Source organism: Streptomyces sp. NPDC088746 (genome assembly GCF_044751065.1).
Lineage (GTDB): Bacteria > Actinomycetota > Actinomycetes > Streptomycetales > Streptomycetaceae > Streptomyces.
The window spans coordinates 165,419-221,246 of record NZ_JBIVLA010000002.1; the positions used below are offsets into that span (position 1 = coordinate 165,419).

Annotated in this window: 55 protein-coding genes (2 of these 55 cut by a window edge); 17 read left to right on the top strand and 38 right to left on the bottom strand. The window is 72.6% G+C overall.

The annotated features are described in order from the left end of the window. From ACIP63_RS08115 to ACIP63_RS08165, 11 genes are all read right to left on the bottom strand, one after another. Positions 1-469 carry the 5' portion of a phage tail protein gene (locus ACIP63_RS08115; protein ID WP_401512542.1) on the bottom strand. The gene continues 89 nt to the left of window position 1, outside the view, so only the first 469 of its 558 coding nucleotides appear in the window; it begins with the start codon at positions 467-469; its stop codon lies beyond the left edge, outside the window. 28 nt (positions 470-497) lie between these two features. Beyond that, positions 498-2,456: a putative baseplate assembly protein gene (locus tag ACIP63_RS08120; RefSeq protein WP_401512543.1), complete on the bottom strand. Its 1,959-nt coding sequence runs from the start codon at positions 2,454-2,456 to the stop codon at positions 498-500. Continuing rightward, positions 2,456-2,908, bottom strand: coding sequence for a GPW/gp25 family protein (locus ACIP63_RS08125; protein WP_401512545.1), 453 nt, complete (start codon positions 2,906-2,908; stop codon positions 2,456-2,458). Before ACIP63_RS08125 ends, ACIP63_RS08120 begins: the two co-directional genes overlap by 1 nt. A gap of 58 nt (positions 2,909-2,966) precedes the next feature. Beyond that, the gene (locus ACIP63_RS08130) at positions 2,967-4,868 is read right to left on the bottom strand and encodes a VgrG-related protein (protein ID WP_401512547.1); all 1,902 of its coding nucleotides are present in this window, start codon (positions 4,866-4,868) and stop codon (positions 2,967-2,969) included. Continuing rightward, positions 4,868-5,587, bottom strand: coding sequence for a LysM peptidoglycan-binding domain-containing protein (locus ACIP63_RS08135; RefSeq protein WP_393757422.1), 720 nt, complete (start codon positions 5,585-5,587; stop codon positions 4,868-4,870). Before ACIP63_RS08135 ends, ACIP63_RS08130 begins: the two co-directional genes overlap by 1 nt. 27 nt (positions 5,588-5,614) lie before the next feature. Continuing rightward, positions 5,615-6,037: a phage tail protein gene (locus ACIP63_RS08140; RefSeq protein WP_104787882.1), complete on the bottom strand. Its 423-nt coding sequence runs from the start codon at positions 6,035-6,037 to the stop codon at positions 5,615-5,617. Between the two features lie 66 nt (positions 6,038-6,103). Next, the gene (locus tag ACIP63_RS08145; protein ID WP_401512549.1) at positions 6,104-7,018 is read right to left on the bottom strand and encodes a hypothetical protein; all 915 of its coding nucleotides are present in this window, start codon (positions 7,016-7,018) and stop codon (positions 6,104-6,106) included. A gap of 2,607 nt (positions 7,019-9,625) precedes the next feature. Beyond that, positions 9,626-9,784, bottom strand: coding sequence for a DUF6760 family protein (locus ACIP63_RS08150; RefSeq protein WP_393757426.1), 159 nt, complete (start codon positions 9,782-9,784; stop codon positions 9,626-9,628). Next, positions 9,781-10,290, bottom strand: a complete 510-nt coding sequence (locus tag ACIP63_RS08155; RefSeq protein WP_401512551.1) for a hypothetical protein — start codon at positions 10,288-10,290, stop codon at positions 9,781-9,783. Before ACIP63_RS08155 ends, ACIP63_RS08150 begins: the two co-directional genes overlap by 4 nt. Beyond that, a complete protein-coding gene (locus ACIP63_RS08160) occupies positions 10,290-10,733 on the bottom strand; it encodes a phage tail protein (protein WP_104787890.1) in 444 nt (147 codons plus the stop codon). Before ACIP63_RS08160 ends, ACIP63_RS08155 begins: the two co-directional genes overlap by 1 nt. Positions 10,734-10,798: 65 nt before the next feature. Further along, a complete protein-coding gene (locus tag ACIP63_RS08165) occupies positions 10,799-12,385 on the bottom strand; it encodes a phage tail sheath subtilisin-like domain-containing protein (protein WP_401512553.1) in 1,587 nt (528 codons plus the stop codon). A 241-nt stretch (positions 12,386-12,626) separates the two neighbouring features. On the opposite strand from ACIP63_RS08165, the gene ACIP63_RS08170 reads away from it, so the two are divergent. Then, positions 12,627-14,027: a DUF4157 domain-containing protein gene (locus ACIP63_RS08170; RefSeq protein ID WP_401512555.1), complete on the top strand. Its 1,401-nt coding sequence runs from the start codon at positions 12,627-12,629 to the stop codon at positions 14,025-14,027. Between the two features lie 98 nt (positions 14,028-14,125). Further along, positions 14,126-15,517: a hydrolase gene (locus ACIP63_RS08175; protein ID WP_401512556.1), complete on the top strand. Its 1,392-nt coding sequence runs from the start codon at positions 14,126-14,128 to the stop codon at positions 15,515-15,517. A 39-nt stretch (positions 15,518-15,556) separates the two neighbouring features. Here the strand turns inward: ACIP63_RS08175 and ACIP63_RS08180 are convergent, their stop codons facing one another. The 3 genes from ACIP63_RS08180 to ACIP63_RS08190 all read right to left on the bottom strand — a co-directional run bounded on the left by ACIP63_RS08180 (position 15,557) and on the right by ACIP63_RS08190 (position 19,168). Beyond that, positions 15,557-17,671: an AAA family ATPase gene (locus ACIP63_RS08180; RefSeq protein ID WP_401512558.1), complete on the bottom strand. Its 2,115-nt coding sequence runs from the start codon at positions 17,669-17,671 to the stop codon at positions 15,557-15,559. After that, on the bottom strand, positions 17,668-18,348 hold the full coding sequence (locus ACIP63_RS08185) for a DUF4255 domain-containing protein (protein ID WP_401512559.1): 681 nt from the start codon (positions 18,346-18,348) through the stop codon (positions 17,668-17,670). The genes ACIP63_RS08180 and ACIP63_RS08185 overlap by 4 nt, the downstream gene beginning before the upstream one ends. A 163-nt stretch (positions 18,349-18,511) precedes the next feature. Then, on the bottom strand, positions 18,512-19,168 hold the full coding sequence (locus ACIP63_RS08190) for a LuxR C-terminal-related transcriptional regulator (protein WP_401512561.1): 657 nt from the start codon (positions 19,166-19,168) through the stop codon (positions 18,512-18,514). Positions 19,169-19,524: 356 nt separating this feature from the next. On the opposite strand from ACIP63_RS08190, the gene ACIP63_RS08195 reads away from it, so the two are divergent. Beyond that, positions 19,525-22,275, top strand: a complete 2,751-nt coding sequence (locus ACIP63_RS08195; protein WP_401512563.1) for a LuxR C-terminal-related transcriptional regulator — start codon at positions 19,525-19,527, stop codon at positions 22,273-22,275. A gap of 11 nt (positions 22,276-22,286) precedes the next feature. Here ACIP63_RS08195 and ACIP63_RS08200 read toward each other — a convergent pair whose 3' ends face one another. The 4 genes from ACIP63_RS08200 to ACIP63_RS08215 all read right to left on the bottom strand — a co-directional run bounded on the left by ACIP63_RS08200 (position 22,287) and on the right by ACIP63_RS08215 (position 26,320). Next, positions 22,287-23,174 (bottom strand): hypothetical protein, encoded by an 888-nt coding sequence (locus tag ACIP63_RS08200; RefSeq protein ID WP_401512565.1) that lies wholly within the window; start codon positions 23,172-23,174, stop codon positions 22,287-22,289. A gap of 231 nt (positions 23,175-23,405) precedes the next feature. Then, positions 23,406-24,326 (bottom strand): RNA polymerase sigma-70 factor, encoded by a 921-nt coding sequence (locus ACIP63_RS08205; RefSeq protein WP_401512567.1) that lies wholly within the window; start codon positions 24,324-24,326, stop codon positions 23,406-23,408. Further along, positions 24,323-25,528, bottom strand: a complete 1,206-nt coding sequence (locus ACIP63_RS08210) for an NAD(P)/FAD-dependent oxidoreductase (protein WP_401515010.1) — start codon at positions 25,526-25,528, stop codon at positions 24,323-24,325. Before ACIP63_RS08210 ends, ACIP63_RS08205 begins: the two co-directional genes overlap by 4 nt. A gap of 150 nt (positions 25,529-25,678) precedes the next feature. Beyond that, positions 25,679-26,320 carry a TetR/AcrR family transcriptional regulator gene (locus ACIP63_RS08215; RefSeq protein ID WP_401512569.1) on the bottom strand — a complete coding sequence of 214 codons (642 nt, stop codon included), beginning with the start codon at positions 26,318-26,320 and terminating at the stop codon, positions 25,679-25,681. Between the two features lie 58 nt (positions 26,321-26,378). On the opposite strand from ACIP63_RS08215, the gene ACIP63_RS08220 reads away from it, so the two are divergent. Continuing rightward, complete coding sequence (locus tag ACIP63_RS08220; protein WP_401512571.1) at positions 26,379-27,332, top strand: NAD(P)-dependent alcohol dehydrogenase; 954 nt, start codon at positions 26,379-26,381, stop codon at positions 27,330-27,332. Between the two features lie 21 nt (positions 27,333-27,353). On the opposite strand, the gene ACIP63_RS08225 is transcribed toward ACIP63_RS08220, so the two are convergent. The 4 genes from ACIP63_RS08225 to ACIP63_RS08240 form a co-directional block, all read right to left on the bottom strand. Further along, a complete protein-coding gene (locus tag ACIP63_RS08225; protein ID WP_362936371.1) occupies positions 27,354-28,007 on the bottom strand; it encodes a response regulator transcription factor in 654 nt (217 codons plus the stop codon). An 88-nt stretch (positions 28,008-28,095) separates the two neighbouring features. Beyond that, a complete protein-coding gene (locus tag ACIP63_RS08230) occupies positions 28,096-29,739 on the bottom strand; it encodes a histidine kinase (RefSeq protein WP_401515012.1) in 1,644 nt (547 codons plus the stop codon). A 238-nt stretch (positions 29,740-29,977) separates the two neighbouring features. Continuing rightward, positions 29,978-30,244: a DUF397 domain-containing protein gene (locus ACIP63_RS08235; protein WP_401512573.1), complete on the bottom strand. Its 267-nt coding sequence runs from the start codon at positions 30,242-30,244 to the stop codon at positions 29,978-29,980. Continuing rightward, positions 30,225-31,067: a Scr1 family TA system antitoxin-like transcriptional regulator gene (locus ACIP63_RS08240; protein WP_401512575.1), complete on the bottom strand. Its 843-nt coding sequence runs from the start codon at positions 31,065-31,067 to the stop codon at positions 30,225-30,227. Before ACIP63_RS08240 ends, ACIP63_RS08235 begins: the two co-directional genes overlap by 20 nt. A 118-nt stretch (positions 31,068-31,185) precedes the next feature. Here ACIP63_RS08240 and ACIP63_RS08245 point away from each other — a divergent pair, with 118 nt between their 5' ends. Continuing rightward, the gene (locus ACIP63_RS08245; RefSeq protein WP_401515015.1) at positions 31,186-31,425 is read left to right on the top strand and encodes a hypothetical protein; all 240 of its coding nucleotides are present in this window, start codon (positions 31,186-31,188) and stop codon (positions 31,423-31,425) included. Continuing rightward, positions 31,415-31,648, top strand: coding sequence for a hypothetical protein (locus tag ACIP63_RS08250; RefSeq protein ID WP_267074366.1), 234 nt, complete (start codon positions 31,415-31,417; stop codon positions 31,646-31,648). The genes ACIP63_RS08245 and ACIP63_RS08250 overlap by 11 nt, the downstream gene beginning before the upstream one ends. A 15-nt stretch (positions 31,649-31,663) precedes the next feature. On the opposite strand, the gene ACIP63_RS08255 is transcribed toward ACIP63_RS08250, so the two are convergent. Next, positions 31,664-32,656: a hypothetical protein gene (locus ACIP63_RS08255; RefSeq protein ID WP_401512578.1), complete on the bottom strand. Its 993-nt coding sequence runs from the start codon at positions 32,654-32,656 to the stop codon at positions 31,664-31,666. Positions 32,657-32,916: 260 nt separating this feature from the next. Here ACIP63_RS08255 and ACIP63_RS08260 point away from each other — a divergent pair, with 260 nt between their 5' ends. Further along, positions 32,917-33,522, top strand: coding sequence for a Uma2 family endonuclease (locus ACIP63_RS08260; RefSeq protein ID WP_401512580.1), 606 nt, complete (start codon positions 32,917-32,919; stop codon positions 33,520-33,522). 69 nt (positions 33,523-33,591) lie between these two features. Here the strand turns inward: ACIP63_RS08260 and ACIP63_RS08265 are convergent, their stop codons facing one another. The 5 genes from ACIP63_RS08265 to ACIP63_RS08285 form a co-directional block, all read right to left on the bottom strand. Continuing rightward, complete coding sequence (locus ACIP63_RS08265) at positions 33,592-33,945, bottom strand: PRC-barrel domain-containing protein (RefSeq protein WP_401512581.1); 354 nt, start codon at positions 33,943-33,945, stop codon at positions 33,592-33,594. Positions 33,946-34,138: 193 nt separating this feature from the next. Continuing rightward, positions 34,139-34,309, bottom strand: coding sequence for a hypothetical protein (locus tag ACIP63_RS08270; protein ID WP_031093367.1), 171 nt, complete (start codon positions 34,307-34,309; stop codon positions 34,139-34,141). Between the two features lie 144 nt (positions 34,310-34,453). Next, the gene (locus tag ACIP63_RS08275; protein WP_401512584.1) at positions 34,454-35,971 is read right to left on the bottom strand and encodes a PTS transporter subunit EIIC; all 1,518 of its coding nucleotides are present in this window, start codon (positions 35,969-35,971) and stop codon (positions 34,454-34,456) included. A gap of 35 nt (positions 35,972-36,006) precedes the next feature. Beyond that, positions 36,007-36,975 carry an N-acetylmuramic acid 6-phosphate etherase gene (gene murQ, locus ACIP63_RS08280; protein WP_401512586.1) on the bottom strand — a complete coding sequence of 323 codons (969 nt, stop codon included), beginning with the start codon at positions 36,973-36,975 and terminating at the stop codon, positions 36,007-36,009. A gap of 83 nt (positions 36,976-37,058) precedes the next feature. Then, the gene (locus ACIP63_RS08285) at positions 37,059-37,976 is read right to left on the bottom strand and encodes a MurR/RpiR family transcriptional regulator (protein ID WP_393757478.1); all 918 of its coding nucleotides are present in this window, start codon (positions 37,974-37,976) and stop codon (positions 37,059-37,061) included. 103 nt (positions 37,977-38,079) lie between these two features. Here ACIP63_RS08285 and ACIP63_RS08290 point away from each other — a divergent pair, with 103 nt between their 5' ends. Together ACIP63_RS08290 and ACIP63_RS08295 are read left to right on the top strand one after the other, a co-directional pair. After that, positions 38,080-38,448 (top strand): hypothetical protein, encoded by a 369-nt coding sequence (locus tag ACIP63_RS08290; RefSeq protein ID WP_401512588.1) that lies wholly within the window; start codon positions 38,080-38,082, stop codon positions 38,446-38,448. Then, on the top strand, positions 38,445-38,717 hold the full coding sequence (locus tag ACIP63_RS08295) for a DUF4031 domain-containing protein (RefSeq protein WP_401512590.1): 273 nt from the start codon (positions 38,445-38,447) through the stop codon (positions 38,715-38,717). The genes ACIP63_RS08290 and ACIP63_RS08295 overlap by 4 nt, the downstream gene beginning before the upstream one ends. Here ACIP63_RS08295 and ACIP63_RS08300 read toward each other — a convergent pair. From ACIP63_RS08300 to ACIP63_RS08325, 6 genes are all read right to left on the bottom strand, one after another. Then, complete coding sequence (locus tag ACIP63_RS08300; RefSeq protein ID WP_401515018.1) at positions 38,668-39,903, bottom strand: Cmx/CmrA family chloramphenicol efflux MFS transporter; 1,236 nt, start codon at positions 39,901-39,903, stop codon at positions 38,668-38,670. The genes ACIP63_RS08295 and ACIP63_RS08300 overlap by 50 nt on opposite strands. A 72-nt stretch (positions 39,904-39,975) precedes the next feature. Next, a complete protein-coding gene (locus ACIP63_RS08305) occupies positions 39,976-40,644 on the bottom strand; it encodes a hypothetical protein (RefSeq protein ID WP_401512592.1) in 669 nt (222 codons plus the stop codon). A gap of 49 nt (positions 40,645-40,693) precedes the next feature. After that, positions 40,694-41,734 (bottom strand): DUF2891 domain-containing protein, encoded by a 1,041-nt coding sequence (locus ACIP63_RS08310; protein WP_401512593.1) that lies wholly within the window; start codon positions 41,732-41,734, stop codon positions 40,694-40,696. A gap of 88 nt (positions 41,735-41,822) precedes the next feature. Beyond that, positions 41,823-42,791 carry a DUF979 domain-containing protein gene (locus ACIP63_RS08315; RefSeq protein ID WP_401512595.1) on the bottom strand — a complete coding sequence of 323 codons (969 nt, stop codon included), beginning with the start codon at positions 42,789-42,791 and terminating at the stop codon, positions 41,823-41,825. Beyond that, a complete protein-coding gene (locus tag ACIP63_RS08320; RefSeq protein ID WP_124274071.1) occupies positions 42,788-43,519 on the bottom strand; it encodes a DUF969 domain-containing protein in 732 nt (243 codons plus the stop codon). The genes ACIP63_RS08315 and ACIP63_RS08320 overlap by 4 nt, the downstream gene beginning before the upstream one ends. A gap of 194 nt (positions 43,520-43,713) precedes the next feature. After that, positions 43,714-44,439 (bottom strand): GntR family transcriptional regulator, encoded by a 726-nt coding sequence (locus ACIP63_RS08325; protein WP_401512598.1) that lies wholly within the window; start codon positions 44,437-44,439, stop codon positions 43,714-43,716. Between the two features lie 156 nt (positions 44,440-44,595). Between ACIP63_RS08325 and ACIP63_RS08330 the strand changes: the two genes are divergently transcribed. From ACIP63_RS08330 to ACIP63_RS08350, 5 genes are all read left to right on the top strand, one after another. Next, positions 44,596-45,345: a LamB/YcsF family protein gene (locus tag ACIP63_RS08330; protein ID WP_401515021.1), complete on the top strand. Its 750-nt coding sequence runs from the start codon at positions 44,596-44,598 to the stop codon at positions 45,343-45,345. Next, entirely contained in the window at positions 45,342-45,977 is a 636-nt protein-coding gene (locus tag ACIP63_RS08335) for an allophanate hydrolase subunit 1 (protein WP_401512600.1), read from the top strand. The genes ACIP63_RS08330 and ACIP63_RS08335 overlap by 4 nt, the downstream gene beginning before the upstream one ends. Continuing rightward, on the top strand, positions 45,974-46,834 hold the full coding sequence (locus ACIP63_RS08340; protein ID WP_401512601.1) for a biotin-dependent carboxyltransferase family protein: 861 nt from the start codon (positions 45,974-45,976) through the stop codon (positions 46,832-46,834). Before ACIP63_RS08335 ends, ACIP63_RS08340 begins: the two co-directional genes overlap by 4 nt. Positions 46,835-46,967: 133 nt before the next feature. Next, positions 46,968-48,365 carry a lipase family protein gene (locus ACIP63_RS08345; RefSeq protein ID WP_401512603.1) on the top strand — a complete coding sequence of 466 codons (1,398 nt, stop codon included), beginning with the start codon at positions 46,968-46,970 and terminating at the stop codon, positions 48,363-48,365. Between the two features lie 175 nt (positions 48,366-48,540). Beyond that, the gene (locus tag ACIP63_RS08350) at positions 48,541-49,230 is read left to right on the top strand and encodes a copper homeostasis protein CutC (RefSeq protein WP_401512605.1); all 690 of its coding nucleotides are present in this window, start codon (positions 48,541-48,543) and stop codon (positions 49,228-49,230) included. 69 nt (positions 49,231-49,299) lie between these two features. On the opposite strand, the gene ACIP63_RS08355 is transcribed toward ACIP63_RS08350, so the two are convergent. Continuing rightward, positions 49,300-50,280, bottom strand: coding sequence for a lytic polysaccharide monooxygenase (locus tag ACIP63_RS08355; protein WP_401512607.1), 981 nt, complete (start codon positions 50,278-50,280; stop codon positions 49,300-49,302). A gap of 214 nt (positions 50,281-50,494) precedes the next feature. Here ACIP63_RS08355 and ACIP63_RS08360 point away from each other — a divergent pair, with 214 nt between their 5' ends. Next, on the top strand, positions 50,495-51,160 hold the full coding sequence (locus ACIP63_RS08360) for a GPP34 family phosphoprotein (RefSeq protein WP_401512609.1): 666 nt from the start codon (positions 50,495-50,497) through the stop codon (positions 51,158-51,160). 212 nt (positions 51,161-51,372) lie between these two features. On the opposite strand, the gene ACIP63_RS08365 is transcribed toward ACIP63_RS08360, so the two are convergent. Beyond that, positions 51,373-53,433 carry a HelD family protein gene (locus ACIP63_RS08365; RefSeq protein WP_401512611.1) on the bottom strand — a complete coding sequence of 687 codons (2,061 nt, stop codon included), beginning with the start codon at positions 53,431-53,433 and terminating at the stop codon, positions 51,373-51,375. Between the two features lie 294 nt (positions 53,434-53,727). Then, a complete protein-coding gene (locus ACIP63_RS08370) occupies positions 53,728-54,102 on the bottom strand; it encodes a winged helix-turn-helix transcriptional regulator (RefSeq protein WP_401512613.1) in 375 nt (124 codons plus the stop codon). A gap of 149 nt (positions 54,103-54,251) precedes the next feature. Here ACIP63_RS08370 and ACIP63_RS08375 point away from each other — a divergent pair, with 149 nt between their 5' ends. Both ACIP63_RS08375 and ACIP63_RS08380 read left to right on the top strand, forming a co-directional pair. Beyond that, positions 54,252-55,265: a zinc-dependent alcohol dehydrogenase family protein gene (locus ACIP63_RS08375; protein WP_401512615.1), complete on the top strand. Its 1,014-nt coding sequence runs from the start codon at positions 54,252-54,254 to the stop codon at positions 55,263-55,265. A 94-nt stretch (positions 55,266-55,359) separates the two neighbouring features. After that, on the top strand, positions 55,360-55,551 hold the full coding sequence (locus ACIP63_RS08380) for a hypothetical protein (RefSeq protein WP_356707896.1): 192 nt from the start codon (positions 55,360-55,362) through the stop codon (positions 55,549-55,551). Positions 55,552-55,565: 14 nt separating this feature from the next. Here ACIP63_RS08380 and ACIP63_RS08385 read toward each other — a convergent pair whose 3' ends face one another. Continuing rightward, positions 55,566-55,828: the 3' portion of a DNA repair helicase XPB gene (locus tag ACIP63_RS08385; protein ID WP_401512618.1), read on the bottom strand. 1,381 nt of this gene lie beyond the right edge of the window; only the last 263 of its 1,644 coding nucleotides appear in the window; its start codon lies off the right edge, out of view; the stop codon is at positions 55,566-55,568.

The window sequence follows — 55,828 nt, forward strand, 5'->3', positions numbered from 1 at the left end:
GGTGCGTGTCCGCGGGGGTGGGATCGGGGAGCGCGATGGTGACGTGGAGGTGGGGGCGGGGCTTGCCGGGGATGGGGCCGATGGGGCGGGCGTTCCAGGTGGCGCCGCCGCTCTCGGAGATCTCCGGTTCGATACCGAAGGCGAGCTGTACGGCCTCGGAGAGGCCGCGCCGGGTGCCCCGCACGCGGTGCAGCCGTGCGGCGGCGGCCACGGCGGCGCGCAACCGTGGCTCCGGTTCGGTGCCGTCGGTCTCGGCGCCGACCCAGGTGCTGAGCCACTGGGCGAAGTCCACCGGGGTGAGGGCGGGGTCGAAGTAGGCGTCCACGCAGTCGAGTACGTTCAGGATGGGCGCCAGGACGTCGTCGAGTCCGCCGACGAAGCGCTGGGCGAGATCGTCCTCCGCGAAGACGGCGGGGAGCATCGTGCTGATGGGTGTGGACGAGCCGAGGCCGTCGACCGAGCCTCTCATCGGTGGCCTCCTGAGCTGATGACGGCCGTCACGCCCCGTCTCCGATCACGCGTACGCGGTGGTCGAAGGAGAAGACCAGGGACGGCGGTTCGAGGTCGATGCGGTTGGTCGGGTCGCCGCGCTTGCCGGTCAGCGGGTCGGCGGGGTGCAGGATGACCTCGTCGACCAGTTCGACACCGGGGACGCGCTGGAGGACGGCGAAGACCTCGCCCGCCTGGACCGGGCGGCCGAAGGGCCAGCCGCGGCCGTCGGCGCCCCCGGTGAGCGGGTCGAGGTGGTGGTACAGGGCGTCGTGGACCTGGCGGCGTACGCGGTCGGTGTCCACCCCGCGGAAGGCGTGGACGGTGGCCACCACGGTGACCCCCTGGTAGTAGGGCGGGCCCACGGCGACCCGGGTGCCGATGAGGCGGCGTTCGTCGAGGTGGCGGGTGATGCGGCCGAGCAGCGCGTCACCCGGGACGAGTTGTTCGAAGCGGAGCCGGCCGCCGGGGTCGGGGACGGCCTGGGGCACGACGAGGACCCGGATCGCGTAGGCGCCGTACTCGCTCTCCTCGCCCTCCAGGCAGGTGATGCGGGCCGTCTCGGGGGCGGCCCGGCGGGCGAGTTCCTCGTAGTCGCGCAGGGTCACGGCGCGTTCCTGGGCCCGGAGGGTGATCGGTGCCCGGAGCTTGGCCTCCTCGACCGTCTCGCCGTCGACGCCGCCGCGGGCGGCCTCGCGGTTGACGACCTCGGCGACGTACGGGATGGAGGTGCGCAGGACCTGGACGGTGCCGCGGGCCACGTTGCCCTCCCGGCCGCCGCCGGTGCGGTAGCGGCGGGCGCGGATGACGGAGCCCTTGGGGGCGACGGCGCCGTACTGGCGGAGGGTGCCGTCGGGTTCGCGGACGGCGGGGCCGAAGGCGATCTCGCCGGTCGCGGCGTCCAGGGTGATGTGCCGGTCGTCGGGCCGGGACGCGGCGAAGTGCGGGACCACCTGCCAGTCCTCCCAGCCGTCGTGCTCTGCGGTCTGGAGCCAGAGGGGCGGGTCGTCGCCGACCACGGGGGCGTGGGTGAGCCGCAGCCGCTGGCCGGGCAGCCCGATGGACTCGCCGAGCGCCTCGTCGTACACGGCCTCGGCGTGCACGACGCCGGTGGTGCCGCCGATGGTGTAGGCCTCGGCGGACCTGATGGTCGGCGACGTGGCGTAGAAGGGCTGGCCGGGCTGGGGTTCGGTGACGCGGCAGCGCAGCCAGCCCGCCTCCTGCCCGCCGTTGCGGGAGAGGACGTGGCCGCCGGGGATGTGCAGGACGATGTCGCCGGGCCGGTTGAGACCGCCGGTGCCGTCGCGGTCGACCTCGCAGGGCCGCCAGCCGTCCTCGGTCCAGGCCTCCCACACGAGCGGGGGCTGCCGGGGGTCGACGCCGACACCGTCGACGCGGCTGTCGAGTTCGAGGGCGAGGGCGCAGTACGGGACGGCGGCCGTGAGGCCGATCAGCATGCAGTCGCCCGGGGTGGGCGACTCGGCGAAGCAGAGCAGGTCCTTGCCCTCGGCGAGGTCGTCGGTCCGGTCGGCGACGGGCTCGCCCTGGTGCTGCACCACGAGGTGGCGGAGCGCGCTGGGCACGACGGTCAGTTCACGTTCGGTGGCGAAGACGACGGCGCTCTCCCGCTCCGTGCGTACGGTCGCCACCTCGGTGCCGACCGGTACGGCTATCGCCTCCTCCTGCGGGGCGGACAGCCAGAACGTGACGTCGGTGCGGGCGGCGGCCGGCGGGAAGAGGGTGATGCCGACGAGGTCGAGGAAGGCCAGATGGTTCTTCTCCGGCACCCGGTTGAGGCGGTAGACGATCTGGTCGGCCATGTGCGCGACCGTCTCGACGAGGGTGACACCGGGGTCGGAGACGTTGTGGTCGGTCCACTCCGGGGCGCGCTGCTGGATGTAGCGCTTGGCGTCGTCGACGAACTGCTGGAAGCGGCGGTCGTCGAGGTTGGGGGAGGGCAGAGACATCAGCCGTCGCTTTCGGAAGGGGCACCGGAGCCGCCGGAGGGACCCGGCTCCCCGGGTTCGTCGTGGGAGGGGATGACGTAGAACGGGAAGACCAGGCTGCGCGGGTTGTTGGTGCCGCGGATGGAGTAACGGACGTCGATGAAGAGGACGTTCTGTTCCGCGCCGGCGGTGACCTCGACCTCGTGGACCTCGATGCGCGGCTCCCAGCGGTCCAGGCTGGCGTGGACCTCGTGCTGGATGCGGCCGGCGGTCTGCTCGTTGACCGGTGCGAAGACGAGGTCGTGGATGGCGCAGCCGAACTCGGGGCGCATCGGCCGCTCGCCCGGGGCGGTGGCCAGGACGAGCCTGATGGCCTCCTCGACCTCCCGCTCCCCGCTGACGAGGGCGATGCCGCCCGTGGGGCCGATGCGCAGCGGGAAGGCCCAGCCGGAACCGACGAACTGTTCGGCCATCAGGGAGCCACCTGCCTTCTTCTCGGTACGGACCCGGTATTCCGGTACGGGCCTTCGGTCATCCGAACGGGTACTTGATGGTGTTGACGAAGAAGCCGCCCATGAGGTCGAGCTTCACGGACTTGATGTTCACGTTGGCCACGGACTGGACCGAGATGATCCCCGTGGCGGAGAGCGACGCGGCACCGGTCGCCGACAGGTTCAGGGCACCCATCGCGTTCACGCTGACCACGCCGCCCGTGGACCGGAGGTTGACCATGCCCTGCCCCTGGAGGGTGAGCGGACCGCCGCTCTTGATCGTCACCGCGCGGCGCCCGCTCAGTGAGAGGTTCGTGCCCGCCTCCACCGACACCGAGCGGCTGCCCGTGATGCTGACCGCGCCCTTGCTGTCGACGGTGATCTCCGTCTTGGTGCGGTCGAGGTTGATGGTCAGCCTGTCGTCGCCGCTGGCGATCCGGACGCCCTGATTCCGTGCGCCGGTCCGCTGGCTGAGCAGGTCGACGCGGTTGCCCTGGCGGTCGGACACGGTGTGCCGGGTGGCCTTCTTCTTGAGGCCGTCGTGCAGGGGCACGTCGTTCTTGGTGGGCACGTCCCGGCCGTTGTAGAGCCCGCCGATCACGAACGGGTGGTCCAGTGCCCCCCGGTCGAAGGCGACCAGCACCTCGTCGCCGACGTCCATGGGGAAGACGCCGCCACCGCCGACGCCGCCGAGCTGCACGCTGCGCGCCCAGTCGCTGACGTAGGTGTTGTCGAGCCACGGGAACTGGAGCTTGACCCTGCCCTGCTTGAGCGGGTCCTGCACGTCGGTGACGATGGCGTTGGCGACGCTGGGCAGCCGCCCGCCGTCCGGGGTGCCGCCGCCCGACGCCAGCCCGTACAGCGAGCGCCACTGGCGGCCGCTGACGGTGACCCAGGACTCGTAGTGCTTCCCGTCGCCGAAGACATGGCGTACGGAGGTGACGGTGTACTTCCCCTCGAAGGGCTTGCCGACGTCGGCGAGGGCCACGGGGACCCCGGGCCGCAGGTCCGGATTGCCGCGGACCACGACCTCCAGCTCGGCGAAGGACGAGGTCACATCGGCGGCGAGCGCCTGCGAGGCGTGTCTCACCTCGTCCTGCTTGTCGTAGGGGTTGTTGGTCTCGACGAGCTTGGCGGCCTTGAACTTGCCGGCGGCCTCGCCGGGGGTGAGCCCTATGGTGATGCCCGGGTCGGTCTTGGCGGGTGAGACCTCGGTGATCTTCTTCTTGGTGGTGACGTTCCAGCCACGCGACTCGACCTCACCGACCTGGTCGGCGGCGGTGACGGCGGCCCGCAGCCGCAGGATGTCGTGGCCGGCCTGGAGGACGAAGGGGCTCTTGTCGCCGTCCGTGCTGGGCGAGGGCGCGCCGGACGACGGGGTCGGCTTGACGAAGCGGAACTTCCCCTTGGGGTCCAGGGACATCACCATGCCGTTCTCGTCGGCGAGCCGGGCGAGGAAGTCCCAGTCGGTGACGTTGGACTGGCTGATGAACCCGTACGCGCCCTTCGTCGACTGGATGCGGCCGATGGGCACGCCGTCCATGCCGACGAGTTTGCGGGCGATGTCGGAGGCCGACTGGTTGCGGTACGCGGCGACCCGGCGCTGGCGCATCAGGCGGTGCCCGAAGTCGTAGCCGCGGATGACGGTGAAGCTGCCGGTGCCGTCGTAGTCGGCCTCCATGCCGGTGACCTCGCCGGTCAGCAGCGGCTTGCCGATGCCCTGGCCGTCCGCCACCGGCGTGAGGACCACCCTGGTGCCGAACTTCACGCTCAGCTCGCCGAGCACCAGGTGGTACGGGTCGCGGAAGGTGAGCCGGAACGCCGCGGGGACACCGGCGCCCTGGTCGACCCAGCCCTCGACGAGCATCGGGGCGATGGCGGCGGGCAGCTTCGCGCCGCCGATGGTGACCTGCATGATGCTGGAGAACGCGGTCTGCACCATCAGTGACGCACCTCCTCCGCGGCGGGCAGCACGAGTTCCGTGCCGGAGGGCAGTCGGGACGGGTCGTCGATGCCGTTGGCCTCGGCGATCGCGCGCCACGCGGTGGCGTTGCCGTACTCACGCCATGCCAGCGACTGGAGCGAGTCGCCCGCGACGACCTGGTGCACGCGCTGGGCGGTGAGCGCCCCGGAGGTCGGGTTCTGGCCCTTGGTCTTGCCGGGGATCTCGTGCAGCTGCACCTGGCAGGTGGCGCGGATGGGGACGCCCGTCGTGCCGAACAGGGTGTACGACGCCTCGATGGAGCTGACGTACGCCGTGAAGCGGGCCGTGGAGAACGACCCCCACTGGAAGACCACCCACGGCGGCGAGGGCTGGTTGGCGGCGATGCTCTTGGCGGTCACCTCGCAGCAGCCCAGCAGCGACTCCACCTTCTTCAGCACGGTGTTGCCGGTCGGCTTCGTGGACGAGTCCAGGAAGATCTCCAGGGTCATCTCCCGGGGCTCGGCTCCCATGAACTCCGGCTTCGAGCCGTCCCGTACGGCCGCGGTCGGCGTCGCCTTCCACTGGGCGCGCTGGCTGAGGGACAGCTGCGCCGGGTTGAACTCGAAGCTGAACGTCCGCATGAGCGCGCCGGGTGTGGTGCTCGTGCCCACCGGTGGCTCGTGGATGGCGAGGCCGGCTCGTACGAGGCTCTTGCCGGCGCCCTTGCTCTGGGCCATGGTCTTCCTCTCTGCTCTTCGGCGCCGTCAGTCCGTGAAGCCGTGGTGGGCGATCTCCAGGACCTCGTTGGCCACGGCCGGGTTGCCGGGGTCGAGGCTGGGGCCCTGCCAGCTGACGGGCAGTACGTCGATCAGTCCCCAGCGGGCGACCAGCGACCCGTCCGCGCGCAGGGCGGAGATCTGGGCGGTCGGCCGCTTGATCCCCGTCTGGACGGAGGAGATCCACTTGGCGACCTTGGCGGTGTCCGGGGTGAGGGGACGGGTCAGCCGGATGTTGGAGAAGGAGACACGGGTGGGCAGTTGCCACACGAACCCGTTGTTGCCGCCCTCCTGGCGCTGCTCGATCTCCACCTGGGACGACAGGCCTTCGCACCCGTTGAAGTAACCGAGGCTCTCGCCGTCGATGGTGAGGGTGAACCAGATGGTTGAGCCCGGGTCCTGGCGGGGCATCGCGGGTGGGCCTTTCGTCGGATACGTCTATGGCGGAGGTGGTCTGTCGGACGGCGGGGTGCCCGGTCAGTGACGGGGGTCGCGGAGCCTGCCGATCCGTTCGCGGTCCATCCGCAACTCGGTACGGATGAGGCGGGTGATGCGGCCGATGATCCGGTGCACGAGCTCGTCGAGCTGGAAGTCGGTGAGCTCGCGGGGGTCGAACCCGCCGTTCGGGACGGCCGCGTACTCGGGCGGCGGCTCCTGCTGCGAGGTCGTGGAGCCCGGGGGCGGGACGGAGCCGCCGGCGGGCGGCGAGTACGGGGGCGGCGAAGCCGGGGGCGGGCTGCCGGAGGGCCGCTCGTAGGCCGGGGGCGGGGCGGTGCGCTCACTCCGGTGCGGCCGGATACGGCTCAGGCTGTTGGCCACCGTGTCGGCGGCCGCAGAGGCGAGTGCGCCGATGGACGAACCGCCGCCGAGACGCTGGACGCTGGGCTCCGAAGCCCTGCCGGCGCTGGACTGTACGGGGCGGGAGGGCGTCGGCGGTGTCGCCGGCGGCGGGGTGAGGGGCGCGACGGGGAGCGGGGACGCGGCGGCGGCCCCGGGCGGCGTGAGGCCGCGCAGCGGTACGGCGGCGAGGGGCATGGCACGGCGCTGGACGCGGGTGGGCGACGAGGGCGGGACGGCGGCCGGAGGCCGGGGGGCAGCCTGAGGAGGCGCCGGAAGCGGAAGCGGGGGCGGAGGGGGCAGCGGGGCCTGGGTGCTCGGTGCGGGGACGGCCGGAGCGGTGGTGGCGGCCCGCGGGCCGACGGATGACGCAGGTGACGCCGGTGCGGTGACGCGGGGGCCGACGGCCGGCGGGGTGGGAGGGGCGATGAGCGGGGCCGCGTCCGTGGGCGCCGAGGACATCGGGGCGCCGAGCGGGGTACGACGCCGGATCGCGGCGGCGGGCGGCGCGGCCGTGGTGCGCTGGACCTGCTGCCCCACGGAGGCGGGAGCCACCGCGCGTCGGACCTGCTGCACGGGGGGCGTGGGCGCGGGGGAGCCTTGGGCCGGCGCGGCCGGGGACGGCGCGGCGGGCAGTGGATCGTGGGCGGGGGGCGGTGATTGCGGGGCCGTCCGCACCGGTGGCTGTGAGGCGGGTGCGGGCGGCGTGAGAGGCGCGGATGCCGGAGCGGCCGGCATCGGGGCGCCGAGCCCCGGGCGGGCCGACTTCGGTGTGTTGCCGCGCGTGCCCGGCGGCGAAGTGCGTGGGAGGGCCGAGACCGGGAGGGCGGCGTGGGCGGCGGCCGTGGGCGGTGTGGGGGATGCCGGACCACGGGTGTCCGACGCCGCGCGCTGGACGGGCGCGGGGGAGGACGAAGGACCGGCGGCCGGGCTACGGGTGTCCGATGTGGCGCGCTGGGCGGGCGCCGTGGAGGGCGAAGAGCCGGTGGGGGCGGCGGCGCCGGCGGCCGGGCCACGGGTGTCCGATGTCGCGCGCTGGACGGGCGCCGGGGAGCCCGAGGCCGGAGAAGTGGTGCGCCCGGGCCCGCCGTTGCCGGAGCCCGCTGTCGCGGACGGCCGGGCGGCAGGCGTGTCCGGGCCGGTGGCGGAGGCCCTCGGCTCGGTGCGCCGCACCGGGGGGTGCCCGTCAGCACGTACGGTGCCGCCGCGCGGGGCGGGGGCAGCCGGACCGGTCGACCCGGCAGGTGCGGCAGGGGCCACCGGGCGGGCGCGGTCGCCGGTGGGCGGCGGTGTGCCGGGGCTGCCGGTCTCGGCGGTGCGCCGCTGCACAGCGGCCTTCGCGTCGCGCGGACCGGCGGAGGTTATGGGGGCACTCGGGGCAGCCGGATCACGGTGCGCGCTCGGGGGCGTATCCGCCTGCGCGGGCGCGGTCCGGGGCGCGTTCGTCGGGCGGCCGAGGCCGCGCGGGGCGCTCTGCTCGGCCGGTGGCGTTCCGCCGGGGCCGGCGGGCCGTACGGGTGGGGAGGCTGCCCTGTCGCGGGGGCCACGGGGTGCCGCGCCTTCGGCCACGGCCCGCTGGACCGGGGCAGCTGCCGGAGCGGGCCCGGCGGGGGCGGTGCCAGGAGCGCTGCGTGCGCCTTCCGTCCTGGAAGCGCCCGCCTCTGCTCCACCGCGCGAACCGGCACCGGGCGAACCGGCACCGGGCGAACCGGCACCGAGCGAACCGGCACCGCGCGACCCGGTGCCGGGCGAGGCGGCACCGCGTGAACCGGCATCGGGCGAGCCAGCACCGCGTGAACCAGCACCGCGCGAGGCGGCACCACGTGACGCGCCGCCCGTCGAGCCCGCACCGGACGAGGCGGCGCGGGGCGTTCCGGCGCCGCGCGTCCCCGTGGTCACGCCGTCGCCGGGGCGGCCCGGTGAGGGGTCACGCGGGGCCACCGCGCGCTGAACGGCCGCGCCACCGGCCGGCGTACGCCCGGCGGCGCCCTGCGGCGAGGGCGAGGGCGAAGGAGAGGGGGCGGGTGAAGGAGAAGGCGCGGGTGAAGGAGAAGGCGCGGGTGAAGGAGAGGGCGCGGGCGAGGGCGTGGCGCGGGGGGAGCCGGTCGCGCCGACTCCCCCTCGGTCACCTTCGGTTGATGTCGCGGCTCCGGGCGCACGCTGCGTGCTCCCCGGGGCCGAGGGCTCTCGCCGCGTGGCCGGCAGGACCCGCCGCTGCACGGCCGGGGCCTTTGTCAGGGGCCGGGTCCGCGACGGGGCGGGCGGTACCGGCGCCACGCGGACACCGGGCGCCGGGGCGGGGGCGCTCCTGGGCCCCGGGCTCCGGACCGCCCGTACGGGTGCGGGGGAGGCGCCGGAAGGCGCCGATGCCTCGGCAGCGGCTGCCCGCCCGCCCGGCGCGGGGGCCGCGTCCGCACGGGCCGTGCTCCCCGCTGCGGCCGGTGCGGCGACAGCCGCGCCCCGGTCGCCGGCAGGCGGAGGCGCCGCCGCCGCCGGAGACACCGGCGGGGGAGCGGGAGTTGACGCGGAAGGGCTGCCCAGGGACCGCGTCTGCACGGCCGGAACGGCAGCCGTCGGCGCGGGTGCCGAGGAGGCCGGCGGAGCAGCAGGCTGCGCAGCCGCAGGACGCCCGGCCGCGCGCGCGGAACCCCCGGGCCTCCGGGACGCGGGCGCCGGTGCGGGCGCCGGCCCGGAGGCAGGTGCCGGCCGCGCCGAAGGCAGCGCCCGTAGCGGTACCGCCGGCGCACGCTGCACCACCGGCTCGGCCGCGCCTGTCGCCAACGGCAGTACGCCCGAGCGCCCTTCGAGCCCCGCCACCGGGTGGGCCGAGCGGGCCGGCGCGCCCGAGAGGAGGCTGTCCGGCGCCGTGTTCACGACGCCGAGCGACGGCGCCCCGGTGAACGACGGGTTCTGCCACGTCGGCAGCCGCCTGCCGAACCCGGCGTCCGCGACCACCGACCGCCCGGAGCCCATGGCCCGCTGGATCGGCGGCAGGCCGGACCAGGACGCGACGGCCGTCGGCACCGACCCGGACCCGGAGCCGGGCGCCGGCGCCGGGTCGGCAGGCCCGGCGGGTGCGGCAGGCCCGGCCCCGGCGGGTGCGGTGTGTTGTGCGTCTGCGCGGGCCTCACGGCCCCGCATCCGGTCCAGGAACCCCACGTCTCAGCCCTCCGCCCCGGCGCGCGTCACGAAGGACGCGATCTGGTCCGCGTACAGCCTGCGGTCGTGGTGTTCCAGGTCCAGGATCGCGTCGAGGCTCCAGTGGAAGTGATAGGCGACGTACGCGATCTCCTCATGCAGCCGGTCGGTCGCGTACGTCACGATTCCCCCAGGCGGCTCCCGCCGAGTTCCACCTCGAAGGGCTCGGAACAGTGCGGGCACTCCACCGCCGCCCGGGTGTGGCCCTCGGCGTTGATCTGCCGGTAGAAGTCCTGGAGGAACGCGAGGTCGGAGGCGAACATGTTCTCCACCGTCCCGTCGTGCACCATCGACAGCGTGCCGAGCCGGGTGATGACCCGGCCGAGCAGCACCACCGACAGGTACGCGGGGTTCTCCTGGACACGGACGTCCCGCAGCGGGATCAGCTCGTCCCGGGCGGTGGACAGGCGCATCACGCCGTCCTTGTGCACGGTGCCCGCGTCGTCGACGAAGCCGCGCGGCAGTTCGAAGGGGAACTCCGTCTGGAGGCGCTGCGGCACGGGAGCCGGAGCCGGAGCCGGTGCGGGGGCCGGGGCCGGAGCAGCTGTCTGCTCCGGCCCCGCCACGGCCTCGGGCGCCGGTACGTCCGTGATCGGGCCCGCGCCGGCCCTGGCCGTAGAACGCCGCATTACTCGATGACCAGTTCTTCGAAGACGATGGTCACGGTCTCCGTCAGCGCCGAGGCCTCACCGGCCTTCAGGGCGCTGGCGTCGATCTTGCTGCACCAGGCGTTGCGCATGTTGTAACGCTTCGTCGGGTTGTTCTGGTAGTCCATCACGATGATGGAGGCGTTCTTGCGCGCCGTGGACATCTGACCGGCGATCGAGTCGTTGATCCACGTCGTGAACGATGCCGACGGGGTCATACCCCGGACCACCGTGCACTGCCCGTCCTTCTGCGTGCCCGGCATGAGGCTGACCTCAGGCTTGCCCTGCGCGGAGTTGGAAAGGTGCTTGATGACGTCCTGCTCGATGGTGAGGCCGTTGACCTCCGCGAGGTACTCGACCATCACGCCGTCGATCTGGAGGCCGAAGTTATGTGAGGTGAACGCGTCACCCGGGCCGATGCTCATCTGTTTCCCGTCCTGCCAAGAATTCTTGTCGATCGCTTACGAGGGCTGGGGTGCGGGCCGGTGACCTACTCCTCCAGCTCGCCGTTGCCGCTGGAGAACTGGGCCAGCCGGAAGATCACGAACTCGGCGGGCTTGACCGGGGAGATGCCGATCTCGCAGATCACGCGACCGACGTCGACCGACTCCGGGGGGTTGGTCTCCTCGTCGCACTTGACGTAGAAGGCCTCCTCGGGACGCGAGCCGAAGAGGGCGCCGCTGCGCCACTCGTTGACCAGGAACGCGGACACGTTGCGCCGGATGCGGGCCCACAGGTTCGTGTCGTTCGGCTCGAACACCACCCACTGGGTGCCGATCAGGATCGACTCCTCCAGGTAGTTGAAGTACCTGCGCACGTTCAGGTAGCGCCAGGCCGGGTCCGAGGACATGGTGCGGGCGCCCCAGACGCGGACACCGCGGCCGGGGAAGGCGCGGATGCAGTTGACGCCGATGGGGTTGAGCAGGTCCTGCTCACCGCGGGTGATCTGGATCTCCAGGTCGACCGCGCCGCGTACGACCTCGTTGGCGGGCGCCTTGTGCACGCCGCGCTCGAAGTCGTTGCGGGCCCAGATGCCGGAGACGTGACCGCTCGGCGGGACCAGGCGCGACTGGCCGGACGCCGGGTCGAAGACCTTGATCCAGGGGTAGTACAGGGCCGCGAACTTGGAGTCGTAGCCGGCGGTCTCCTGGCGCCAGACCCTGATCTCGCGGGCGTTCAGGCCCGGCGGCGGGTCGATGACCGCGACGCGGTCGCCCATCAGCTCGCAGTGCGCGATCAGACCGAGCTGGACCGCCTTGACGGCCTCCAGGTCGATCGCTCCGCGCTGGTAGGCGGACATCAGGTCGGGGACGGCGACCATGGAGATCTCGTCCACGGCTTCCAGACCGCCGAAGCCGGTGCGGTCGGCGGAGTCACCGAGGTACTGGGCCGGCCCCGGGTGGGCGGAGGTGTCCGCCGCGGGGACGGCCGGGGCGGCGGCGGCAGCCGGTGCCGCGAGCGCCACGGTCTGGTTCTCGGGCCGTGCCAGCTGCGCGGCGGGCGCGGCCTCCTGCACGGTGATGAGCTTGGAGCGCTCCTTGACCTGCGTGACGACGTAGTTGCGGCCGCTCTTCTTGGCGGTCACGTCGAAGGTCTCGGCGGTCTTCTCGCCGTCCTTGACGACCAGCTTGAAGCGCTCGGCCGGGCCCTCGCCCTCGGGGTCGGCGACCTCGACGGTCAGCGGGCCGCTCTGCCCGGGGGCGAGCGCCGTGACCGTGAAGGTGCCGAGCTGCTGCGGCTCACCCGTCGGCAGCGCGGCCGGGGTCCTGGAGCCGGTCACGGCGGCGGGGGCGGCGTCGGACGCGCCCTCGGCGGAACCGCCGACCCGCACGACGTAGGCGGCGCTGCCGCCGTTGTTGAAGAAGCCGTAGACGGAGTGCGCCAGGTAGTACCCGTCGGTGAAGTCACCGAACGCTGCGACGTACTGCGTCCAGTTGGTCACCAGGGTGGGTTGGTTCAGGGGCCCGGTCGACGCGAGGCCGACAAAGGCCGCAACCGACGTGCCCACACCCTCGATCGGGCGCGAGCCGCTGGCCACCTCCTCGACGTATACGCCGGGCGACAGGTAGGACGGCATGCTCTGCTCTCCTCGGGGTACGAGACAAGACGGCTTTCACCTTCACGCGCGAAGCGCGTCTCCCGAAACGTCCTGCGGGGCCCGATCGGGGGCACCTCTCTTGCCCACAAGGGCACTTCTGTGCGATGCGACACCCTGTGGGTGACGACGTTGCCCGCAAGGCTGCCCTCGGGGACCTGGCCGTGGCGGGGGCGGGCGGGTAGAGCTGGGGGGTCAGCTGTCCGGTTCCGAAGGGAGCGTCGTGCGCGCACACGAAACACCGGCCCCGCAGCCCGGGGACCGGAGCAGACCTCGCCGTGCCGCCGCGCCGAGCACGCAGGCCGGCCGGATGCTGGCCCTCCAGCGCACGGCGGGCAACGCGGCCGTGTCGCGCGCCCTGGAGGAGGAACGGCACGCGCACGGGCCCGGGTGCGGCCACGGTGAGGCGGCGCCGTCCGGAGAGCAGTCGGCCGTCCAGCGGAGGGTGTCGGTGCAGGAGGCGATCTCCTCGCCGGGCAGCCGGCCGGAGCCCCGCATCCTCGACAAGGCGCAGCAGGCGTACGGGATGAGCTTCGACCACGTCCGGCTGCACACCGGTCCGGTCGCGCAGCGTTCGGCGATGGAGTTCAACGCCCTCGCCTACACCACGGGTTCGGACATCGTCAGCCAGAAGCCGCACCTGGACGACGAGACGATCTTCCACGAGCTGGACCACGTCCGCCAGCAGACGATGGGCCCGGTGGCGGGGACGGACAACGGTGCGGGGGCCAAGGTCTCGCACCAGGACGACCCCTTCGAGAAGCAGTCCGCCGCCAACGGCCGGAGGCTGGCCCAGGGGGGCGCCCCGGACCTCTCCCTGCCGGGATCGTCCGCGCCGGTGCAGCGCAGCCCGGAGGGCGTGGACGCCCAGCGGAGCGCGGAGCCGGAGACGGCGGCCGGTCACTCGGTGCAGCGGGTCGACGCGATGGACCACGCCCCCATGTACTCGGACGCCGAATCGGTCGACCACGACTCCGGATCCGACTGGGGGGAGTGGTCGCAGGCCGACTACGACGCCGAACGGAGCCGCTTTCCCCGGCAGACCACGTCCGACGCGCAGCCCGCGGCCGGATTCGGCAAGAGCACCCACGGGATCAACCCCAACAGGGTGAAGACGATCCGGCAGGACAAGGCGGGCCGCGACGCCCCGCCGCTGAGGTACCGCACCGACGACGCCGAGCTGTACCGGTTCGACTCCCGGCCGCCCGAGACGATCCTGGCCCAGGGTTTCCAGCCGTGGAACGACAAGGTGCCGAAGAGCCTGAGGGCTTACCAGAAGACCCTCCAGAAGACGGGCTTCGTGAGCGCGACCCGCTCGCCCGGCGACTACGTGCCCGACTGGGCGCGGCAGCCCGACGGGACGGCGTACCGCTACGTGCTCAACCCTCCCGGCGGCATGGACATCGTGGACTCCCTGGGGACCGTGTCCTTCGCCCAGCAGCAGGAGGTGATCTTCTGGAAGGGCATCCGCCCGAACTACATCACCCGTGTCGAGAAGGTCGACCGGAACGGCCGGGTCGTGGAGTCCACCGGGCGCAGCGACTGGCTCCGTCGCGCCTCGGCGGGGCAGGGCGGCGGGGCGGGACAGGGCCGCAGGTCCCCGTCCCCCATGGACACCACCTGAGTCCGCACCGAGGGGGCACGGCCACCGGGGCTCCCGGGGCAGCGGCCGTGCCCCTCAGCTTCCTGACGCGACGTCATGGGCCCCCATAGCCTCGCGAGGTGAGCCTGTGGACTTCTCTCGAACCCCTCTCCACCACCGTCGACCCCGGCAGCAGCACCACCGTGCGGCTCCGGGTCCGCAACACCGGCGACGTGGTGGACGAATACCGCTTCGAACCGATCGGCGGCCTCGCCCCCTGGACCACCGTGGAGCCGCAGACGCTCCGCCTGTACCCCGGCACCACCGGCTCCGTGGAGTTGACGTTCGCTCCGCCGCGTACGCCGGACGCCACCGCCGGGCCGAATCCGTACGCCGTACGGATCACGCCGACCGAGCATCCCGAGGCGGTGACCGTCCCGGAGGGCAACCTCACCATCACTCCCTTCACGGAGGTGCGGGCCGAGCTGGTGCCGCCGGTCGTCAAGGGCCGCTTCCGCGGCCGGCCCCGGCTCGCGGTCGACAACCTGGGCAACACCAAGGTCACCGGCTCGCTCAGCGGCAGTGACTCCGGTGACCGGCTGTCGTACGACATCCAGCCGAGCAACGTGCAGATCGAGCCGGGCCGGGCCGCGTTCGTCAGGACGACGCTGAAGCCGCGGCAGATCATCTGGTTCGGGTCGAAGGAGGAGCAGCCCTACGCGCTGGCCCTGCGGCGCTCCGGTGCCAAGAGCGTGGACGTGGACGGTACGTACGTCCAGCGGGGGTTCCTGCCGGGCTGGCTGGCCACCGTGCTCGGTCTGCTCCTGACGCTGACCATCGCGTTCGTGGTGATCTGGCTGGCGTACAAGCCCCAGGTGCGGAGCATGGCGACGGAGAAGAGCTCGGAGACCGTCAGCGCCATCCCGCCGCCCAAGGAGAGCGCCGCGCCCACGTCCGCGCCGCCCACGCCGGAGCCGGAGAAGACCCCCGAGACCGAGACCAAGAGCCCCGAAGGCGACGGCGACGGCGGGGGCGGCGGCGGTTCGGAGACGAAGAAGCCCCCGGAGCGGACCGCGGCCGTCGCGGTGCACGAGATCGCCGCGCTCAGCGGGGGCCGTCACATCTGCTACCGCGCCTACGTCGCCGACCACGGCTGGCAGGAGCCGGTGTGCGACGGCGCCGACGCCGGGATGGTCGGCAAGGGGCTGCCCATCAAGGCCCTCAACATCGCGGTGTCCAAGACCGGTGGTGTCCGGGGCGCGTCCGCCTACGTGGTCGAGGGCTGGCGGAAGGGCGACAAGTGGCAGCAGCAGAGCACCGGCAAGGACATGTACCTCGGCAGCACCAAGGAGTCGTACTCCGCCCTGCAGGGGTTCACCATCGGGGTACTCGAAGGCACCGTCTGCCAGAGGACCAGTGTGGGCGGCAAGGGGTGGGGCGGCCGCTTCTGCACCAAGCCCGCGGACTGGATCTACGGCGGGAGCGACATGAAGCTGAAGCTCCAGCTCGAAGCCGTCAGGTTCACCGTGTGACGCGGACGGCCCGGGCCGGCCGGAGCGGCCGGGGCGGACTCACCAGTTCGCCTCGCCCGGCACCAGCCGGCCCGCCTTGCGGTACTCGCGGCGGGCGCCCTCCAGCAGGTCGTCCGCACCGACCGGCTCGTCCCGCCCGGCGGCGAGGTAGGCGGCGGTGACCACCGCGCTGCGGATCGACCCGCCGGCCAGCTCGAAGTCCCGGGCCAGGGGCGCGGCGTCGATGCCCTCGGCCGACGGGACGTGCGCCAGGCCGTGGTGCCACAGCGCCAGCCGCTGGCCGGGGTCGGGGAACGGGAAGTCGACCACCAGGTCCAGCCGGCGGGTGAACGCCTCGTCGATGTTGGACCGCAGGTTGGTGGTGAGCAGGGCGATGCCGTCGAAGGACTCCAGCCGCTGGAGGAGGTAGGAGCTCTCCATGTTGGCGTACCGGTCGTGGGAGTCCTTGACCTCCGAGCGCTTCCCGAAGACGGCGTCGGCCTCGTCGAAGAGGAGGACGGCGTCCGTGCTGTCGGCCTCGGTGAAGATCCGTTCGAGGTTCTTCTCGGTCTCGCCGATGTACTTGTCCACGATCGAGGACAGCTGGACCACGTAGAGGTCGAGGCCCAGATCGGCCGAGACCACCTCCGCCGCCAGGGTCTTCCCGGTGCCGGACTCGCCCGCGAACATGCCGACGACACCACGGCCGCGCCCCCCGCCCGCGCTGAGCCGCCAGTCGCCGAGGACCCGGTCGCGGTGACGGGCGCGCAGGGCGAGTTCGCGCAGCTGCGTGAGGGGTTCGGCCGGGAGGACGAGGTCCTCCCAGCCCACGGCGGGCCGGATCCGGCGGGCGTGCTGTTCGAGGCCCGAAGCCGACTGCTGCCGCGCGGCGAGCCGGATGTGGCCCGAGGTGAGCGGTGTCCCGTCGAAGGCGGCCAGGGCCAGGGCGGCACGGGCCGCACGCCCGATGCGCTCACCGCCGAGGTGGTACGGCGCCACGGTGGTGGTCAGGTCGAGATGGCCGGCGTCGGGGCCCAGGGCGGCCTGCCAGACGGCGGCACCGCCGGCCGGGCGCCGGGGCGCCTCCAGCACGAGCGGGTCGTCCGGGGACCAGTGCGGGTCGTACGGGCGTGGGTCGGCCAGCAGCACGGTCACGTCCGTGGCCCGGGTCAGCGCTTCGACCAGCGGGCCCGGCCGGCCGGGCAGGCCGGACACCACGATCGCCCGGCCGCTGAGGCGCGCCTCGCGCAGCAGCGCGTGCACGCCGTCGTCCACGCCGGCAGAGGCGCCGCCGGGGGTGACACCGGCGGCACCCGAAGGATCGGCGGGGCCTGAAGGGTCCGAGGGGCCCGAGTAGCGGAGCGCGTCGACGCCCGCCGCGCGCAGGGCGGACGCGAGGGCGGCCAAGCCGTCACCCTCCCGGTGTTCCCGCAGGTAGACGGCGAGCGGACCGTCGTGCAGCCGGGCCGCCAGCTGCCGGCCGAAGGACTCGTCCTGCTCGGCGGCGGGCAGCGGGTCCGGCATGGGCTGGAGCCGGCCGAGCAGCGCGGCGTCCGGGGTGTCGTCACCCAGCAGGTGTGCGGCCACCCGGTCCGGCACACGCAACGAGCGGGAGAGGAAGGGGCGTTCGGGCTCCTCGACCTCCAGCAGCCCGAGGGCGAGCAGCGGCGCCGTCGGATGGAAGCGCGCGCGGCCGTCCGGCAGGTGGGCGGGCAGCCCGCACAGTTCGAGGGCGAGGCCCACCGTGGCGCGGCGACGGCTCACGTCGTCGTTGAGGTAGCCGTAGAGCGGCTCGAAGGTGCGGTCGAGGTCCGGGGCCAGCGCGATGAGCAGGACGGCCGCGTCCCACTCGGTCAGGCGCAGCCGGGCGGCCGTCAGGGCCAGCCGGTCGTCGGTGTCGCCCGGCAGACCGGTCCGCGTCTCCGGCGGGAGGGAGCCGTCCGGGTCCGTGACCGGCCAGGTGTTCAGCAGGTGGAGCACGGCCTCGTCGGAGAGGTACAGGCCGCGCAGTGGGTCGCCCGCCGTCGGGTCGGTGGCGGAACGCTGCTCGACCAGCGTGGTCACCGCCTGCCGGAGTCCGGCCAGCCGGGCGAGCAGCGGGTGGGAGGGATCGCGGGGCGGGGTGTCCGGGGTGTCGCCGTACAGCGCCTCGGCGGGCGGGAGCGGGGCGTTCATCGCTTCTTCGCGCGGCGGGCCGCCGCCTCCTCCTCGTGGGCGGCGCGGGCCGCCGCCACCTGATGGGGCCGGTGGGAGCGCCCCGGGGTCCCGGAGGCGTCGCCCTCTAGGTCGCGTACGCGGATCGTCGCGCCCTCGGTGACCGGGGGCCCGGCGTCGTATTCGGGGAAGGCCGGGAAGGGCGCGGTGACCACCAGGTCCAGGGAGGGCTTGAGCTCACCGCCCAGCGCGGACCAGATCTCGGCGAAGGAGCGCGACTCCGCCTGGAGGCCGGCCACCGTCAGCGGAACCGTCAGGCCGAGCCGCCCCAGCGAGCCGGGGAGCTCCTCGGGGGCCAGCAGCTCCCGGGGCAGCAGCGTCGCCAGCACGGCGGAGAGCAGCCGGTGTTCGTCCTGGGGGGTCTTCGTCCACGCCGTCACCAGGTACGACAGCCGGAACCAGCGCGGCGGCTGGCTGCGGCGCACCACGATGTTCCGTTCGTCGCGCACCGAGGTGTGGCCGCGCTGCCGCCGGGTCACGTCCTCGCGGATGTCGTACAAGTAGGTGTTGACCACGGGGGCATTGCGCCGGGCCGCCCAGTCACGGGTGGGCGCCTCGAAGGACACCTCGATGCCGGAACCCGCCAACGCGCCGCCGCTGAGCAGGCGTTTGAGGACCTCGTCCACCTCGTGGATCACTCTTGCCGCTCCTGCCCTGCCGTGGTGCCTGCCGTACGTCCGGCGCCGCTCGGCGCCGTATGCCACCGATCGTGCCCTGTGTGCCGCCGGGGCCCCAGGCACGCCGGGGACGGCCGACGGACAGCGGTCCTGCCCGGCGGCCCGCCCGGGGTTGCCCCAACGGTCAGATGTAGCCCTCCCGGAGGGCATGGGCGACGGCGTGCGCGCGGTTACGCAGATGGAGGCGGGTGGTGAGCCCGTGCATCACGTTCTTGACGGTGCGTTCGGAATAGGACAACTTTCCGGCGATCTCACCGGTGTCGAGGCCCTCGGCGACGAGCCGCAGCACATCCACCTCACGGGGGGTCAGGCCCAGGGACGGGCTGCCCTGGCGTCCGGAGCCGCCCCGGTGCAGGGTCCCCACCTGGTTGATGAGCCGGCCGAGCAGGTCCGCGGGCAGGTCGCCCTCGCCGCGGGCTGCGGCCAGCACCGCCTGCACCAGCCGGTGGGCGGTGGCCTCGCGCCGCCACACGATGGCCCCGACGCCGCACTCGATGACGTCCAGGAGTTCGTTCTCGCGGATCGTGTCCACGACGAGCACGGCACGCGCACCCTCGCTGCGCACGACCCGGCGCAGCCGGGTGAGGGCCGTCTCGTCGAGGGCGTCCTCGATCAGCAGGGCCACCGTGCCGGGGCGGGACTCCTCGCGCAGTTCGACCTCCGGGTGCCGGCGCAGCTGGCTGACGGCACCTTCGCGGCTGATCGGGTCGGGGGCGGTCACGGACACGGGCACCCGGCTTCCCAGGGCGGTGTCCGAGGTGGTCCGGGGTGAGCTGAGCAACCGATTTCCTCTGTTCACGGATCCGCCGGCGTGCGCCGTCGGCGGAAGGACCTGAGCCACACTTCTGCGCATCTCGCGGAACGGGCAATCGTGGACCACCACGACGCGGACCACGAGAGAAGCGCGCCGGACACCCTCAGACCCCGTCAGGAATCCGTATCGCCGCAGGTCAACGCGGGTGCGTACGCGGCGTGGTGGTCCTGCGGGGCCGATGCACATCCAGGCCGTGAGCCTCGACACACCAGGGGCAGAGAAGAGGGCAGAAAATTTGCCCTGTGGGTCATATCACGCCACCCGGGCTCGCGCCGGTCACTCTCACACAGCGACGGCGCGCACCATCTTCTCAGGAGGCCTGGATGATCCATGCGCTGCGCGAACGCGACGACGCGCACACACTGTTGGCGGCCGGGACCGAGCGCGCCCTCCGTGGCGTGGGCGGTCTCGTCCTGCTGCGGGGCGCGACCGGCACCGGCCGCACCGCCGTCCTGGAGGCCGCCGCCGCACATGCCGCGGAGCACGGCCTGTGCGTGCTGCGTGCGCGCTGTTCCCCCGAGGACGACGGCATGCCCCTGTCGACCGTGGGGCGCCTTCTCGGCCACGTTCCGGAGTACGCGGGCATGCCGTCCTCCGATTACCACCGCAGAGCCGCCCGGTTGTGGGAGCTGCTGCGCTCCCTGGCGGACCGGTCCCCCTTGCTGCTGGCCGTGGACGACGTCCATCTGGCCGACCGTTCCTCGCGCCGCTGGCTCGCCGAGGCCGCCGGCCACCTGGACCGGATGCCGGTCCTGATGGTGGCGACCGAGCGCAGTCAGTACGACATCGACCCGCAGCCCGCCGGTCTCACCCACGCGCTCTCCGCCTCCTTCGTCCGCACGCACACCCTTGCCCCGCTCACCGGCGAGGCGTCGGCGGAGATGATCGGAGCCCTCCTCCCCGGGGCGGACCCGGAGTGGACGGCGGAGTGCGTACGGGCATCGGCGGGCCATCCCCTGCTGCTGCTCGCCCTGTTGGACGATCTGCGCTCCACCCCGCCGCTCCCGCTGCCGGACTCCTGTGCGGCCCTGTACCCGGGGGCGTATCCGGCGGCCGTCGCCTGGTGGCTGGACAGCGCCGGGACGGCGACCGCCGACGTGGCCCGCGCCCTCGCCGCGCTGGAGGAGGTGGGGACGCCGGACCCCGCCGACGATCCGCCCGCCCTGCTCGCCGAGGCGACCGGGGCCGACCCCGCCCGGGTCGCCGGCTGGCTCACCGCCATGACCCGGCTCGGACTGCTGCGCCTCGGCCCCGACGGGCAGCCCCGCTACGCCCATCCGCTGCTGCGGGACGCGGTGCTCACCGGCTGGCCGACACCACGGCGACAGGAGGTGCACCGGGCGGCCGCGGAAGCGCTGCTGTCCCGGGGCGGACGGGTCGAGGCGGTCGCCCGGCACCTGCTCCGCGCCCCGGTCGTCGGCAAGCCGTGGGCGCTGCGCGTCCTGCGGGACGCGGTGACGGTGGCCGTCGACGGCGCGCGGGCCGACGACGCCGTCGCCTATCTGCGCCGGGCGCTCGACGAACCGCTGTCCGACGCCCGCAGGCAGCGCCTGCTGACCGAACTGGGCTCCCTGGAATACCACTCGGCGGACGCCGGGGCCGCGATCTCGCGGCTGGCGGAGGCCCTGCACCTGGAGGGCGAGCCCCGCGACCGGGTGCACACGGCGATCGCCCTCGGCACCGCGCTCGCCGGCCAGGGCGAGGTCCGTACGGCGATGGGGATGCTGCGCCGGACCGAGGCCGGACTGTCGGGGCACCCCGGGCTGGCCCGCACCGTGCAGACCGCCACGGCGATCCTGTCCGACCAGGACCAGGTCCAGCGGCAGGAGGCGTACGGATGGCTGGGCGAGACGGCCGCGCGCTCCCCGGAGCTGGTCGGCACCGCGGGACAGGCCCTGCTCGTGCGGTACGCGGCGACGGCCGGGCTCGTCTCGGCACAGGACGCGATGAAACAGGTGCACGCGCTGCTGGCCGAGCCCGCCGACCCGTCCGCGGAGCCGTTCCTGCTGGGCACGGCGGCCGCCGTCGCCCAGTGGGCGGACGAACTCGACGAGGCGGAACGGCTTGTGGAGCGCGGCCTCGCCCTTCAGAGCTGCTCCCTGCTGCACCCGATGCACCGCGCCCTGGTCAACACCCGGGCCGACATCGCCGCCGCCCGGGGCGACCAGGCCGCGCTGCTCGCCGCCGCCGCGGACCCGCGCCGGATACCGGCCGACGCGGGGCCGGGCAACATCGACGCCCATGTGCTGATGGCGCTCGTGCACGCCGACCGCACCGATGAGGCACAACGGCTCGCCGCGGGGTTCGACCTGCGCCGGGCGCCGGACTCCTGGGAGCTGAACCGTTTCCTGTACGCCCGGGGCGTGCTGCGGGCCGCCGTGGGCGACTCGGCGGGAGCGCTCCACGACTGGCTGGAGTGCGGCAGGCGCCAGCTGGCGCGCGAGGTGGTCAGCCCGGTCGTCACGCCGTGGCGGACGGCGGTCGCCGAGTGCGGCCCGGGGCCGGGGGCGGGGGAGGCGGTGGAGCTGGCGGAGGAGGAGCTGCGGCTCGCCGAGGTGTGGAACACCCCGCGCCCCGTCGGCCGCGCCCTGCGGGTGCTGGGCACTGTGACCGGTGGCCGGCGCGGCCTGGAACTGGCCGGGGAAGCCGTGCGGATCTTACGCGGCGCGACGGCCGACACCGACATGGAGCTGATCCCGGCGCTGCTCGCGCAGGGCCGCCAGCTCATGGGCGCGGGGGAGCGCTCCCGTGCCCGCGACTGCCTGCGCGAGGCCGCGGAACGGGCGGAACGCAAGGGTGCGGTACGGCTCCACGCCCTGGCCGCCCGGGCGCTGCACGAGGGAGGCGTCCGCCATCACTCCTCGTCCCGGACCGGCTTCGCCGCCCTGACGGCGAGTGAACGCCGCGTCGCCGAACTGGCCGCCGACGGACGCACCAACGCGGAGATCGCAGGGCTGCTGCACCTGGCCCGGCGCACGGTGGAGACCCACCTCACCCACGCCTACCGCAAGCTGCGGATACGGCGCAGATCCGAGCTCACGGGCGCGCTGGGGACGCGCGGCGAGGGGGCCTGAGCGTCGCGCGTTCAGCGACGGCCGCGCGCCCAGGACGTCCTGTCCGAGCGGGGGACGAGACCCGCCCGTACCGTGGCCATCCGCTCCTGGACCCCGCCGGTGGACACGGCGCCGGGAGGACCCGTCGGCACGTGTGCCGCCTCGCCCCGGCACGGCGCGCAGAGTCCGCCCGCCAGCGCCTCGGGGCTCCCCGGCGCGCGGCACTCGCCGCATTCCAGGGTGAGCAGCGCGGTCCGCCGCTCCGGGTCCGGGCGATACGGGGGCAGCTTGTCGGTGAGCCGCCTGCGGAGCAGCGAGGCCGCGTGATGGACCGGCACGGGAAGCCCGTCGGTCAGGGCGTGCAGCAGCTCCGCCTCCGTGGCACCCCGCTCGAACCATTCGCTGACCTGCGGCTCCAGGCTCGCGCACTCCGCCGCCGACAGGCTCAGCGCGGGAACCGTACGCCCCAGGGCGGCCAGCAGGACGAACGCCCGTGTGCGGGTGGGCTGTTGCCTCTCCTGCGGTACGTCGCCCCGGATGAACGCCGCCCACCAGTCGTCGTCGCGCGAGGTCCGGGAGAAGAACGTCCGGGTCACCCAGAGCATGACCTCGTCGGTGGCGACGCACTCCCGGCCCCGGCGCAGATGCCCGGCGGCCTGGAGCCTGTTGAGCGCGGTCCGCAGGGCGCACTGTCCGTACGGAAGCACCTTGGCCAGGGTCTTCACGGAGATGTCGGAGCCGTCAGGAAGCCGGTCGACGTAGGCGGCGACGGCGGCCTCACGGGGCGCCAGATGCGAGAAGTCGCGCTCGTCGCGCGGGCGCTGGTCCGGGGCGGAACGCTTTCCGTAACCGGGGTTCGCCATGGGGTGCGGGGTCACGTACGGGGCGCGGGGGGCGGCACTAAGCTGGTCGACAGCCATCAGATCGGGTTCCAATTCAGTCGATCTCGTTGGTCAGACCCCTGTCCGGTGTTGGCGCACCGACGGGGGTCGTTTGCTGTTCGGCACGCTAGAGCGCCGCAACGGTCCGTGGCAAGTCGGTCACAAACGGTCAACTTCGCAGGCGGGGAGGGTGGGTGGGTGGGAAAAGTCCCGCCCACCCATTCCTCGTAAAGAGCGCTCGGAGTTCAGGACTTGAGCTTCGGGCCCGGCTCACCGCGTCCGGAAGGGACGCGGCGAACCCGTGCTCACGGCCCGCAGCTTGTCGGGGTTGGCGACGTTGTGGATGGTCGAGATGCGCCCGTCCTCGGCGAAGTCGAAGGTGACCGTGGCGATCACGCGGCCCGCCCCGCTGAAGACCACGCCCGGACCGCCGTTGATCTCGACGAGTTCGGCCTTCATGTCGGCGGGCTCGACGCCCTGGTAGGTGACCGTCCCGATGGCTGCGAACCATGCGGCCACCGTGGACGCGCCCACGACCGGGCGCAGGGCCTGGCGGACCTTGCCGCCGCCGTCCGTCCACAGCGTGACGTCCGGGGACAGCAGCTCCATCAGCGAGTTCATGTCCCCGCCGGTCGCGGCGGTGAAGAACCGTTCGGTGGCGTCGCGCTGCTGCGACCGGTCCGCCGTGAAGCGCGGGCGCCGGGCCCGGACGTGTTCGCGGGCGCGGTGCGCGGCCTGCCGCACCGAGGCTTCGGACCGCTCCACCGCCACCGCGATCTCGGCGTGGCTGAAGTCGAAGACCTCCTTCAGCACGAACACCGCACGCTCCAGCGGGCTCAGCGTCTCCAGCACCACCAGCATCGCCATCGACACCGACTCGGCGTCCATGACGGTGTCGGCGGTGTCCGCGCTGGTCAGGATGGGCTCCGGGAGCCACGGCCCCACATAGACCTCGCGCTTGTGCCGGGTGGAACGCAGCCGGTCCATCGCCAAATTCGACACGATCCGCGCCAGGTATGCCTTGGGGTCGGCCACCTGGGAACGGTCGGCGGCCGACCACTTGATCCAGGCGTCCTGCACCGTGTCCTCGGCGTCGGCCGCCGTGCCGAGGATGCGGTAAGCCACCGAGAACAGCAGATTGCGGTACCGGTCGAAGGCCTCCTGGGCCGGGCTGGGCGCCGTACCCGTCACTTGGCACCCCGGATCCGGGTGAAGCGGCCGCCGCGGGGCCAGAACGCGCCCGACGCGGGCATCTTCTTCATGCGGACGTAGGTCGCCCAGGGGGATGCGGTCACGGTCTCCTTATACCTGGCGGCCGAACGGCCTGTCAGGTACATCCTCCTCGGGCTGTCGTCGGGCCGGGTGAACTGCACCACGGCGTCGTGCCGGCCGAGGCTCACCGGCGTGTGGTAGTAGCCGAAGCGGAAGGGCTTGGGCCGCTTTCCGCGCAGGGTGCGGAGGACCGACACCGCCGCGTGCACGCCGGTCGGCATCCCGCTCTGGCAGGTGCCGTGCATGACGCCGTACGCCTGGCGGACGGCGGCCGCGTCGCCCACGGCGTAGACGTCCGGGTGGGACGTGGACCGCAGTGTGGTGTCGGTGACGATGCGGCCGCGTTCGTCGACCTCCAGGCCGGCGGCGGCGGCCAGCGGTGACACCCGCGTGCCGCTGGTCCACAGGACGAGATCGGCCGGGATGCTCTCCCCGCCCGCCAGTTCGACCGAGTCCGGCAGCACCTTCACCACCTCGGCCCCGCCGCGCACCTGGACGGTCAGACGGTCCAGCGCGGACCGCACGTACGCCCCGGCCTTCGGGTTCATCAGCGCGCCGGGTTCGTCGCGTCCCAGCAGCACGACGTCCAGTCCGGGGTGCTGCTCGGCGATCTCCGCGGCCGACTCGACGCCCGTCAGCCCGCTGCCGCCGACGACCACCGTGCCGCTGCCGAGCCGGGCCAGCCGGTGGGCCACCGCCTCGGCGTCCTGCGGGCCGTTCAGGGTGTACGCGTGCTCCTCGACGCCCGGCACCGCCGTGGTGTCGGCCACGCTGCCCAGCCCGTACACGAGCGTGTCGTAGTGCAGGACCCGGTCGTCGTCGATCCGTACGGTCCTCGCGTCCGCGTCCACCGCCGTCACCCAGCCGCGTACGAACTGCGCGCCCGTGCCGTCGAGCAGCTCCGGGATGCTCAGCTCGTCGAGCTGCTGCCCGGTCGCGGTCATGTGCAGCCGCAGCCGCTCGGTGAAGTGGTCCTGCGCGTTCACCAGGGTGACGCGTACGTCCTTCTGCCGCTTGACCCGGGCCGCCAGCTGGATCGCCGCTGCCATGCCCGCGTACCCGGCGCCCAGGATCAGGACGTGGTGGGGGGCCGGCCGGTCCGTCTCGTGCTGTGTGTTCATCGCTTCCGCCTTCTTCCGCCGCTTGCTGATGACCTCGGGACGGAAGGTGAGGGCCTGCCTGTGACGCGACACGAGTGTGACCTGCGCCACATGAGGCGCGAACCGGTCCCGGACGTCCGCTACCACCGGAACGGCTGGGACGCCCGCCGACTACTGGGCGATGTCGCGCAGTCCCAGGGACGCGGGCGGCGGCAGGGGCGTCGCCCCGTCGGCCCGGAAGGCATGGAGCAGATAGGCGGCCAGACGCCTGGACGCCGCGGCCGCCTCCTCGCCCGAGCCGACCGCGACCCCGCAGTTGGCGAGCAGCAGCAGGGTGATGTCGCTCGGGTCGAAGTCCCGGCGCAGCCCGCCCGCGTCCTTGGCCCGCTGTACCAGCAGGGCCAGCCGCTCCTCGGCGCGGGTGCGTTCGAACGCGAAGCCGGCCTGGCCGGGGAACTCCGTGAGGAACGCCTGGGTGAACCCCCGGTCCACCGCCTGCATCAGACAGACCTGCTCGATCACGGTGCAGAACCCGCGCCAGGGATCCGGGTCCGCCAGCCCCTCGTCGAGCACGGACACACAGTGGGTGAGCTCCTCCGCGAACGCCTCCGTCACGAGCGCGTCGCGGGTGGGGAACCGCCGGTACAGCGTGGCGACCCCGACCCCGGCCCGCCGGGCGACCGCCGCCACGGGCACGTCGATGCCCTGTGCGGCGAACGCCTCGCGCGCCGCCCGGAGGATCCGCTCCCGGTTCTCCCGGGCGTCGGCGCGCAGGCTTTCACCGGACGGCTTGTGAGAGGTCTGATCAGGCATGTTTCTCACTTTAGGCCAAATGGAGGGGGCCATCCACTTACGCGCATAGCCTGGAGTCATGAACGACATGCGCGCGGCGCTCTACGACAGTTACGGCCCTCCCGACGTGCTCTACGTCGGCAAGGTCCCGGTACCGGCACTCCAGCAGGGCGAGGTGCTGATCCGCGTCCACGCGGCGAGCGTCAACGGCGGTGAGCTGTACGGCCGGGCCGGACGGCTCCGCCTGCTGACCGGCCGCACCTTCCCGAAGCGCACGGGGATCGACTTCGCCGGCGAGGTCGCCGAGGTGGACCCGGCCGTCACCGGCCTGCGCACCGGCGCCCGGGTCTGGGGTGTCCTGCCCCGCACCTTCGGCAGCGCGGCCGAATACGTCGCCGTACGCCCCCGGAACCTCGCCTACGCCCCCGAGAACCTCGGCCTCGTCGAGGCCGCCGCCCTTCCCGTCGGCACGACGGCCATCACCGCCCTCCGGACCAAGGCGGGGCTGAAGGCGGGCGAGCGCCTGCTCGTGCGGGGCGCCGCCGGGGGAGTCGGCAGCATCGCCGTCCAGCTCGGCAAGGCCCTCGGCGCCCACGTCACGGGCCTCGCGGGCACGAAGAACCTCGACCTCGTCCGAGAGCTCGGCGCGGACGAGGCCCACAGCTACGCGACCACCGGACCGTCCGACCTGGGCCGGTTCGACGTCATCATGGACACCGTCGGCACCGAACTCCGGTCCTTTCGGGGCCTGCTGGCGCCCGGCGGCCGCATGGTCTCCATCTCCTTCGACGTCGACCACATCGCCGCGAGCCTCGGCTACCTGCTGGCCTCGACGGCCCACGGCCGGGGACGCGTCCGCTTCTTCAGCGGCAACCCCACCCACGACCTGCTCGCCGAACTCACCCGGTACGTGGAGAGCGGCGCCATCCGCCCGGTCGTGGACACCGTCCACCCGCTCTCCGGAATCGCCGCAGCCCACCGGGCCCTGGAGGCCGGCGGCGTACGGGGCAAGCACGTGATCCAGGTGGTCTGAGATCTGAGACGCGCCCCGCACTCACACACCGAGCCCGGCGTCCCGCGCCAGCAGCGCGGCCTGCACCCTGTTCTCGCACTCCAGCTTGGCGAGGATGCGGCTCACGTACGCCTTCACCGTCGCCTCGCTCATATGGATCCGCTGACCCGCGTCCGCGTTGGAGAGGCCCTCGCCGAGCAGCGCCAGGACGTCACGTTCGCGGCCCGTCAGCTTCTCCAGCCTGCGACGGGCATCCTCCGCGCGCTGCGTGGTGCCCCCGGAAGCCAGCGAGTCCACGACATGCCGGGTGGCTCCCGGCGACAGATACGCCTCCCCGGCCGCCGCCGCCCGCACCGCCCGCATGAGCTCCGCGGGCGCCGAGTCCTTCAGCAGAAAGCCCGCGCTCCCCCCGGTCAGGGCACGCAGCACGTTCTGCCGCTCCCCGAACGTCGTCAGGATCAGCACCCTCACCTGGGGGACCGCCCGGCGCAGTTCGGTCAGGGCCGTCAGCCCGTCCATCACCGGCATCTGGATGTCCAGCAGCGCGACGTCCACCCGCTGGGACCGGGCGAGTTCGACCGCCTCACGGCCGTCCGCCGCCTCGGCGACGACGTCGATGTCGTCGGCCGAGGAGAGGATCATCCGGATACCCGCCCGGATCAGCGGCTCGTCATCCGCCACAAGAACCCTGATCACGACTCTCCTGAGCGGTTCTGATCGGTCAACTCTGCGGGCATCGGGCCATCATCCCCGATGACCCGGCCCGCCGGGAGCCCGTGCTCCCTCAGCCCGCCTCGAAGGACTTCTTCTCGATCAGCTTGCCGTCCTTGAAGCAGAACCGGAAGACCGGATCGGCGTCCAGGCTGGAGCCGATCTCCGTGGAGAGCAGGGTGAGGCACGTCGCGCCGTCCGGCTCCGGCGGTGCGCCGTCGCCCGGACCGGTGTTCATGAACGAGTCGCCGCTGGGCAGTTCACCGCGTACGGACCGCTCCGACTGGCCGATCGTCACCGCGTCGTACTGCTCGGGCTCGATCATCGCCTTGTCCGCCTCCCGTACGAGGAAGACTCCCGCCACGACCACCCCGATCACGAGCACGACGACGACCAGAGCCGCCACCCCGCACCCGATGGCTATGCCGTTGCCCCTCTTGGTCCTGTTCACTGCCTTGGCCAACTCCTTCGGGAGACCGTTCCAGTCGATGACCGGATCACTCTCACCCGCAGGGCCCGCCGGATTCTGCGCCCGAAAGTCGTCCGGCGGAGCGACGAACGTCTTCCTCGCGTCACCGGGCGAGGTGTACGGCAGCACGCCGGCCAGCCGGAAACCACCATCGGCCGTGGGGCCCGCGTGCACCATGCCGCCGACGAGCCGGGCCCGCTCCTCGAGACCGGTCAGCCCCTGGCCCCCGCTCGCCACACCGCCGCGCACCGGCTCCGCGACCGGGCCGTTGGCGACCTCCACGACCAGCGAATCCGGCTCGTACCGCAGACCGATGGTGATCGGCGCACCCGGAGCGTGCTTATGGGCGTTGGTCAGACCCTCCTGGACCACGCGGTAGGCCGCGTGGTCGGCGGTCGTCGCGAGCGGACGCGCCTCGCCCGAACGCCGGATCTCCACGGCCGCGCCCGCCCTCCGGGACGTTTCGGCCAGCCCGTCGATGCCCCCCACACCGCGTGACGGCGCCCCGGGGTCCTCGCCGTCTCCGGCGGGGGGCGCGTCCGCGCCGTCGCGCAGCACGCCCACCACGTCACGCAGTTCGTGCATCGCCGCCACCGACGCCTCGCGCAGCACACCGACGGCCTCGCGCTGCTGCCCGGTCAGCTCGCGGTCCACCTCCAGCGCACCGGTGTGCACCGCGATCAGCGCGAGCTGGTGGCCGAGGCTGTCGTGCATGTCCTGCGCGATCCGCTGACGCTCCACCATCCTGGCCTGCCCGACGAGCATCGCCCGCTCGCGCAGGAGTTGGGCGTTGTACTCGTGGAGGGTGTCGGTCAGCGTCCTGCGCTGCGACCAGTAGCGTCCCGCGAGGCCCGGGACGATCATCGCGACCAGGATGAACATCCCGGCGACGGCCAGCAGGGCCCACGACGCGTGCGACTCCCACGCGGCGGTCAGGCCGAGGCTGAGACCGTACGCGAGAGCGAAGACGGCACATGCCCTGCCGAGGCCGTCGATCCGTCGCCCGGCCGACCAGGCGACGACGAGGAGCAGGGGCGCGAAGCCGAAGAACGGTGCGGAACCGGCCGCGGCGGCCAGCAGCACAGCTGCGGGAAGCCCTCGGCGCAGGAGCGACAACAGCCCGGCCAGCACGCCGACTCCGACGGCCTGCACCGTGCTCTCGTCGTCCAGCAGCCCGGCGCCCACCCCCAGCACCGCGAGCGTCAGGCTCAGGAAGACCTCACCCACGACGCGCTGGGCAGGCCACATCCCGGGCGCGAGGAGGGCCCGCCCCGGCACGGCCGACCAGGACGCCGCCCGCGTCCTCACCGCCGATGCCAGGGGGGAGGGGTCTGCGGGGGTCATGGAATCAACACGAGTCACGCGCCCACGGTAGAGAGCCCCCGCCCGGCACCGCTGTAGCCATTGGTCGCGACGGCGGACGACGAAAGTCGTTCCGGCTCTTCCCCCGGCGGAGCGCGCCTGCCGGGCGGGGAGCCGGACGTGGTTATCCGCGCTTCAGGTCGTCGACGAAGGCGGACCACGCCTCGGTCCGGAACACGAGCGCCGGGCTGTCGGTGACCTTGGAGTCCCGGACGGGGACGATGTGGGGGAGACCGTCGGCGACCTCCAGGCAGTCCCCGCCACTGCCGCCGCTGTACGTGGACTTGCGCCAGGTGGCGACCTCCAGGCAGTTGCCGCCGCTGGCATCGCTGTACGAGGACTTGTGCCAGGTCGCTGTGGAGAGGTCGTAGTCAGAACTGCTGCTCTTCATGGGCGTAATCCTCCGCCACCGACTCGATCAAGGCCAGGGACGCATCAGGTGACAGTGCGCTGGCCACCAGCAAATCGTAGGTCAGTTCGTACGACCGCACTGATGCCGGATCATCGAGTAGTTGCCCTGAACCCAGCCCGTCAAGGTAGGCGAGGGACGGTGCGTCCGGGAATGCCATGAGCTTGAGAGGCCCGCCCATGGCTGCGTGGCCACCGGCACCGAAAGGCAAGACCTGGATGATGACTCGCCGTTGTTGGATGAGCTTCGCCAGGTGACGAAGCGCGTCTGCCATGACGAGGGGGCCGCCGACCCTTCGTCTCAGTACCGCCTCGTCCAGAACCATCCATACCGTGGGGGTTGTTGGATGGCCCAGAAGGCCGGCGCGCTCGATCCTGGCGACAACAAGCTCGTCGATTGCCTCTTCCGGGGTGGTGGGCCTTCCCGCGCGGAACACAGCTCGTGCGTACGGCTCAGCCTGCAGGAGCCCGGGGATGAGAAGCGGCGAGTACTCCCTGATGGTCTCCGCCACCGCTTCCGCCTCCGCCGCCTCCGCGAAGTGGTCCGGGTACTTGGACTTCTGCAGGGCCGCGCAGTTCCGTACGAAGAACCCGTCCGCGCCCAGTACCTCGTCCAGTTTCTGGGCCTGGTCCACCTGCATGCGCCTCGTGCCCGCCTCCAGTTGGCCGATGAAGGAGCCGCTGACGAACAGCGGCGCCCCCAGCTCGTCCTGCGAGAGGCCCGCCGCCTCCCTGCGGTGGCGGAGTTCGGCGCCGAGGAGCGCGCGGGGCGAGGACGAGGGATCGAGCTTCTTGGGTCCGGGCAAGGCGACTCCCTGTGACACATCTGCGGGTGTTGGAACTGCGCCTCTTCCACGGTAGCGGCGAATTGGACACGCTGTGTAGGCATAGCCACTACTCAGCGTGGAAATGGGGAAGATCATGATGACGGCTACGGAACGGCGCAAAGAAGCAGCGGGCAGAGTGCGGGCGGCGGAGGACGCGGTGGCGCGGCTGCGGGCCGGCCTCGCGGGGGTCGGCGTGAAGCTTCCCTCGCTGCGGATCGACCCGGTCTCGTGTGCGGGGAACGAGCCGACCCCGCTCGTCGACCTCGGCCGGTGCTCGCTGGAGACGGCCATGCGGCTGAGCGCGCAGTTGGAAGCGGCGGCGGCTCATGACAGTTGAAGGACTGGAGCCGTGTACGCCGGAGCCCGGGACGTTCGCGGTGGACGGCAGGGACGGCCGCGTGGGCCGGGTGATGGGCCGCGTCGGACCGTACGTACAACTGCGTCCGCCGGGCGGCGGCGCGGAGTGGGACTGCCCGCCGGACGCCGTCCGGCCGGCCCCGCCGGGGCTCGTGCTCCGGGCCCGGGTGAGGGAGATCAACCGGGAGGGGCGGCTGCCGTGAGGACGCCCCGGGGCGTCATGCCCGGGCCGCCGCCTGGCGCTCCCGGGACCGGGCGAGCCGCTGCTGGAGCACCGCGAGGGTGGCGTGCGCCGGCGGAAGGGCCAGGGCGCCGGTGAGCAGGAGGGCGACGGCGATCGGGACGAGGAGCCCGACGACGTACGCGGCGTAGGTGTTGTCCGGGCCCCACTCCAGGAAGACGTGGACCGTGCCGGAGCGCAGGGGCCGTGCGGCGAGGTGGAGCAGGACGTACATGCCGACGGTGAGCGCGCCCAGGGGGAGCGCGAACGCCACGGTCCGGAACGAGGCGGAGGCCCGGCCGCACACGAGCGACCAGGAGCGGCGCATCGCGGTCCAGGGCCCGAGGCCCTCCGTCGCGGCGGTGGCCGGGGCCAGGGTCCAGCCGAGCCGGAGCACCAGGGCGATCGCCATGCCCAGCAGGGGCGGACCGTAGCGCAGCACCTCGAACAGGTTGGGGTACTCCCACTTCGGGACGAGCGCGGTGTGCTCCCTGAACGTGGTGGTGGTGAAGGTCTCCTCCACCAGGATCCCGAGCACCACCGGGGCCCACACGAGCACTCCGCGCAGCACGTACGCACCCAGGACCGCACGGAAGCGGCCGCGTCCCGCGCCGGCCGCACGGGCCGCAGCGGTCTGGATGGCGGCGCACCCGAGGTGCAGCAGGAGTATCAGGAACGGGAGGCAGGCCAGGAGGGTGAGCCACATGTCGTTCACCCGGGTGCCGTCGGGGGCGTAGGAGTCCTCGTTGATGCGGGCCCGGATCGCGCCCAGGCGTATCTCGGTGAACGTGGGCCACATGACGAGGAACGCCACGACCGTCACCGCCAGGCCCCCCAGCGCGGCCAGCCCGGTCACGCGCGCCGTCACTCCGAACAGCGGGCGCCCGTCGCGGCGCAGGACGCCGAAGGCCGTGCGGACGATGCCATGGCGTGGTCCGTGCCCGCCCTCCTCCGCCCGGGGTTCCTCGGGCGTGGTGGGACCCTTCGTCATGCTTTCCGCCTTTCGCCGTCCAGATGCGCGCTGCTCGGTGATCAGCGTCTGCACACTGAGATGCGGGTGAACGGCCTCCCGGTTCTCCGGCCGGGACGGAACCGGCAGCTCGTGGGGAAGGGCATCGCCGCGACGCGAGGACACCTGCGGTGAGGTCGGTGCGGGCCTCACACGATCGTGGGACGCTGGAGGAAGCGGCGGGCTGCCGCAGGAACGTCGATCTACGCTTCCAGATCAGGCCACAGGAGAAGGGACCCGCGATGACCGCTGCGATGGTCGAAAGCGATCAGGGCTCCGAAGGTCGCCCGTGGGAGTACCTGCTGCGGACATGGCAGGAACTGGACGTGCCCGAGGGGTGGCGCGCCGAGATCGACGAAGGGCAGATCGTCTTGGTACCGCCGCCTCATGCGCACCACAACGGCATCGCCGCGAAGGTCCAGCGCAGGCTCTATGCGAATCTCCCCGAGGAACTGGAGATCTACCAGACGCTCGGTGTGCACGTCGCGCCGCTCGACAAGCTGTACGTCCCGGACCTCGTCGTGATGCCGAGCGAGCTGATCGAGGCCGCCGATCCGGAGACCAGCGACCCGATGGATGCGTCGGAGGCGTTGTTGATCGTCGAGATCACGTCCAAGGGGAACGCCCGGGAGGACAGGACGAAGAAGTACCGCGCCTATGCGCGGGCAGGCGTCCCGATGTACCTGCTGATCGACCGCTTCGACACGCGAGGTGCGATGGCCACGCTGTTCACGGAGCCGAACGAGGACGGAACGTACAAGCGTTCCGACGCCGTGCCCTTCGGGAAGCCGCTCCCGCTGCCCGATCCCTTCGGCGTCACCCTGCTCACGGGGGACTTCCCGGGCTGAACGACAGCGGGGCCGGCTCCGTGAGGGGAGCCGGCCCAGCCTCTGATCATGGTGCGCTGTGCGTCGGGGTCACATGATGCGGTAGCTGTCGTAGTAGCCGCCGACCTGTGCGTGGTAACCCGGGTCGTTCTCGTGGTTGTGCTTGTCGAACACCGGGGAGTCCTTTATCTGGTCCCTGGTCAGGTCGACGAAGACCGTCTTGTGCTCCGTGTCGATCCCCTTGACCGTGCCTGCCGGAAGCAGGACGGTCCTGCCGAAGATCCAGACGCCGGTGTCGACGACCAGGTAGGCCGAGCCCACCTCGTCGGAGTGCTTGTCGACCTTGCCGATGCTTCCGTCCGTCGCCTCGACCGAGAATCCGGTCAGGTCGGCGCCCGCGGTGTGACCGCTCGTGGGCTGGTAGCCCCACAGGTTGTCGCTCATTCTTACGGCTCCTTCCTCGACGGTTTCATTCGGTACGGCGAATCCCATCGTGATGAGGACGAGTGCCGCTCACTATTTCGGCTGCCCCTACTTTTCCGGCCCACACCCCGTGAATTGGATGAGCGCGGAAAAACGCGGGTGGCGCGGGACCCGAAGGTCTCGCGCCACCCGCGTCATTGCTGGTCGGGACGGTCTACCAGCGGTACCACCGGCCCCGCTTGCCACCACCGGCCGCCGGGCGGACGAAGAATCCGATCAGCCAGACCACAAGTACGATCACCGCGATCCACCACAGTGCCTTGAGTGCGAAACCGGCACCGAAAAGGATCAGGGCGAGCAGAAGAACGAGAAGCAGGGGAACCATTGATATCAACCTCCGCCCCCCTAGTGCCCGAAAGAATTTCCCTTACACACCGGCCCATCACACTTGGCGGGTCGTTGGGAGATCGAGGACGGGCGGGAGGCGGATATGTGCCGGTTCGGTGGTCCGTAGCTTCCCAGCGACGGCTCAGACGCCCGCCGGTTCCTTTGCCGGGGAGCCACCGGAGGCGGCGGCCGGGCCGGTGGCCGCGACCGTCGAGGGGGCCGGTTCCTGGGAGACGTCGAACTCCTCCAGCAGCGCCTTGCTGAAGCCGAAGAAGTACGTCGCCACGAAGCCCGCGACGTAGCCGACGAGCAGGCCGCCCGCGTAGATCGCGATCGTGGAGCCGAGGCCGTGGTTGCCGTCGAGGAGCGGGAACAGGGCCCAGCCGGACGGGCCGATGGCCGTCGAGCCGACCGAGTCGCCGAGCTGGTTGAACAGGCCCACGAAGCCGCCGCCGAACGCGCCGCCCACACAGGCCGTGATGAAGGGGCGGCCCAGCGGGAGCGAGACGCCGTAGATCAGGGGCTCGCCGACGCCCAGCAGACCTGCGGGCATGGCCGACTTGATCGTCTTGCGGATCGACTCGTTGCGGGGGAGGCGGAGGTAGACCGCGGCCGCCGCGCCGACCTGGCCGGCTCCGGCCATCGCGAGGATCGGGAGCAGGACCGTGAAGCCCTGCTGCTCGATCAGCGTCGTGTGGATCGGGATCAGGGCCTGGTGCAGGCCCAGCATCACCAGGGGCAGGAAGAAGCCGCCGAGCAGGAAGCCCGCGCCCGCGCCGCCCGTGGAGAGCAGCCAGTCGGCGAACGTGCCGATGGCGGAGGAGACCTCACCGGCGACGTACATCAGGCCGAAGATCGTGACGAGGCCCGAGACCAGGACCGTCAGGGTCGGGGTGACCAGGACGTCAAGGGCTTCCGGCACCCAGCGGCGGCACCACTTCTCGACGTACACCGCGAGGACCGCCGCGCCGAGGGCGCCGAGGACGCCGCCCTGGCCGGGGGAGAGGGTCTGGCCGAAGGCGTCGATGTTCGCGACGCCGGGGAAGACGATGATCGCCGCGACCGCACCGCCGAGGATCGGCGTACCGCCGAACTCCTTCGCCGTGTTGTAGCCGACGAAGACCGCGATCAGGGCCATGAAGCCGGAGGCCATCGCCGCCAGGGCGGGGGTGACCGAGGGCAGCCAGCCGAGGTTCACCAGGAGGCCGTTGAGGCCGGCGATGATGCCGCAGCCGATCAGGGCGGGGATCAGCGGGACGAAGATGTTCGCGATCTTGCGCAGGAACAGCTTGAACGGGGTGGCGTTCTTCGCCTTCCGCTGCGCCTTGATGGACGCGCCCTTGTCGGCGAGCTCCTCGGCCGTGCGGGCGGGGGCGGGTGCGGGGGAGCCGGACGCCCGGCCCTCCTCGACCAGCTGCTCGAACTCGGGGGTGACCCGGGCGACGGTGCCCGGGCCGAGGACGATCTGGTAGGTGTCGTCCTCGACCACGCCCATCACGGCGGGGACCGCCTTGAGGGCCTCGTCGTCCACGAGGGAACGGTCGTGCAGGCCCAGCCGGAGCCGGGTCATGCAGTGGGCGATCGAGCTGACGTTCGCGGCGCCACCGACAAGCGGCAGGATCGCGGCGGCAGTGGCGCGGTTCTTGTCTTCAGTAGCCATGGTGCGTGGTGCCTTGCTGTGCGGGGAGTGGTGCGTCAGGTGGTTCGGACGGCCGCGAGGGCGGCGCGGAGGTGACCGTCGGAGTCGGCCAGGAGTGTGGCGGCGGTGGGGCCGTCGACCCCGCCGAGGATGGTGAGGATGGCGTTCTTCACCTCGCCGTCGGTGGCGGCGAGCGCCGCCTCGATCTCCTGGTCGGAGGCGCCGGTGGCGAGGGAGACGATCCGCCGGGAGCGGGCGCGCAGCTTCTCGTTGGAAGCGCGCACGTCGACCATGAGATTCCCGTACGTCTTGCCGAGCCGGATCATGGTGATCGTCGAGAGCATGTTCAGGACGAGCTTCTGTGCCGTGCCCGCCTTGAGACGGGTGGAGCCGGTGAGGAGCTCGGGGCCGACGACGATCTCCAGGCCGTGCTCGGCGGCGGCGGCGAGCGCGGAGTCCGCGTTGCAGGAGAGGCCGAGGGTGAGCGCGCCCTTGGCGCGGGCGTGCTCGACGGCCCCGATGGCGTACGGCGTGCGGCCGGAGGCGGAGATTCCGACCACGGTGTCGTCGGCGCCGAGGTTCAGCCCGTCGAGGTCGGCGGCGGCCAGCTCCTTGCTGTCCTCGGCACCCTCGACGGCCGTGACCATGGCGGAGGGGCCGCCCGCGATCAGGCCGATGACCTCGGACGGGTCGGTGTTGAAGGTGGGCGGGCACTCGCTGGCGTCGAGCACACCGAGACGGCCGGCGGTGCCGGCGCCCGCGTAGATGAGCCGGCCGCCGCGCGCCATGCGCTCGGCGGTGGCGTCGATCGCGGCGGCGATCTGCGGCAGCTTCTCGGCCACGGCGGCGGGGACGGTGGTGTCCTCACCGTTCATGATCCGCGCTATGTCCTGCGTGGGGAGCTGGTCGATCTCGGCGAGCTCGGGGCGGAACGCCTCGGTGGTGAGGGTGGCGAGCTGGGCGCGCAGTTCGCCGTAGCCGCCGTCGGCGTCGGCGTCGGTGCTGGGGTCGGTGGTGGAGGTCATGGACAGCGGCTCTGCTTTCTCGGGCTCGTACGGTTCGCGGGTGCGGGTGCGGGTGCGGGTGCGGGTGCGGGGTGCTGCCGGGGTCAGCGGCTGCGGGGGGTGTGGCGGTGGGCGAGCGCCTCGTACGAGGCGGACAGTGCGGGCGCGGCCGTCTCGTACGTCTGCTGGGCGACCCCTATGAAGAGGCAGTCCACGACGAGGAGCTGGCTCGTGCGGCTCGACATGGCGGCGGGCCGCAGCTCGCTCTCCCGGGCGGTGGACGTGGTGAGCACGTGGTCGGCGTACTGCGAGACCGGCCCGTCGGGGCGGCCGGTGATCGCGATCGTCGTCGCGCCGCGGTCGAAGGCGACCCGGAGCGGCTCGATGACGTCGCCCGTGGAGCCGGAGTGGGTGATCGCGATGGCCACGTCGCCGGAGCGGAGCTGCACCGCGTTGGTCACGGCGAGGTGCGGGTCCATGTGGGCGTGGGCTATCAGGCCGATCCGGAGCAGCTTCTGCGCCAGGTCCTGGCCGACCAGGGAGGACGCGCCGGCGCCGTAGATGTCGATGCGGCGGGCGGTCGCGGCGGCGGCCACGGCGGCCCCGAGCTGCACGGTGTCGAGACCGGCCGCCGTGTCGGCGAGGGTCTGCTGCTCGTCGTAGGCGAGCTTCGTGACGACGTCGGCGATCGGGTCGTCGACCGCGATGTCGGCGGTGACGGCGGGCGCCCGGCCGGACAGCTGATGGGCGGCGAGGCCGGCGAGCGCGAGACGCAGGTCCCGGTAGCCCGGGTAGCCGAGGAGGCGGGCGGTGCGGACGACGGTCGCCTCGCTCGTGCCGGTGAGCTCGGCGAGACCGGTGACGGTGAGGGCGGCACACCCGGCCGGGTCCCCCGCGACCGCTTCGGCGACCCGCTGCATGGAACGGGTCATGGTCGGGGCGAGGGTGCGCACCTTGGCGGCGAGAGCCGCGGGGGCGGGCGGGGAGTCCGGGTTGAAACTTTCCTTCACGTCATTGGTCACACCTGAAAGATATTTTCAGTCGTGAATCCCGTCAACCCCCCTTTGGTCCCTACCTCTGGAGGATCAGGACCGGGCCGTTGCGCGCCCGGGGGACAATGGGGCCATGGAGTTGAACAGCCTGGAACAGGAGCTGCACACCGCGCGTGCGCTGGTGATGGCCGACCTCGTCGCGGGGGACGTGGCCGAGGCCGGAATCGTCTCGATGGTCGAGGACGCGGTGGCCCACCGGCGGTGGTGGGCCGAACAGTGGCCCGAGGGCCTGGCCTTCGTCACGGGGCTCGTGGCGCAGGACGTCCAGGACGCTCTTCTCGAGAAGCACGGGCGCTGGCCGCTGTGCCCGGTCTGCACGGAGGAAGGACCGCACGCCCTGGACGTCGAGCCGGAGCTCGGCCCCGATCCGCACTGGGTCTGCACGAAGGCGACGGTCGCCGTCGCACGGGTGGGATCGCTCGCCGAGGTGCTCGGGCGGTGACCGTCTACATCGATCCGCCGACCTGGCCGGGGCATGGCCGCCTGTGGTCGCACCTGGTCAGCGACGTGTCGTTCGACGAGCTGCACGCCTTCGCCGCCACGATCGGCTGCCCGCCCCGCGCCTTCGAGCGCGACCACTACGACGTGCCCGAGGCGCGCTACGCGGACGCGGTGCGCGCCGGGGCGCTGGAGGTCGGCTCGAAGGAGATCGTGCGCCGGCTCACCGACGCGGGGTTGCGGAGGCCGAAGGGGCGTCCTGCGCCGGGATGACGTGCGCCGGTGTGCCCGTGGCGATGCGCCGGGACGGCTTGCCGTCGCCGCCCAGCCGCAGGGAGACCGTCACGGCCACCAGGCCGAGCAGCAGCATCGCGGCCCCCGCCCAGGCCGTGGCCCGGAAGCCGAAGTCCGCGTCGATCACCGCACCGCCCAGCCAGGGCCCGCTCGTGTTGCCCAGGTTGAACGCGGCCGTGGTCGTCGCACCCGCCAGCGTGGGGGCCACCCCCGCGACGTTGAACATCCGGGCGTTGAGCGCCGGGGCCGTGTAGAACGCCGACAGCCCCAGCAGGAACGCCAGGACGACGACGGCGACCTGGTTCGACGCGAAGAGGGCCAGGGCGACCAGGAAGACCGTCGAGGCGCTGATGCCGCTGAGCAGCACACCGAAGAGATGCGCGTCCGCGACACGGCCGCCGATCGTCGTACCGATCAGCGCACCCGCGCCGAAGAGCGCGAGGACCCACGGCACCCAGCCCGAGCTCAGTCCCGCCACGTCGGTGAGCAGCGGCGCGAGGTAGCTGAACGCGCAGAACACGCCGCCGGCGGCGAGGGCCGTGATCACGATGGACAGCCACACCTGGCGGTCCTTGTAGATCGCGACTTCCTTCTTGAGCTGTGCCTTCTCGTCCGGCAGCGGAATGCGCGGGATGCGTGTGACGACCCCGACCAGCGCCACGGCGGACGCGGCGCCCACCGCCCAGAACGCCGAACGCCAGCCGAAGCTCTCCCCGAGGAAGGCGCCCAGCGGCACCCCGAGCACGTTGGCGATCGAGAGCCCGCCGATCATCACGGCCATCGCCCTGGCGCGCGCGTTCACCGGAACCATCGCGATGGCGACGGCGGCGCCGACCGCCCAGAAGCCGGCGCACGCCAGCGCACTCACCACCCGGGAGACGAACAGCACGTCGTACGTCGGCGCCAGCGCACCGGCGACCTGACCGAGCCCGAAGACCGAGATGAGCGCGATGAGGGTCGTACGGCGTGGCAGCCGCAGCGTGGCGACGGCCAGCAGCGGGGCTCCGACGACCATGCCGATCGCGAAGGCGGATATGAGGAGTCCGGCCTTCGGGATGGACACGTCCATGTCCTCGGCGATCGGCGGCAGCAGCCCGGACAGCATGAACTCGCTGGTACCGAGGGCGAAGACCGACAGGCCGAGGATGTAGACGGCCATCGGCATACGGGAGCGGCTGGAAACAGAGTCGGGCATGACAGTGGCCAACAGTGCTTTCGTCCCTGTCATTCCCATGTCTCAGCGGCTGAGAAGCTCCAGTTCGGTGGTCAGGTTCTGCCGGGCCCTCGGTTCCCACTCCTGCGCCCCGTGGGGCGTGCGGAACAGGCAGGGCAGCTCCAGCAGCTGCCGCAGGACGGCGGCCCGGCCCTCGCGGAACGCGTCGTCCGGGACGAAGCCGTACTCCTCCCGTACCTGCGCCGCGTACGCCGCGTACTCCTTGGGGGACGACGCCAGGATCGCGAGGTCCGCGTCGCACAGCACCTCGCCGTTGGTGTCGCCGTCCGCCGGGTCGTGCGTGACGGTGAGCCGGACCAGCCGGGCGACCTCGGCCGTCGCCGCGTCGGGGAGACCGGCCTCGGGCAGGGCCCGCTCGGCGAGCGCGGCACTGCGCTCCTCGTTCTCGGAGCGGTCGGGGCGGTACACCGCGTCGTGGAACCAGACGGCGAGGCGCACCAGGTCCGGGTCGGCGGCGTGGCCCGCCAGGGTGTCGACGCGGTCCAGGACCTGGGTGAGGTGAGCCGTGGTGTGGTAGCGCCGCTGGGGTTCGGCCCAGCGCGCGAGGAGGGCGTCGGCGTACGGCTCGGGATCGGGCGCGAGGCCCGTCCCGCCGCGTGCGGCGAGCAGGGCCTCGCGCCACCGGCCACGGAGCGCGGAGGTGCCGGACGTGTCGGGGACGCTGTCGCTCATACGCCGAGGGTAGGACCTTCGCCCCGCGCGCACGGCCCGCCCCCGCGGGTCAGTGACCGGGCGCCGTGTCCAGGGCCAGTGCGGCGTACGTCGCCACCCAGTGGTCCGAAGAGAAGTCCCCGGAGGACACCGTCGGCAGGCCGAGCGTGAGATGGGCCTCCGCCGAGGCCAGGAGCGCGGTGCGGGCCGGGCCGTCCGGGAGCGCGCCGGCGATCGAACGGAGGGCGGCCGCCCGGCTCAGGGTGAGACCGAGGAGGTGGCCGATCTGGGGGTCGGCGTGGTCGGAGACCACCGGCGGGTCGAGCAGCGTGGAGTCGGGCGCGGCGGAGACCAGGGCCGGCAGGAACCCGGCGATCCAGGTGCGGAACTCCGTCACCGGCAGCACCCGCCGCATCGCGTCCGCCTCGGCCAGGGCGGGGGAGAGGAAGTCCTGGCCGGAGGGTTCCCAGTGGGCCGGGGCGTCGTGGTCGTCGGTGAACCAGGCCCGCAGCCGGTCCGCCGCCGCGTCGAGGACCGGTGCCGGCAGCCCGGCGGCCCCGCCCGCGTCCAGGATCAGGCCCAGACCGAACGCGCTGTTGTTGTGGACGCCGTGCCGGACCGGGTAGGTCGCCTTGGGCAGCCAGGCGCCGAGCAGGTCACCGACCGCCGCCACGCCGGGGGCCAGGGCCTCGGCCCAGCGGTCGCCGTCGGGCGTGGCGAGCGCCCGGCACTCCCCGGCGAGCGCGATCAGCCAGGCCCAGCCGTAGGGGCGCTCGAAGTGCGGCCGGCCGCGCAGGTAGGCCGCCTCGACGGCGATGTTCCCGGGGGTCAGGTGGGTGTCGAGCACCTCGCGGATACGGGTGGTGAGGGTGGCCGGAAGATCGCCGGTGGCGGAGAAGCGGCGCACGATGCGGACGAGCAGCCAGTGCATGTGGACCGTGGAGTGCCAGTCGTAGCTCCCGTAGAACGCGGGGTGCAGCGCGCGGGGCGCGACGAGTTCCTCGGGTCCGGCGTAGAGGTGGGCGGGCGCGTTGGGGTATTCGCGTACGACGTTGGCGAGGGCCAGTTCCGCGAAGGGGACGGCGTACGCGGCGGGGAGCGCGGGGGACATCGGGGTCACTCCAGGGGTGGTGGGGCGAGCGGCTCGGGTCAGGGGGCGGCTCGGGTCGGGGCGTGTTCAGGGCCGAGGCGGCTCGGGGTCAGAAGGCGAAGAGGGCCATGATCGCGACGTTGCAGACCAGCAGGGCCGCCGCGGTGGGGAGCTGGGCCTTGATCGGGCCGTACTGGTCCTTGAGTTCGAGCAGCGCCGCCGGGACGAGGTTGAAGTTGGCGGCCATCGGCGTGACGAGCGTGCCGCAGAAGCCGCACAGCATGCCGATCGCGAGGACGGCGGGCGCGTTGCCGTCCATCTGCTGGATGAGGACGGGCCAGCCGATCGCGGCGGTCATCACCGGGAACGCGGCGAAGGCGTTGCCCATGACGATGGTGAACAGCGCCATGCCGCAGCAGTAGACGGCCACGGCCACCAGCTTCTGGCCGTCGGGCAGCACCGCCTCGGTGATCCTTCCGACCTGCTCCCCGACACCGGCGGTCTGGAAGATCGAGCCGAGGACGGAGAGCAGCTGGGGGAGGAGCAGGGCCCAGCCCATCGACTCGAGCATGTTGCGGCCGGAGTGCAGCAGCACGGAGACCTTCCGCTCGCGCAGGAGCACCATGCCCACGGCCAGCGCGGCGATCGCGCCGACACCGAGGCCGAGGATGGTCTCGGACCCAGGCTCCAGGACCGGTTCGCCACCGATCTTCCAGTTCTTCACGAGCGTCGCGCAGATCATCGCGACGACGGGGATGGTGAGAGCCGGGAGGAACAACTTGTTGCCGAAGCGGGCGGCCGAGGCCGCGCGCTTCTCGCGGGTCGGGGTGTGCGCCTGGCCCTTGCCGGTGAGGCCGAAGCCGCCCAGGACGATCAGGATCAGGACGACGACGCCCAGCGGTTCGGCGGGGAGGGACTTGTCGACGACTCCGGTGGAGTAGAAGAACGCGGCGCCGAGCAGACCCCAGAAGCCGGCGGAGCCGAAGCGCTTGGGGTTGGTGCGGTCCATGGCCATCTGCGCGGCCATGACGAGGAACACCGCGCCGACCAGCCAGAAGAAGTACTCGGACTTGATCACTTGGCGTCCTCCGTCCGGAGCCCGGCGTGTGCCGTCAGGTCGTTCTCGGCGGCGGCGACGGCGAGTTCGCGCTCCAGCTGCCGGTCCAGGTTGAGCAGGCGGGCCCCGTGGATCAGGAAGGCGCAGATCGCGGAGGGGATCGCCCACATCGCCAGGTGCAGGGGCTCCAGGTGCTGGTCGTACGTGGAGTTCACGAAGCCGGTGATCAGCAGGATCGATCCGATGGCGAGGAAGCAGTCCTCACCGAAGAACACTCCGATGGTGTCGGCGCCGGACGCGTGCGAGCGGACCTTCTCCCGCAGCTTCTGCGGCAGCGGACCACCCGCCTTGGTCTCGGCGGCGGCCTCGGCCATCGGGGCGATCAGCGGCCGCACGCTCTGCGCGGGGCCACCGATGCTGGTGAGGCCGACGGCGGCGGTGAGCTGCCGGATCAGCAGATAGAGCGTCAGGAAACGGCCGGTGGTCAGCTTGCCGAGCCTGCCGATGAGCGTGCGGGCCTGCTCCTGGAGTCCGTAACGCTCCAGGAGCCCGATGACCGGCAGCGTGATGACGAAGACCGTCACGGAACGCGCGGAGGCGAAGCTCTCCCCGAAGGAGGCCAGCACCTCCTGCGGGGACATCTTGCCGAGCAGCCCCGTGACGATGCCTGCGACACCCACGACGAGGAGGGGATTGCGGCGGGTGGCGAATCCGAGGATCACCACGAGCACGCCGAGGAGAACGATCACGCGTCGGCCTTCTTCCGCGCAGAGACGTGACGGTGCACGGTCCTGCTCAGACGGGGGTTATTACGCGAGACCTTAGGGTCTTGTTCAACAATCCCACAAGAGTGTGGGCTACATGGATCGGAATCGGGTGGGGCGGGAGGGGGAAGCCGATTCCGGAGTGGCGGGCGGGGTGGGGGCCGGAGTGCGGGCCGGGGCTATCGCTCGGTGAGCCGCTGCGCGTAGGCCTCGGCCAGCTGGCGCCGGGAGTCCTCCAGGTAGAAGGCGAGCATCCGCTCGGCCCCGGCCGCGTCCCCCTTGGCCAGTCTGTCCGCGATCTCACGGTTTCGGGTGAGATAGGGCTCGTGGAAGCGGCGGGGGTCGGCCATCACATGGAAGGCGAGCCGCAGTTCGGCGAGGACGTTGCGCATGAGTTCGTCGGTGCGCGGGCTGTTCGCCAGGCCGGCCAGCGCCTGGTGGAAGCGGATGTTGGCGGTGGAGCAGGCGGGCCAGTCGTCACGGAGGGCGGCCTGCTCGCCCGTCGACACCGCGGCTTCGACCGCCGCCAGGTCGAACGGCGGCTCGCCCAGGGTCCGCAGCGCCGCGCACTCGACGAGGAGCCGCACCCGGTAGATGTCGACCAGGTCGTCCACGGCCAGGATGCGGACGAAGACGCCCCGGTTGAGGCGGTGCTCCAGGAGGCGTTCGTGCGACAGCAGACGGAACGCCTCGCGCAGCGTGTTGCGGGACACGGCCAGGGCGCCGCTGATGCTCTCCTCGGACAGGCGGCCGCCCGGTGGGAAGTAGCCTTCGGTGATCCGGTCCCGCAGGATCGCGGCGACCCGCTCGGCCGTGCCGGACCGCTCCAGGGAGGCGCTGTGCGCCGCGAGTTCCGAGAGGTCCGGGGTGGAGCCGGTCCGTCCGCCGTTCGTCGTCCCCGCCATGCCCCGCCCCTTGCCTGGTGTGCTGTCAGCTGTGTTCAGTGCTCAGTGAACCGTACGGGCGTCCCGGGCGGTGGGCGGGCTCTTGTCAGATCGTTGAACGATCGCTAGCGTGCGCCCGTGACGGATCTGACGAGTGTGACGCGCCCGGCGCGGTCGATGGACCTCAACGCGGACCTGGGTGAGGGGTTCGGACGCTGGACCCTCACCGAGGACGAGGCGCTGCTGACCTGTGTCACCAGCGCCAACGTGGCCTGCGGCTTCCACGCCGGCGACGCCTCCGTGATGCGGCGGGTCTGCGACACGGCGGCCGAGCGGGGTGTGCGCATCGGCGCGCAGGTCTCCTACCGCGACCTGGCCGGATTCGGGCGGCGCGCCATGGACGTACCGGCGGACGAGCTGACCGCCGAGATCGCCTACCAGATCGGTGCCCTGCGGGTCTTCGCGGAGGCGGCCGGGTCCACGGTGTCGTACGTGAAACCGCACGGCGCCCTCTACAACCGTGTCGTCCGGGACGAGGAGCAGGCCGCCGCCGTCGTCGCGGGCGTCCTGCTCGCCGGCGGCAGCCCGGCCGTCCTCGGCTTGCCCGGTTCGCGGCTGCTCGCCCACGCGGAGGCGGCGGGGCTGGCCCCCGTCGAGGAGGCCTTCGCCGATCGCGCGTACACCCCGCAGGGCTCGCTGGTGCCACGGGGCCAGGACGGCGCCGTGGTGCACGACGCGGACGAGGTCGTACGCCGCAGTGTCGGCATGGCCGTCCACGGTGCCGTGACCGGGGTGGACGGCAGCCGGATAGCCGTCGCGGCCCGGTCGCTGTGCGTCCACGGGGACACCCCCGGGGCCGCCGCGCTCGCCCTGCGGGTGCGGAGGGCGCTGGAAGAGGCGGGCGTCCGCGTACAGGCGTTCGTGTGAGTGGCGTCCGGGTCATCGAGGCCGGGCCCCGCGCCCTGCTCGTGGAGCTCGCGTCCGGCGAGGACGCGGAGGCCTTCCACGCGGAGCTGCTCCGCCGCCGGGCCGCCGGGGAGCTCCCCGCCGTACGCGAGATCGTCCCCGGTGCCAGAACCGTGCTGCTCGACGGGGTGGAGGACCGGACGCTCGCGGGGCGGCTGCGGTCGTGGACCGTGCCGCCGCTGAGCCGGGGCGCGGGGGAGGCCGTCGAGATACCCGTCGTCTACGACGGCCCGGACCTCGCCGATGTGGCCGACGCGTGGGGCGTCGCCGTGGAGGACGTGGGGAGCATCCACGCGCGTACGGAATTCCGGGTGGCCTTCTGCGGGTTCGCGCCCGGCTTCGGTTATCTGACGGGCCTGCCCGGTCACTTGAGCGTGCCGCGCCGGGCCACGCCCCGGACCCGGGTGCCGGCCGGGGCGCTCGCCCTCGCGGGGCCGTACACCGGGGTCTATCCTCGCGAGTCGCCCGGCGGCTGGCAGCTCATCGGCCGGATGCCCGGGCCGGACGCACTCTGGGACCCGGGCCGCGAACCCGCGGCGCTGCTCGGCCCCGGGGTCCGGGTGCGCTTCGTGCCGACGGGGGTGTCCGGATGAGCCCGGGGCTCGAAGTGGTCCGGGCGGGCGCCCTGACCACGGTGCAGGACGAGGGCCGGACCGGCTGGGCCCATCTCGGTGTACCCAGGGCCGGGGCGCTGGACGCGCCGGCCCGGCGGCTGGCCAACCGGCTCGTCGGCAACGCGCCGGACGCGGCCGTACTGGAGACCACGCTCACGGGGTGCGCGGTCCGGGTGACCGGCACCCGGCCGGTGTACGCCGTCGTCGGCGGGGCGGGATGCCGGGTCACGGTGGACGGCCGCCCCGCCGCATGGGGCGAACCCGTCCGGGTGCCCGGCGGCGCGGTGCTGGAGGCCGGTCCCGCGGTGCACGGGCTGCGCGGCTACCTGGCGTTCGCGGGCGGCCTGGTGCCCGAACCGGTGCTCGGCAGCCGGTCCGCCGATCTGCTCTCCGGGCTCGGCCCGCCGGTCCTGCGCGACGGCGACGTCCTGCCGCTGGGCCGGCCGGGCGGCGTGCCGTACGCCGGTCCCGTGCCCTGGCCGGGCGCCCCGGCCGAGCTGGTGCTGCCCCTGCACCGGGGCCCGCGCGACAGCTGGTTCACCGAGGAGGCCCTGCGCACGCTCACGAGCGCCGCCTACCGGGTCTCGGAGCGCAGCAACCGCATCGGGCTGCGCACGGAGGGCCCGGCCCTGCGGCGCGCCCGGGACGGCGAACTGCCCAGCGAGGGCATGGTGCTGGGGGCCGTGCAGGTCCCGCCGGACGGCCTGCCCGTGGTGTTCCTCAACGACCATCCGACGACAGGGGGCTACCCGGTCGTGGGCGTGGTCGCCGAAGCCGCCCTGGCGGGCGCGGCCCAGGCGGCCCCGGGCACGCCGGTGCGCTTCGTACGCGCGTGAGGAACGGGGCAGACCCGGCCCCACGGCTCGGAAGCTGACGTTACCGAAGCGTAACTTACCGACGAGTTACCTCGGGTAACGCCGCGGTGCTAGCTTGCGCAGACCTTCATCGGAGCAGAGCGAGGAGTGAGCCGTGAGTCCGCGCAAGACGACCCGTTCGAGCTCGACCGTGAACACCCCCCACCTCCTTGGTCCCAGTCGGCCGGGGCGCCTGCTGGCCGCTTCGGTGGCCGCCGCGGCCTGTGTCGGCGCGGTCGCCGTACCCGCTTCCGCCGCCACCCCCGCCGGGTCGGAGCCGGTGGTCTCCCGGGGAGTGACCATCCCCGCCTTCTACAACCCGCCGGCGCGGCTGCCCTCCGCCGACGGGTCCCTCGTCCGTACGGAGCCGCTGCCGCTCGGGCTCAGCCTCCCCGGGCTGGACGGGCGGCGGATACCCGGCACCGCGACGCGGCTGATGTACAAGTCCACCGACGCGGGCGGCGGGCCCGTCGCCGTCACCGGCGCGTACATCGAGCCGTCCGCCGCGTGGAAGGGCGACGGCCCCCGCCCCCTGGTGGCGCTGGCCTCGGGGACGATGGGCCAGGGCGACCAGTGCGCCCCCTCGCTCTCGCTCCAGCACCCGCTGACCATCGGCGAGGGCACGGTCTCCATCGGCTACGACAACATCGCGGTCTACCGCTTCCTCGCAGCCGGTGCCGCCGTCGTCGTCACCGACTACGCCGGCCTCGGCGCGACCGACCGGCTGCACACCTACGTGAACCGCGTCGACGAGGGGCACGCCCTCCTGGACGCGGCCCGCGCGGCGCGCTCCGTCTCCGGCGCCTCGATCACCTCCGCCTCGCGGGTCGGCCTCTACGGCTACAGCCAGGGCGGCGGCGCCAGTGCTTCGGCCGCCGAGCTGCAGCCGTCGTACGCACCCGACGTCAACCTGGCGGGCACCTACGCCGGGGCCCCGCCCGCCGACCTCACCGAGGTCATGAAGGGCATCGACGGCAGCGCCCTGGCCGGCGCGCTGGGCTGGTCGATCAACGGCTTCACCCAGTCCGACCCGTCCCTGAAGGCGGTCGTCGACGCGAACACGAACGACGTCGGCAAGGCCGCGCTGAAGGACACCTCGACCATGTGCGTCGGCGACGCGATCCTCGGCCACGGCTTCACCAACAGCAAGAAGTGGACCGCGAACGGCAAGCCGCTCGCCGACATCATCGCGGCCGAGCCGAAGCTGCAGGCCGTCCTCGCCCAGCAGCGCATCGGCAATCTGAAGCCGGCGACCCCGGTGCGGGTGGCGACCGGTGTGCAGGACGACATCGTCGGTCACAAGCAGGCCAGGCAGCTCGCGGTGGACTGGTGCGGCAAGGGTGCGAACGTGACGTACGAGGCCGTGCGGCTGCCCGATCTCGGGGACAAGATCCTCACCAACCACCTGGCCCCCTACCTCACGGACCAGGGCAGTGCCATCTCCTGGATGACCGACCGTCTCTCCGGCGAAAGGGCCGCCTCCAACTGCTGGTCGATGCCGCTCCAGCCCTGACCGTCCTCCTCGTGGCCCTGAGGCCGCGGCGCGTCCGTTCCCCGGATGCCGCCGCGGCCTCGCGTTTCTTCACGCACGCGTCGCCGTGGGGAGCTGCGCGCCGGGTGGCGGACCCGTAGTCTGGTTTATTGGACTAGACCTGTAGTCCGTAGCCGCTCCGAAGGATGGGAACACCATGAGCAACCGTGCACTCCTGGAGGTGATCGCTCTCGACGCGGAGGACGCGGTCGCGGCGCAGGCGGGCGGTGCGGACCGCCTCGAACTGGTCACCGACATGGCGGCCGACGGCCTGACGCCCCCGCTCGCCGCCTTCGAGGAGATCCGGGCCGCCGTAGGGATCCCCCTGCGCGTCATGCTCAGGGTCGCGGACGGGTTCGCTGCCGGTGACATCGGCGTCCTCGTGGAGAAGGCCCGCACGATGCGCGCCGCCGGGGCCGACGAATTCGTCCTGGGCTTCCTCGACCAGGACGGCCACGTCGACCTGGTCGCGGTCGAGCGGCTCGTCGCCGCGCTGAACGGCTGCTCGTGGACCTTCCACCGCGCCATCGACCGTGCGGCCGACCGCGATGTCCTGCGCAAGCACCTCGCCGACCTTCCGGGCCTGGACACCTACCTCACGGCGGGCTCGCCGGACGGCGTGGACGCGGGCATGGAGACCCTGGTGGCCGAAGCGGAACACTCCGACCTGCCCGGCTACGAACCGCAGATCATGGTGGGCGGCGGCCTGCGCCTGGACCACCTGCCGCGCCTGCGCGCCGCGGGCATCGGGGCCTTCCACATCGGAGGGGCGGCCCGGCCCGGCGGCTGGACCGGCCCGGTGGACGAGGCGGCGGTACGGGAGTGGCGCGATGCCCTGGACGGGTGAGGCGGGGGGCGTGCGCCGTGGCCCCGGCCCGGTCGTCACCGGGCCGGGGCCACGAACTGTCCCGCGCCGTCAGCCCTGTTCGGCTCGCCGGCGGCGTCGGCTCTGAGCCACCGCCCCGGCGGCGAACATCAGGGCGGCGCCGGTCAGTGACACCGCCGTCGCGACGGGCAGGTACCCGGCGGAGGAGTCGGCGTCGGCGGACACCAGGTCCGCCTCACCGGCCTCGGCCGCGTGCCCGGCGTGCTCCGCATGGACCTGTGCGGGCTTGATTCCGGCCTTCTTCTCGGCTGCCGCCAGCTCGGCCGCCGACATCCCGCCGCCCTTCATGCCGGTGACCTCGCCGTTGCCGCCGTCGAAGGCGACGTCGGAGCAGGAGTAGAAGTTCTCCTGGCTGTCCGAGCGGATCCACTGGATGAAGATCATGTGCTTGCCGGACTTGCCCTGCGGGAGCTGGAGATTCCAGTAGTAGTTACCGCCGTCCGAACCCGCGCCACCCGCCTGCGGCGGGTTGGTCACGGTCTGGGTGAGCGTCAGGTCGTCCCAGGCCAGGGGCTGGGTCGGCGACCAGCCGTCCTTGGTGATGTAGACGTTGAACTTGCCGGGGTGGGCGGCCCAGTTGCTGTACTTCACCTGGGCGGTGGTGCCCGCGGTGAGGTGGGTCGTCGGCCAGTCGCTGCGGGCCGCGTTGTACGACGAGAAGTTGTACGGGCCGTTGTGGCCGCCGCTGCAGAGCTCGCCGTCCGGGATGTAACCCTTGGTCTTGCCGCCGCCGTTGGAGTCCAGGACGCCGAACCAGTTGTACAGCGGAGTGGTGCCGGTGGCCGCGACCGCGGCGGCACAGGCGGGGTTGGACGGCATCTGGTTCCCGCTCGCGATCATGTCCTTGTAGCACAGGTAGCTGCGCGAGCCCGGGTCCATGGCGACACCGTGGGCGGAGGCGGGGGAGGGCAGACCGGCCAGGGTGAGGGCCAGGAGGCCGGCCCCCAGGAAGCTCAGCGTGCGGGGCGCGCGCATCGGAGACGTTCTCCGGAAGAGGGTTCGCTTGGCCATGAGGTTGATCTCCTCTGGGGGGATGAAGGAGAGTGCGGGGGTGTGGGAGCGCTCCCAAAAACGTAGCGCGCACCGGGTGGTCTGTAAACGCCTCGGGCAACGACTGCCGCAACTTCCCATGAATGCACGGCAGTTACAGACATCCGGGTGGCCGGGAACTGATTGCCTCTGTTGTTCGTCACTAAGAGTAAGCAAATGGACGGGGAGTGGAATCATGTCGGTCACGCTGGGCGAAGAGATCATGCTGCTGTCTCTGGACGACGAGTCCGGAGCGGCCAAGGACCGGCAGGCCGCCGGATGGGCCGTCGCGGGCGGCACCCTGCTCGAGCTCGTCCTGGCGGGTCGGCTCTCGGTGGACGGCGGCCGGTTGTCGGTGACCGACCGCACGCCCACCGGTGTCGCCCTGCTCGACGAGAGGCTCGGTCTGATCGACGCCTGGGCCGCGAAGAAGAGCAAGCCGCCCAAGGTGACGGACTGGCTGACGAGGGATCACGGCAAGGCGGTCGAGGCCACGACGGAGAGCCTGCGGACACGCGGCCTCGTGAGCGAGGAACAGCGCAGGGTCCTCGGCCTCTTCCCGGTGCGCCGCTATCCCGAGGCGGACGGGGCGACCGAGGCGGAGCTGCGCGAGCGCCTGGCCTCGGTGGTGCTGCACGGCACGGATCCGGACGACCGCACGGCCGGCCTCGTCGCCCTGATCCACGCCGCCAAGCTGCACCGGCTCGCGTTCCCCGAGGTGCCGGCGCGGGAGGTGAAGCCGCGCATGGAGAAGATAGCGGAGGGCCAGTGGGCGGGCGATGACGTCCGTACGGCGATCCGCACCATGCAGGCGGCGATGGTGGCGGTCACCGTCGCCACCACGGTGGTGGTGACCGCTTGATCTGAGTCGACCTGTCCGTGCGTGCGGGTCCGGCGTGTGCCGGCCCCCCCCGTGGGGCCGGTCCGGTGTGTGCCGGTCCCGCGTGGGCCGGTTCGGGGTGAGCCGGTTCGGGGTGGGCCGGTTCGGGGTGGGCCGGTCCGGTGTGGGCCGGTCCCGCGTGGGCTGGTTGGGTGTGGGCCGGTCCCGCGTGGGCCGGTTCGGGGTGGACCGGCTTAGCCGAGCTGCTCCGGCAGCGCGGCCGCGTGCAGCACGATCAGGCCCGAGACCGCGCGGGTCAGGGCCACGTACAGGCGGCGCAGACCCGTGCGTTCGTCGGGTTCGCCGTCGACCACGGCCGCCGGTTCGTCCAGCACCACGTAGTCGTACTCCAGCCCCTTGGCCAGCGAGGCCGGGACCAGGGTCAGCCGGGACGCGGCGGTCGTCTCCTCGCCCGGGGAGAGATACGCGTGGCCCGCCGCGGCGAGCGCCGCCGCCAGGGCCGGGATCCGGGCGTCGGCGGCGATCAGCCCGATCGAGCCCTCGTGCCGCAGCGACTCCTCGCACGCCGCGACCACCGCGGAGTCGAGCTCGTCGGCCGCCGCCACCGCACGCACGGCGAGGGAGCCGGGCGTCTCACGCACCGACTCCACCGGCGCCAGGCCCGGCGAGATCGCGGGGAGCAGCCGGGAGGCGTACGCGATGACCTCGCGCGGCACACGGAAACCGGCCGTGAGCTCCTCCACCACCGCGTCCGCCTTGCCCAGATGGAAGAGCGCCTGCTCCCAGCTCCCCGTCGACCAGGGCGTCGTCCCCTGCGCCAGGTCGCCGAGCACCGTCGCCGAACCGGTCGAGCAGCGTCGGCCCACCGCGCGGTACTGCATCGGGGACAGGTCCTGGGCCTCGTCGATCACGACATGGCCCAGCGAGTGCGTCCGCGCCACCAGGTCGGCCGCCTCGTCGATCAGGACCGCGTCCGCCGCGGTCCACTTCGCCGACTTCACGCTGCGGGCGGGCTTCGCCATGAGGATGTGCTTCTGCTCGTCGTCGGTGAGGACCCCCTCCGCGTGCGCGCCCAGGAACTCCGCGTCCGTCAGGAGCCGCAGCACCAGCTTCGCCGGGTCCACCGCCGGCCAGACCGCCTTCACGGCCGCCTTCACCGCGGGATCGCGCGCCACCGCGTTCTGCACCCGGTCGTCCGGGGCCTCGCCCGCCTCCTCCATCCGTACGAGGACGGCGTGGGCGATGCGCTGCGGGAGAGCCTCGTGGGCGGCCCCGTACCGCATGTCGCGGGCCAGCAGCTCGGTGGTCATCTCCTCGACCTCGTACGCCGGGACCCGCCAGCGGCGGGAGCCGCGCACCACCACGACCGGCTCCGTCGGAGGCGTCACGTGCGAACGGATCGCCCGCCGCAGGACCTCCGCCATCCGGGCGTCGCCCTTGATCACCGCGGCGACGGACCCGTCCGTGCCGCGCACCTCGACGCGGGCGGCCACCAGGTCCTCGACGGTGGCCTGCTGCACCTCCAGCTCGCCCAGCGCGGGCAGGACCTGCTCGATGTAGTGGAGGAACGACCGGTTCGGGCCGACGACGAGGGTGCCGGTGCGGGCGAGGCGCTCGCGGTGGGCGTACAGGAGGTAGGCGACGCGGTGCAGGCCGACGGCCGTCTTCCCGGTCCCGGGGCCTCCCTGGACACAGACCGTGCCGCCGAGATCACTCCGGACGATCTCGTCCTGCTCCGGCTGGATCGTCGCCACGATGTCGCGCATCGGACCGACACGGGGCCGCTCGATCTCCGCCTGGAGGAGCTTGCTGGTCTGCTCGGTCTCCGCCGGGTCGGTGAGGTACTCGTCCTCGTACGCGGTCAGCTCCCCGCCGGTGTAGCCGAAGCGGCGGCGGTGGTCGACGTCCAGCGGGTTGTTCCTGGAGGCCTGGTAGAACGGCTGGGAGACCGGGGCGCGCCAGTCGATGACCATGGGGTCCCCATGGGCGTCGTGGACATGACGCCGCCCGATGTAGAACCTCTCCCCCTCGGCTCCCTCCGCCTTCTCGGCCCCGACCACGTGCAGATAGTCCAGGCGCCCGAAGAACAGCGGGGTGTGGGTGAGGTCGGCGAGCGCCTTGATGCGGTCGTCGATCTGCGACTGGAGGACCGCGGCGTTGACCCAGTTCGCGGTGACGTCGCGGATGTCGAGCGCCTGCACGTCCTCGCGCATGGCGCGCAGCGCGGCACGGGACGCGGCGAGGTGCGCACGCTCCCTGACCAGTGGATTGCTTGACTCTTCGTGCGCGGGCACGGTGTTGCCTCCGGCTTTTCGACGCAGGACGGCGGACAGGGCTCACCGCCCGGTCCGCTCGGGGACGTTCACACACAGATGCGCACGCGGGGTGGGCGCGTGCGGCTGTTGTCGGCCGGTTTCCGTCCGGTCGGCGGCGCTCCCCCGGCTGCCGGCCGCTCGAAGGGCTGGCCGGTACCACGGTGCGGGAGGCGGGCAGACCGGCGATTGTATCGACCGCCGCCCCCGGGGGCGAACGAATAGATCACAGGGTCCCGGGCGTCCCCGCCGGGCGTCGGGGCGCCCGGTGTCGCCCTACCGGCCGTCGGACCCGTCCCGCTCCGACTCCTGGAAGTCGACGACGGCCTCGCCGTGCAGGGTCGCCCACTCGGTCAGAGCGGCGATGGGCACCACGAGCGTCCGGCCGAGTGCGGTGAGGCTGTACTCGACGCGCGGCGGCGCCTCGGCGTAGGCGCGGCGTTCGACGAGCCCGTAGCCCTGGAGCCTGCGCAGCGTCTGGGTGAGGACCTTGCGCGAGATGCCGCCGATGAGGTCGACGAGTTCGCCGTGCCGGCACGGCCGGCGGCTGAGCGCGAAGATCACGACGACGGCCCATTTGTCGGTGATGATCTCGATCGCCAGCCGGGCCGGGCAGTCGGCGAGGAAGACGTCTCCGGCCGAGTGGCTCATGGCAGGGAAGGTACCAGGAGGTACCTGTCGGATCAGTAATTTCGTCTGTGCGCGACGGCATCGGACGCGGGCAACACCCGTATCCGTCCGGCCCGTTGATCGCCCTGCCGTCGCATCGCACAGCCCTCCGAGAGAAAGACGGTCACCCCATGCCACGCGTCGTCGTGTTCGACAGGACCGGAGCCCCGGACGTCCTGCACATCGTCGATCAGCCGGTCACCGAGCCCGCCGCCGGCGAGGTGCGGATCAGGATCGAGGCCATCGGCGTCAACCGGCTCGACCAGATGATGCGCGCCGGCTCCTACCCCGGGCCTGTACGTCTGCCGCACGCCCGGCTGGGCTGTGAGGGAACCGGCGTCGTGGACGCGGTGGGCCCCGGCGTCGAGGGGCCCGGAGTCGGAGACGCGGTCGTCATCACCGCCGTCCCCGAGATGGACCTCAACGGCACCTACGCCGAATACACCACCGTGCCGGCCGCTTCCGTCGTCCCGCGGCCCGCCGGGCTGGACGCGACCGGCGCGGCGGCCCTGTGGGTGGCGTACTCCACGGCGTACGGCGCGCTCGTGGAGAAGGCCGGGATGCGGCCCGGTGACCATGTCCTGATCACCGCCGCCTCCAGCTCCGTCGGCCTCGCCGCCCTCCAGATCGCCCACCAGATCGGCGCCGTCCCCCTGGCGGTCACCCGGCACACCGCGAAGAAGGAAGGACTGCTGGCCGCAGGCGCCGCCGCCGTCATCGTCACCGACCACGAGGACGTGGCCGAAGCCGCCCGCCGGCACACCGGCGGGGCCGGAGCCGACATCATCCTCGACTCCGTCATGGGCCCCGGCCTGGCTGACCTGGCGAAGGCGGCCAGGGCCGGCGGGACCCTGGTCACCGTCGGCTGGCTGGACCCCCGGCCCGCGTCGTTCCCGATGTCCTGGCCCCTCACGGTCCTCGGTTACGCAAGCTTCGAGCACACGCTCGACCCCACGGTGGTCCGTCGGATCGCGGCGTTCCTGAACGCCGGCCTGCGCACCGGGGCGCTACGGCCCACCGTCGACCGGGAGTTCGGCCTCGATGACATCGTCGAGGCGCACCGGTACCTGGAGCAGGGACACCAGGCCGGCAAGATCGTCGTCACCGTCCGACCGCGAGGGGTGCGGCGAGCCTCCGCCCCGTAGGGGACGGGTCCGTCTTTCGGCCGACCCGGATCCGCGCGTTCTTCGGCCGGTCGGCCGATGCAGGGGGGCGGGCCGGCGGAGCACCATGGAACACATGAGCACCGTTTACCTGAACCCACGCAGGACCGGCCCCGCGCACGGCGCCACGGCGGCCACCGGTCACCCACGCGGCCACCGCATAGGAAACGCGGTGCGTGCCGTCTCCGTCTTCACACGCACCGCGTTCGGTGTGGCCGTCCTCGGGGAGTACGCGGAGGAGGCGGGCGTCGTCCGCCGCCACCGCTAGGGCCCCTGCCCCTGTCAGCTCTCCGTCAGCAACTCGTCCGCGTCGACGATCCTGTACGCGTAACCCTGCTCGGCCAGGAACCGCTGGCGGTGCGCCGCGAAGTCCTGGTCGATCGTGTCGCGCGCGACCACCGAGTAGAACCGGGCCTCGTGCCCGTCCGCCTTCGGCCGCAGCACCCGGCCGAGCCGCTGTGCCTCCTCCTGGCGCGAGCCGAACGTCCCGGACACCTGGATGGCGACCGTCGCCTCCGGAAGGTCGATCGAGAAGTTCGCGACCT

Coding starts and splice junctions, on each gene's coding strand:
- ACIP63_RS08325 (WP_401512598.1), bottom strand. CDS start 44,439: ATGGCGGGGACGACGAACGGCGGACGGACCGGCTCCACCCCGGACCTC.
- ACIP63_RS08370 (WP_401512613.1), bottom strand. CDS start 54,102: ATGAGCCACTCGGCCGGAGACGTCTTCCTCGCCGACTGCCCGGCCCGG.
- ACIP63_RS08120 (WP_401512543.1), bottom strand. CDS start 2,456: ATGTCTCTGCCCTCCCCCAACCTCGACGACCGCCGCTTCCAGCAGTTC.
- ACIP63_RS08135 (WP_393757422.1), bottom strand. CDS start 5,587: ATGGCCCAGAGCAAGGGCGCCGGCAAGAGCCTCGTACGAGCCGGCCTC.
- ACIP63_RS08130 (WP_401512547.1), bottom strand. CDS start 4,868: ATGGTGCAGACCGCGTTCTCCAGCATCATGCAGGTCACCATCGGCGGC.
- ACIP63_RS08305 (WP_401512592.1), bottom strand. CDS start 40,644: ATGAGCGACAGCGTCCCCGACACGTCCGGCACCTCCGCGCTCCGTGGC.
- ACIP63_RS08245 (WP_401515015.1), top strand. CDS start 31,186: ATGACGGCTACGGAACGGCGCAAAGAAGCAGCGGGCAGAGTGCGGGCG.
- ACIP63_RS08350 (WP_401512605.1), top strand. CDS start 48,541: ATGAGCAACCGTGCACTCCTGGAGGTGATCGCTCTCGACGCGGAGGAC.
- ACIP63_RS08290 (WP_401512588.1), top strand. CDS start 38,080: ATGGAGTTGAACAGCCTGGAACAGGAGCTGCACACCGCGCGTGCGCTG.
- ACIP63_RS08140 (WP_104787882.1), bottom strand. CDS start 6,037: ATGCCCCGCCAGGACCCGGGCTCAACCATCTGGTTCACCCTCACCATC.
- ACIP63_RS08300 (WP_401515018.1), bottom strand. CDS start 39,903: ATGCCGATGGCCGTCTACATCCTCGGCCTGTCGGTCTTCGCCCTCGGT.
- ACIP63_RS08260 (WP_401512580.1), top strand. CDS start 32,917: ATGACCGCTGCGATGGTCGAAAGCGATCAGGGCTCCGAAGGTCGCCCG.
- ACIP63_RS08230 (WP_401515012.1), bottom strand. CDS start 29,739: ATGTGGCCTGCCCAGCGCGTCGTGGGTGAGGTCTTCCTGAGCCTGACG.
- ACIP63_RS08355 (WP_401512607.1), bottom strand. CDS start 50,280: ATGGCCAAGCGAACCCTCTTCCGGAGAACGTCTCCGATGCGCGCGCCC.
- ACIP63_RS08235 (WP_401512573.1), bottom strand. CDS start 30,244: ATGAAGAGCAGCAGTTCTGACTACGACCTCTCCACAGCGACCTGGCAC.
- ACIP63_RS08220 (WP_401512571.1), top strand. CDS start 26,379: ATGAACGACATGCGCGCGGCGCTCTACGACAGTTACGGCCCTCCCGAC.
- ACIP63_RS08210 (WP_401515010.1), bottom strand. CDS start 25,528: ATGAACACACAGCACGAGACGGACCGGCCGGCCCCCCACCACGTCCTG.
- murQ (WP_401512586.1), bottom strand. CDS start 36,975: ATGACCTCCACCACCGACCCCAGCACCGACGCCGACGCCGACGGCGGC.
- ACIP63_RS08180 (WP_401512558.1), bottom strand. CDS start 17,671: ATGAACGCCCCGCTCCCGCCCGCCGAGGCGCTGTACGGCGACACCCCG.
- ACIP63_RS08195 (WP_401512563.1), top strand. CDS start 19,525: ATGATCCATGCGCTGCGCGAACGCGACGACGCGCACACACTGTTGGCG.
- ACIP63_RS08360 (WP_401512609.1), top strand. CDS start 50,495: ATGTCGGTCACGCTGGGCGAAGAGATCATGCTGCTGTCTCTGGACGAC.
- ACIP63_RS08255 (WP_401512578.1), bottom strand. CDS start 32,656: ATGACGAAGGGTCCCACCACGCCCGAGGAACCCCGGGCGGAGGAGGGC.
- ACIP63_RS08380 (WP_356707896.1), top strand. CDS start 55,360: ATGAGCACCGTTTACCTGAACCCACGCAGGACCGGCCCCGCGCACGGC.
- ACIP63_RS08375 (WP_401512615.1), top strand. CDS start 54,252: ATGCCACGCGTCGTCGTGTTCGACAGGACCGGAGCCCCGGACGTCCTG.
- ACIP63_RS08340 (WP_401512601.1), top strand. CDS start 45,974: ATGAGCCCGGGGCTCGAAGTGGTCCGGGCGGGCGCCCTGACCACGGTG.
- ACIP63_RS08265 (WP_401512581.1), bottom strand. CDS start 33,945: ATGAGCGACAACCTGTGGGGCTACCAGCCCACGAGCGGTCACACCGCG.
- ACIP63_RS08330 (WP_401515021.1), top strand. CDS start 44,596: ATGGACCTCAACGCGGACCTGGGTGAGGGGTTCGGACGCTGGACCCTC.
- ACIP63_RS08250 (WP_267074366.1), top strand. CDS start 31,415: ATGACAGTTGAAGGACTGGAGCCGTGTACGCCGGAGCCCGGGACGTTC.
- ACIP63_RS08200 (WP_401512565.1), bottom strand. CDS start 23,174: ATGGCTGTCGACCAGCTTAGTGCCGCCCCCCGCGCCCCGTACGTGACC.
- ACIP63_RS08125 (WP_401512545.1), bottom strand. CDS start 2,908: ATGGCCGAACAGTTCGTCGGTTCCGGCTGGGCCTTCCCGCTGCGCATC.
- ACIP63_RS08165 (WP_401512553.1), bottom strand. CDS start 12,385: ATGCCGTCCTACCTGTCGCCCGGCGTATACGTCGAGGAGGTGGCCAGC.
- ACIP63_RS08310 (WP_401512593.1), bottom strand. CDS start 41,734: ATGTCCCCCGCGCTCCCCGCCGCGTACGCCGTCCCCTTCGCGGAACTG.
- ACIP63_RS08275 (WP_401512584.1), bottom strand. CDS start 35,971: ATGGCTACTGAAGACAAGAACCGCGCCACTGCCGCCGCGATCCTGCCG.
- ACIP63_RS08155 (WP_401512551.1), bottom strand. CDS start 10,290: ATGCGGCGTTCTACGGCCAGGGCCGGCGCGGGCCCGATCACGGACGTA.
- ACIP63_RS08215 (WP_401512569.1), bottom strand. CDS start 26,320: ATGCCTGATCAGACCTCTCACAAGCCGTCCGGTGAAAGCCTGCGCGCC.
- ACIP63_RS08160 (WP_104787890.1), bottom strand. CDS start 10,733: ATGAGCATCGGCCCGGGTGACGCGTTCACCTCACATAACTTCGGCCTC.
- ACIP63_RS08270 (WP_031093367.1), bottom strand. CDS start 34,309: ATGGTTCCCCTGCTTCTCGTTCTTCTGCTCGCCCTGATCCTTTTCGGT.